At 41.7% G+C, this 57,671-nt stretch carries 57 protein-coding genes, 1 rRNA gene and 1 riboswitch (1 of these 59 running past the window's edge); of the genes, 40 read left to right on the plus strand and 18 right to left on the minus strand.

The annotated features are described in order from the left end of the window. The 12 genes from rrf to ung form a co-directional block, all read left to right on the plus strand. Positions 1-96, plus strand: a 5S ribosomal RNA gene (gene rrf / locus ACSSVW_RS15360); the annotation flags it as partial. A 323-nt stretch (positions 97-419) separates the two neighbouring features. After that, positions 420-848 carry an FKBP-type peptidyl-prolyl cis-trans isomerase gene (locus ACSSVW_RS15365; protein WP_065978673.1) on the plus strand — a complete coding sequence of 143 codons (429 nt, stop codon included), beginning with the start codon at positions 420-422 and terminating at the stop codon, positions 846-848. Between the two features lie 55 nt (positions 849-903). Further along, positions 904-1,521 (plus strand): histidine phosphatase family protein, encoded by a 618-nt coding sequence (locus tag ACSSVW_RS15370; RefSeq protein ID WP_074989058.1) that lies wholly within the window; start codon positions 904-906, stop codon positions 1,519-1,521. A 309-nt stretch (positions 1,522-1,830) separates the two neighbouring features. Further along, positions 1,831-1,898, plus strand: a riboswitch (cobalamin riboswitch). A 168-nt stretch (positions 1,899-2,066) separates the two neighbouring features. Continuing rightward, the gene (locus tag ACSSVW_RS15375; RefSeq protein WP_074989057.1) at positions 2,067-2,900 is read left to right on the plus strand and encodes an ABC transporter ATP-binding protein; all 834 of its coding nucleotides are present in this window, start codon (positions 2,067-2,069) and stop codon (positions 2,898-2,900) included. Beyond that, the gene (locus tag ACSSVW_RS15380) at positions 2,893-3,882 is read left to right on the plus strand and encodes a FecCD family ABC transporter permease (RefSeq protein WP_454179614.1); all 990 of its coding nucleotides are present in this window, start codon (positions 2,893-2,895) and stop codon (positions 3,880-3,882) included. Before ACSSVW_RS15375 ends, ACSSVW_RS15380 begins: the two co-directional genes overlap by 8 nt. Before the next feature lie 3 nt (positions 3,883-3,885). Then, on the plus strand, positions 3,886-4,947 hold the full coding sequence (gene cobT / locus ACSSVW_RS15385; protein WP_454179615.1) for a nicotinate-nucleotide--dimethylbenzimidazole phosphoribosyltransferase: 1,062 nt from the start codon (positions 3,886-3,888) through the stop codon (positions 4,945-4,947). Between the two features lie 3 nt (positions 4,948-4,950). Next, complete coding sequence (locus ACSSVW_RS15390; protein ID WP_182395356.1) at positions 4,951-5,745, plus strand: adenosylcobinamide-GDP ribazoletransferase; 795 nt, start codon at positions 4,951-4,953, stop codon at positions 5,743-5,745. Further along, the gene (gene cobU, locus ACSSVW_RS15395; protein ID WP_454179616.1) at positions 5,742-6,269 is read left to right on the plus strand and encodes a bifunctional adenosylcobinamide kinase/adenosylcobinamide-phosphate guanylyltransferase; all 528 of its coding nucleotides are present in this window, start codon (positions 5,742-5,744) and stop codon (positions 6,267-6,269) included. Before ACSSVW_RS15390 ends, cobU begins: the two co-directional genes overlap by 4 nt. After that, on the plus strand, positions 6,269-7,753 hold the full coding sequence (locus ACSSVW_RS15400) for a cobyric acid synthase (protein WP_454179664.1): 1,485 nt from the start codon (positions 6,269-6,271) through the stop codon (positions 7,751-7,753). Before cobU ends, ACSSVW_RS15400 begins: the two co-directional genes overlap by 1 nt. Further along, positions 7,753-8,352: a cob(I)yrinic acid a,c-diamide adenosyltransferase gene (gene cobO / locus ACSSVW_RS15405; protein WP_036966385.1), complete on the plus strand. Its 600-nt coding sequence runs from the start codon at positions 7,753-7,755 to the stop codon at positions 8,350-8,352. The genes ACSSVW_RS15400 and cobO overlap by 1 nt, the downstream gene beginning before the upstream one ends. Before the next feature lie 37 nt (positions 8,353-8,389). Then, positions 8,390-9,211, plus strand: a complete 822-nt coding sequence (locus tag ACSSVW_RS15410; protein WP_227006808.1) for a cobalamin-binding protein — start codon at positions 8,390-8,392, stop codon at positions 9,209-9,211. Further along, positions 9,208-9,879: a uracil-DNA glycosylase gene (gene ung / locus ACSSVW_RS15415; RefSeq protein WP_036966388.1), complete on the plus strand. Its 672-nt coding sequence runs from the start codon at positions 9,208-9,210 to the stop codon at positions 9,877-9,879. Before ACSSVW_RS15410 ends, ung begins: the two co-directional genes overlap by 4 nt. 30 nt (positions 9,880-9,909) lie before the next feature. Here the strand turns inward: ung and ACSSVW_RS15420 are convergent, their stop codons facing one another. Continuing rightward, entirely contained in the window at positions 9,910-10,098 is a 189-nt protein-coding gene (locus tag ACSSVW_RS15420) for a DUF3545 family protein (RefSeq protein ID WP_036966391.1), read from the minus strand. Positions 10,099-10,287: 189 nt separating this feature from the next. Next, positions 10,288-11,238 carry a transaldolase gene (tal, locus tag ACSSVW_RS15425; protein ID WP_036966394.1) on the minus strand — a complete coding sequence of 317 codons (951 nt, stop codon included), beginning with the start codon at positions 11,236-11,238 and terminating at the stop codon, positions 10,288-10,290. Positions 11,239-11,459: 221 nt separating this feature from the next. Here tal and yaaA point away from each other — a divergent pair, with 221 nt between their 5' ends. From yaaA to ACSSVW_RS15455, 6 genes are all read left to right on the plus strand, one after another. Beyond that, a complete protein-coding gene (gene yaaA / locus ACSSVW_RS15430; RefSeq protein WP_036966396.1) occupies positions 11,460-12,239 on the plus strand; it encodes a peroxide stress protein YaaA in 780 nt (259 codons plus the stop codon). Positions 12,240-12,374: 135 nt separating this feature from the next. Further along, positions 12,375-13,310: a mechanosensitive ion channel family protein gene (locus ACSSVW_RS15435; protein ID WP_421418764.1), complete on the plus strand. Its 936-nt coding sequence runs from the start codon at positions 12,375-12,377 to the stop codon at positions 13,308-13,310. Between the two features lie 455 nt (positions 13,311-13,765). Continuing rightward, entirely contained in the window at positions 13,766-14,164 is a 399-nt protein-coding gene (locus ACSSVW_RS15440) for a hypothetical protein (RefSeq protein ID WP_421418762.1), read from the plus strand. 119 nt (positions 14,165-14,283) lie between these two features. Continuing rightward, the gene (locus ACSSVW_RS15445) at positions 14,284-14,856 is read left to right on the plus strand and encodes a hypothetical protein (RefSeq protein ID WP_454179618.1); all 573 of its coding nucleotides are present in this window, start codon (positions 14,284-14,286) and stop codon (positions 14,854-14,856) included. Between the two features lie 127 nt (positions 14,857-14,983). After that, positions 14,984-15,298: a hypothetical protein gene (locus ACSSVW_RS15450; RefSeq protein ID WP_454179620.1), complete on the plus strand. Its 315-nt coding sequence runs from the start codon at positions 14,984-14,986 to the stop codon at positions 15,296-15,298. A 185-nt stretch (positions 15,299-15,483) separates the two neighbouring features. Beyond that, positions 15,484-15,795: a hypothetical protein gene (locus ACSSVW_RS15455; RefSeq protein ID WP_454179621.1), complete on the plus strand. Its 312-nt coding sequence runs from the start codon at positions 15,484-15,486 to the stop codon at positions 15,793-15,795. Positions 15,796-16,282: 487 nt separating this feature from the next. On the opposite strand, the gene serA is transcribed toward ACSSVW_RS15455, so the two are convergent. The 5 genes from serA to ACSSVW_RS15480 all read right to left on the minus strand — a co-directional run bounded on the left by serA (position 16,283) and on the right by ACSSVW_RS15480 (position 21,044). Further along, the gene (serA, locus tag ACSSVW_RS15460; RefSeq protein ID WP_065978662.1) at positions 16,283-17,512 is read right to left on the minus strand and encodes a phosphoglycerate dehydrogenase; all 1,230 of its coding nucleotides are present in this window, start codon (positions 17,510-17,512) and stop codon (positions 16,283-16,285) included. A 14-nt stretch (positions 17,513-17,526) separates the two neighbouring features. After that, positions 17,527-18,180, minus strand: coding sequence for a ribose-5-phosphate isomerase RpiA (gene rpiA, locus ACSSVW_RS15465; RefSeq protein ID WP_065978661.1), 654 nt, complete (start codon positions 18,178-18,180; stop codon positions 17,527-17,529). Between the two features lie 67 nt (positions 18,181-18,247). Continuing rightward, positions 18,248-18,844: a 5-formyltetrahydrofolate cyclo-ligase gene (locus ACSSVW_RS15470; RefSeq protein WP_182395352.1), complete on the minus strand. Its 597-nt coding sequence runs from the start codon at positions 18,842-18,844 to the stop codon at positions 18,248-18,250. Positions 18,845-18,857: 13 nt separating this feature from the next. After that, a complete protein-coding gene (locus ACSSVW_RS15475) occupies positions 18,858-19,409 on the minus strand; it encodes a hypothetical protein (protein WP_036966421.1) in 552 nt (183 codons plus the stop codon). A gap of 117 nt (positions 19,410-19,526) precedes the next feature. Then, positions 19,527-21,044: a S10 family peptidase gene (locus tag ACSSVW_RS15480; protein ID WP_036966423.1), complete on the minus strand. Its 1,518-nt coding sequence runs from the start codon at positions 21,042-21,044 to the stop codon at positions 19,527-19,529. A gap of 243 nt (positions 21,045-21,287) precedes the next feature. Between ACSSVW_RS15480 and ACSSVW_RS15485 the strand changes: the two genes are divergently transcribed. The 5 genes from ACSSVW_RS15485 to mrcB all read left to right on the plus strand — a co-directional run bounded on the left by ACSSVW_RS15485 (position 21,288) and on the right by mrcB (position 27,025). Continuing rightward, entirely contained in the window at positions 21,288-22,526 is a 1,239-nt protein-coding gene (locus ACSSVW_RS15485) for a diguanylate cyclase domain-containing protein (RefSeq protein WP_036966426.1), read from the plus strand. Positions 22,527-22,698: 172 nt separating this feature from the next. Further along, positions 22,699-23,037 (plus strand): P-II family nitrogen regulator, encoded by a 339-nt coding sequence (locus ACSSVW_RS15490; RefSeq protein ID WP_036966429.1) that lies wholly within the window; start codon positions 22,699-22,701, stop codon positions 23,035-23,037. Between the two features lie 9 nt (positions 23,038-23,046). After that, a complete protein-coding gene (locus ACSSVW_RS15495; RefSeq protein WP_036966432.1) occupies positions 23,047-24,276 on the plus strand; it encodes an ammonium transporter in 1,230 nt (409 codons plus the stop codon). A gap of 165 nt (positions 24,277-24,441) precedes the next feature. Then, positions 24,442-24,603, plus strand: a complete 162-nt coding sequence (locus ACSSVW_RS15500) for a YqaE/Pmp3 family membrane protein (RefSeq protein WP_074989046.1) — start codon at positions 24,442-24,444, stop codon at positions 24,601-24,603. Between the two features lie 94 nt (positions 24,604-24,697). Then, positions 24,698-27,025, plus strand: a complete 2,328-nt coding sequence (gene mrcB, locus ACSSVW_RS15505) for a penicillin-binding protein 1B (protein WP_036966435.1) — start codon at positions 24,698-24,700, stop codon at positions 27,023-27,025. Between the two features lie 63 nt (positions 27,026-27,088). Here the strand turns inward: mrcB and hemL are convergent, their stop codons facing one another. The 6 genes from hemL to ACSSVW_RS15535 all read right to left on the minus strand — a co-directional run bounded on the left by hemL (position 27,089) and on the right by ACSSVW_RS15535 (position 35,588). Then, positions 27,089-28,369, minus strand: a complete 1,281-nt coding sequence (hemL, locus tag ACSSVW_RS15510) for a glutamate-1-semialdehyde 2,1-aminomutase (RefSeq protein WP_036966438.1) — start codon at positions 28,367-28,369, stop codon at positions 27,089-27,091. Between the two features lie 72 nt (positions 28,370-28,441). After that, complete coding sequence (locus ACSSVW_RS15515) at positions 28,442-29,458, minus strand: aspartate carbamoyltransferase (RefSeq protein ID WP_036966441.1); 1,017 nt, start codon at positions 29,456-29,458, stop codon at positions 28,442-28,444. Between the two features lie 105 nt (positions 29,459-29,563). After that, positions 29,564-29,998, minus strand: coding sequence for a CopD family protein (locus ACSSVW_RS15520; RefSeq protein ID WP_036966443.1), 435 nt, complete (start codon positions 29,996-29,998; stop codon positions 29,564-29,566). Between the two features lie 20 nt (positions 29,999-30,018). Next, positions 30,019-31,701 (minus strand): chloride channel protein, encoded by a 1,683-nt coding sequence (locus tag ACSSVW_RS15525; RefSeq protein WP_036966445.1) that lies wholly within the window; start codon positions 31,699-31,701, stop codon positions 30,019-30,021. A gap of 79 nt (positions 31,702-31,780) precedes the next feature. Beyond that, positions 31,781-33,010, minus strand: a complete 1,230-nt coding sequence (locus ACSSVW_RS15530; RefSeq protein WP_454179623.1) for a hypothetical protein — start codon at positions 33,008-33,010, stop codon at positions 31,781-31,783. A 205-nt stretch (positions 33,011-33,215) separates the two neighbouring features. After that, complete coding sequence (locus tag ACSSVW_RS15535) at positions 33,216-35,588, minus strand: diguanylate cyclase domain-containing protein (protein ID WP_454179624.1); 2,373 nt, start codon at positions 35,586-35,588, stop codon at positions 33,216-33,218. A gap of 179 nt (positions 35,589-35,767) precedes the next feature. Here ACSSVW_RS15535 and erpA point away from each other — a divergent pair, with 179 nt between their 5' ends. The 4 genes from erpA to ACSSVW_RS15555 all read left to right on the plus strand — a co-directional run bounded on the left by erpA (position 35,768) and on the right by ACSSVW_RS15555 (position 41,127). Continuing rightward, positions 35,768-36,106: an iron-sulfur cluster insertion protein ErpA gene (gene erpA / locus ACSSVW_RS15540; protein WP_036966451.1), complete on the plus strand. Its 339-nt coding sequence runs from the start codon at positions 35,768-35,770 to the stop codon at positions 36,104-36,106. A 103-nt stretch (positions 36,107-36,209) separates the two neighbouring features. Continuing rightward, positions 36,210-37,307, plus strand: a complete 1,098-nt coding sequence (locus ACSSVW_RS15545; RefSeq protein WP_454179626.1) for an efflux RND transporter periplasmic adaptor subunit — start codon at positions 36,210-36,212, stop codon at positions 37,305-37,307. Between the two features lie 2 nt (positions 37,308-37,309). Beyond that, positions 37,310-40,384, plus strand: coding sequence for an efflux RND transporter permease subunit (locus ACSSVW_RS15550; RefSeq protein WP_454179627.1), 3,075 nt, complete (start codon positions 37,310-37,312; stop codon positions 40,382-40,384). Positions 40,385-40,887: 503 nt separating this feature from the next. Next, positions 40,888-41,127, plus strand: coding sequence for a helix-turn-helix domain-containing protein (locus ACSSVW_RS15555; protein ID WP_036966461.1), 240 nt, complete (start codon positions 40,888-40,890; stop codon positions 41,125-41,127). Positions 41,128-41,244: 117 nt separating this feature from the next. Here the strand turns inward: ACSSVW_RS15555 and ACSSVW_RS15560 are convergent, their stop codons facing one another. Genes ACSSVW_RS15560 through ACSSVW_RS15575 form a run of 4 tightly spaced genes read right to left on the minus strand, consistent with a single transcriptional unit; the run spans position 41,245 to position 44,983 of the window. Beyond that, complete coding sequence (locus tag ACSSVW_RS15560; RefSeq protein WP_454179629.1) at positions 41,245-42,624, minus strand: AmpG family muropeptide MFS transporter; 1,380 nt, start codon at positions 42,622-42,624, stop codon at positions 41,245-41,247. A 40-nt stretch (positions 42,625-42,664) separates the two neighbouring features. Beyond that, positions 42,665-43,282, minus strand: a complete 618-nt coding sequence (locus tag ACSSVW_RS15565; RefSeq protein ID WP_036966468.1) for a peptidylprolyl isomerase — start codon at positions 43,280-43,282, stop codon at positions 42,665-42,667. Positions 43,283-43,284: 2 nt separating this feature from the next. Continuing rightward, complete coding sequence (locus ACSSVW_RS15570; RefSeq protein ID WP_036966471.1) at positions 43,285-43,836, minus strand: YajG family lipoprotein; 552 nt, start codon at positions 43,834-43,836, stop codon at positions 43,285-43,287. A 13-nt stretch (positions 43,837-43,849) separates the two neighbouring features. Next, complete coding sequence (locus ACSSVW_RS15575) at positions 43,850-44,983, minus strand: methyltransferase (RefSeq protein ID WP_074989066.1); 1,134 nt, start codon at positions 44,981-44,983, stop codon at positions 43,850-43,852. A gap of 42 nt (positions 44,984-45,025) precedes the next feature. On the opposite strand from ACSSVW_RS15575, the gene ACSSVW_RS15580 reads away from it, so the two are divergent. The 11 genes from ACSSVW_RS15580 to nqrM all read left to right on the plus strand — a co-directional run bounded on the left by ACSSVW_RS15580 (position 45,026) and on the right by nqrM (position 54,877). Beyond that, positions 45,026-45,613, plus strand: coding sequence for an alpha-ketoglutarate-dependent dioxygenase AlkB family protein (locus ACSSVW_RS15580; protein ID WP_036966474.1), 588 nt, complete (start codon positions 45,026-45,028; stop codon positions 45,611-45,613). A gap of 71 nt (positions 45,614-45,684) precedes the next feature. Further along, on the plus strand, positions 45,685-45,996 hold the full coding sequence (locus ACSSVW_RS15585) for a BolA family protein (RefSeq protein ID WP_074989043.1): 312 nt from the start codon (positions 45,685-45,687) through the stop codon (positions 45,994-45,996). Between the two features lie 109 nt (positions 45,997-46,105). Then, the gene (gene fabV, locus ACSSVW_RS15590; protein ID WP_065978656.1) at positions 46,106-47,299 is read left to right on the plus strand and encodes an enoyl-ACP reductase FabV; all 1,194 of its coding nucleotides are present in this window, start codon (positions 46,106-46,108) and stop codon (positions 47,297-47,299) included. A gap of 349 nt (positions 47,300-47,648) precedes the next feature. Next, a complete protein-coding gene (locus tag ACSSVW_RS15595; protein ID WP_036969071.1) occupies positions 47,649-48,992 on the plus strand; it encodes a Na(+)-translocating NADH-quinone reductase subunit A in 1,344 nt (447 codons plus the stop codon). Between the two features lie 4 nt (positions 48,993-48,996). After that, on the plus strand, positions 48,997-50,199 hold the full coding sequence (locus ACSSVW_RS15600; RefSeq protein WP_036966483.1) for an NADH:ubiquinone reductase (Na(+)-transporting) subunit B: 1,203 nt from the start codon (positions 48,997-48,999) through the stop codon (positions 50,197-50,199). Beyond that, entirely contained in the window at positions 50,192-50,944 is a 753-nt protein-coding gene (locus ACSSVW_RS15605; RefSeq protein WP_036966485.1) for a Na(+)-translocating NADH-quinone reductase subunit C, read from the plus strand. Before ACSSVW_RS15600 ends, ACSSVW_RS15605 begins: the two co-directional genes overlap by 8 nt. Next, the gene (locus tag ACSSVW_RS15610) at positions 50,944-51,576 is read left to right on the plus strand and encodes an NADH:ubiquinone reductase (Na(+)-transporting) subunit D (protein WP_036966488.1); all 633 of its coding nucleotides are present in this window, start codon (positions 50,944-50,946) and stop codon (positions 51,574-51,576) included. Before ACSSVW_RS15605 ends, ACSSVW_RS15610 begins: the two co-directional genes overlap by 1 nt. 10 nt (positions 51,577-51,586) lie before the next feature. Then, complete coding sequence (nqrE, locus tag ACSSVW_RS15615) at positions 51,587-52,195, plus strand: NADH:ubiquinone reductase (Na(+)-transporting) subunit E (protein WP_016708692.1); 609 nt, start codon at positions 51,587-51,589, stop codon at positions 52,193-52,195. A gap of 17 nt (positions 52,196-52,212) precedes the next feature. Beyond that, positions 52,213-53,439 (plus strand): NADH:ubiquinone reductase (Na(+)-transporting) subunit F, encoded by a 1,227-nt coding sequence (gene nqrF / locus ACSSVW_RS15620; RefSeq protein ID WP_036966491.1) that lies wholly within the window; start codon positions 52,213-52,215, stop codon positions 53,437-53,439. Between the two features lie 115 nt (positions 53,440-53,554). After that, positions 53,555-54,586, plus strand: coding sequence for an FAD:protein FMN transferase (locus ACSSVW_RS15625; protein ID WP_036966495.1), 1,032 nt, complete (start codon positions 53,555-53,557; stop codon positions 54,584-54,586). Positions 54,587-54,664: 78 nt separating this feature from the next. Beyond that, entirely contained in the window at positions 54,665-54,877 is a 213-nt protein-coding gene (gene nqrM, locus ACSSVW_RS15630; protein WP_036966498.1) for a (Na+)-NQR maturation NqrM, read from the plus strand. 66 nt (positions 54,878-54,943) lie between these two features. On the opposite strand, the gene ACSSVW_RS15635 is transcribed toward nqrM, so the two are convergent. Beyond that, entirely contained in the window at positions 54,944-56,299 is a 1,356-nt protein-coding gene (locus tag ACSSVW_RS15635; protein WP_454179631.1) for a M14 family zinc carboxypeptidase, read from the minus strand. A gap of 415 nt (positions 56,300-56,714) precedes the next feature. Here ACSSVW_RS15635 and ACSSVW_RS15640 point away from each other — a divergent pair, with 415 nt between their 5' ends. Further along, entirely contained in the window at positions 56,715-57,134 is a 420-nt protein-coding gene (locus ACSSVW_RS15640) for a hypothetical protein (protein ID WP_036966501.1), read from the plus strand. Between the two features lie 236 nt (positions 57,135-57,370). Next, positions 57,371-57,671 carry the 5' portion of a ubiquinol oxidase subunit II gene (cyoA, locus tag ACSSVW_RS15645; RefSeq protein WP_454179633.1) on the plus strand. Its footprint extends 614 nt past the window's final position, so 301 of the gene's 915 nt are visible here — the first part of the coding sequence; the start codon lies at positions 57,371-57,373; its stop codon lies beyond the right edge, outside the window.

Consider the following 57,671-nt stretch of genomic DNA (forward strand, 5'->3'; position numbering starts at 1 on the left):
TGGACCCACCTGACCCCATGCCGAACTCAGTAGTGAAACGAAACAGCGCCGATGATAGTGTGGCATTTGCCATGTGAAAGTAGGACATCGCCAGGATCCTAATTAAAGAAAGCCCGATTCGAAAGAATCGGGCTTTTTTGTGTTTAATGCTTTCTACTATATCGGATGTCAGAAAATAGATGTCTGATCACACAGATTGAAAGGTTCTCTTAAATTGCTTATTTCACCTCACGCTGAGATAATTAGGACGTAAAAGGCACTTTAGTGCTGAAAAGTCTCTGAATTGCCACTGTAGTGTATCTTTCAGGTTAGGACATTGTTGAGTTTTTAGCGCTTGCTACTCTACTTTAAACTCCTTGCTTCCCTATCTTTGTTATGCGATAAAGCGCTTTATATTTGTAATACAATTAAGGTGTTTTGTGTCTCGTAAGAAAACAACAAAATCGAAAGGCTCATCAGGTTTAAACCGTAAGAATAGTGAAGCATTTATCAGCAAATTTTCAGCTCATCCAGATACACAAGTGTGCCCATCGGGTTTGATGTATAAAGTTGTAGAGGATGCGGCAGGTGACAAGCTCACAGAGTTTGATACTGTTGTTATTAATCAACGAATTATGCTCGCTGACGGTCATGTTATTGCCGATAGCTATAAAGCGGGTATGCCGGAGGTGTTTGCTTTATCGGAAGCGATTGAAGGCCTAAGAGAGGGGCTTTTGTTGATGAATATAGGATCTCGCTATGAATTTGTGATCCCTCCTGCGCTTGCGTGGGGTAAAAAGGGGAATGGTGGTAAAATTGGTGCAAATGCAGTGCTGCATTTTGATGTTCGCTTAATTCGTTTAGCCTAACTCGACACTGAGCTAGAAACGCGTTACCGTCTTGTATGGCTGATTAAGGATATTTATGGACGCATTTACTTCACGGGTTTACTTACTACGTCATGGCGAAATTGCAACTCCGGGCATTCTTTGTGGGCACGTTGATGTTGCTTTGTCAGATGTAGGCTATGAACAGATGCGTCTAGCAAGCGCAAAATTATCTCGCTTCGATGCTATTTATAGCTCTCCGCTAAAACGTTGTTCAACGCATGCAGAATTCTTAGCTCGTCAGCATACAATCAATGTGCAATATAACAATGCATTGAAAGAGTTTAATTTTGGTGACTGGGATGGCCAAGATTACCAACAACTTTGGCAACAAAATGGTAAACCTCATGTCGGTGATTTTTGGCAACATCCGTGGCAGGTTAAAGTGCCAAATGGTGAATTAATGGCTGACTTTTACGCGCGAGTCGAAGCATGGTGGCAGGCATTTTTAGTTTCGCTTACAGAGTCCAAACATACGCAATCATTAGTGATTAGCCACGCCGGTGTAATTAAACAAATCCTCGCTATTATTTGTCATATGCCTAAACAAACGAATACTCACCTTAATGTTTTTCATTTACCTTATGCAGGGTTAATAACGTTAGATGTATATATAGATGAACAAGGGCAAGCGTGGCCTAAAATAGTTTTTTAGCCATCTAGAGTGATATTCATTGAATTATTTACTTAGCCCGCCATAATATACCGAACTACCTCAAAATTTAGATTTCGGCGTTTTACAGGGGCTTTATATCAAGGCGTTACTTTGCAGCACGTTTATAAGTAACAACTTAGAAAGTAAGTTTTTGAACAACGTTCTGCGGGTTGGTTTAAAGCGATTAATTCCGCGTTATTGATTTTAGGAAAGGAATAACCATTCTGTGTAATCAATTTCTTGCCTATATTGCTTTAATTCCAACAGAAACTCGCATCATGAGGTCGTTTAGGTATATCTATATGCTATGGAATGGGGTGAGATTCTCCAGCTGTTCCCGCAACTGTAATCCATGATGAACATGGTCAGCCAGATACTTAGCAACAACAATTAGTCTTATTATGCTAATACAGTAGAGTGTTTATCGATTTGAGCGATTTAATATTCAAACTAATTAGTATCATTGAGCGGGTCAACTCACGTTATCTACTGATATAGGTCAGTGCTTTCTGGTGCGTTGATAAAACTCGCCAAGAGAGTGTAATTTGCAATTAAAAAGCCAAGGCACAACCCCTTTAATTTCAGTATCTGATTTAAGCTGGGGAATTGCTGATAAAACAATTCTTAAATCAATCAATTTGCAGTTAAATGCAGGTCAATTTATTGGTTTGCTGGGACCTAATGGCGCCGGTAAATCAAGTTTATTGCGTTGCTTATATCGCTATTTAAAACCACAACAAGGTGCAGTCTTTTTAGCTGGCGATAATATTTGGCAAATCAGTGCTGATGAATTCGCTAAAAATGTTGCTGTGGTTTTACAAGAGTCTCCTTCGCAATTTAATTTATCTGTTTTCGATGTAGTTAGTTTAGGTCTCACCCCACATAAAACCCTGTTTAGTGCGACTAATGCCGATGATAAAAAGCGTATTTATCAAGCAATCGAGCAGGTTGGTTTAAGTCATCACACACAGCAAAGCTTTGATTCACTTTCGGGTGGAGAAAAACAGCGTGCACTTATAGCCCGCTCAATTGTTCAGCAACCAAAGTTATTGATTATGGATGAGCCAACCAGCCATCTTGACGTTAAGTATCAAATTCAAATTATGGAGCTTGCTAAGTCACTTGATGTCACTGTGCTCGCTTCATTTCATGATTTAAATCTAGCTGCTAGCGTATGTGATGAGTTACTTGTTATCGATGAAGGTCAATTAATTACGCAAGGCACACCAAAAGAGGTGCTTACCGAGCAGCTGTTAAGTGATGTTTTTGGTGTTTGTGCAAGAGTGTCTGCTCATCCTCAGTCAACCTCGTTTGATGAGTTCGTGCCACATATTACCTACTATTACGGCTATAACAGACAGGAGCATCAAGATGACTGATAGGGTGCGTTTTAGTCTCTGTGTATGCGTTGCACTTGTTAGTTGCTTTTTAGCACTCAGTTTTGGTGCCGCGAGTACATCAATGAGTGATGTGCTGCATAGTTTAATCAGCCAGGGCAGTGATGAATTTATCCAACGTATTATTTTGCAACTGCGCATGCCACGTATGATATTGGCGTTTTTAGCTGGAGCTGGGCTCTCGCTTGCTGGGCTTATATTACAAACTGTAACGCGAAACCCGTTGGCAGACCCTTACTTATTTGGTATTTCTTCAGGTGCCTCATTTGGTGTGGTTTGCTTTATATCGCTTACCGGTGTGAGTTTTGGCTTTAGTATGTCGATTGCTGCATTTTTGGGCAGCTTACTCTCTATGTTTTTGTTGATTGGCATTGCTGGGCGTCGCCATGTAGGGCAAGTTGAAGCGATGTTATTGGCGGGGGTCGCACTGTCATTTCTGTTTAGTGCTTTAACCAGTTTATTACTTTATTTTAGCGATCCTCAAGCGATTACAGCTATCTTATTTTGGACTATGGGAAGTTTTTCACGTGCTGAGTGGGGAACGCTCTGGATCCCGCTCACCGTAATCATTGCGTGTATGACGTTAATGATCGCTTTTCGTCGTCAGTTAAACGCTATGTTGCTTGGTGATGAAAGCGCGGCAACATTGGGGATTCATGCTCAACGTTTTCGTATTTTAATGTTACTGCTTAGTTCGTTAATTACCGCTGTTTTGGTCGCTATGTGTGGGGGGGTTGGCTTTGTTGGGCTTATGATCCCGCATATTGTCCGCTACTTTACGTCGCAAGGCTCAAGCCACAACCTTTTAATGACGAGCCTTGTTGGTGGTACATTTATGGTATGGGTCGATGTGCTTTGTCGTACTTTACTGACTAATCAAGAATTGCCTGTGGGTGTGATCACTGCGGCTATAGGCAGTGTGTTCTTTTTATCTTTACTTTATTTTCGTAAACAGCGCAGGTAGCCCATGTTTAATATCGCACCTCTTAACTCGCAGTATGCATCTGTAATTCAACAAAAAATAGATCTTAAAACCAAACCCTTAGGAGCGCTTGGTCAATTAGAAGAGTGCGCAAAAAAGTTGACACTCATTTTAAGTCAATCTCTTAACTCAGAGCACGCTGTAGATGAATTTAAACCTGTTATTAACGCGCCGACACTCGTCGTTTTTGCAGGTGACCATGGTGTTGCTAGCCAAGGGGTTTCGATTGCGCCAAGCAGTGTGACTTCACAAATGATTGCGAATTTTGCGCATGGTGGAGCGGCAATTAATGTATTTTGTCGTCAACTTGGATGGCAGCTTGAGGTCGTTGATGCAGGCACTTTGTCAGAACAGTATCATATTAGTGTTTATAATCAACGTTTAGGGCATATTACTGAGTCAATAAATACCTCAATGGCGATGTCGCCAGCGCAAGTTGAACAAGGCTTTAAGTTTGCTAAGCAGCGTGTGAATGCAATAAAAAATACAGGGTGTAATACCGTGGCATTCGGTGAAATGGGGATCGGTAACACAACCAGTGCGGCAGCATTAATGGCTGCTCTATTATCATTACCTGCCGCTCAATGTGTGGGTAAGGGCACGGGCGTAACGGATGAGGTGGTAGCTAAAAAAATTGCGGTTGTTGAACAAGCCGTTAATTTGCATCAGGCGCATCTAAACGATCCATTAATGACATTAGCTGCGCTGGGTGGCTTTGAAATAGCTCAAATAACAGGTGCTATTTTAGCCGCGGCGGAATTAGGCATGGTGGTGGTTATTGATGGCTTTATTTGCAGTGCCGCAGCATTGGTTGCGACACGTATAAACGCGCATGCACGTGATTATATGATTTTTGCTCACGCCTCAGATGAGCAAGGACATAAAGCCATGCTGGCAGCGTTAGACGCATTGCCATTATTAAACCTTAATTTGCGCTTGGGAGAGGGCAGTGGTGCCGCCTTGGCGTTACCATTATTACAATCATCGCTTGCATTTTATAACGAAATGGCAAGTTTTGCAGATGCACATGTTGAGCAGGTTGTTTAAGCAATGAATACACACAACCCATCGCCTTCTCAAAAGCAGCTATTATTGCTAGCTGTTAGTTTTTTAACACGTATACCTGTGACGCTTAATTTTGAGGTATCAACGACGGCATTGAACCAAGCCAGTCGCTATTTTGCTTTGGTAGGGGTTCTACTTGCGGGGATTTTAAGTTTAGGTTATCTCGTGTTTAGTTACTTTTTTCCTGCTTCAATTTCCGTGGCACTTGTTATGGCCTTAGGGTTAATTTTGACGGGGGCATTTCATGAAGATGGGTTAGCAGATGTATGGGATGGCTTTGGTGGTGGCTGGAAAGTTGAAGATAAGCTGACCATTATGAAAGACAGCCGTTTAGGAACTTACGGAGCGGCTGCGCTTATTATTGTGCTGCTTATTAAGTTTCAAAGTTTAGTTGTGTTGTCTGAGTCACTAAATTTGCTACTCATTGCGTTGCTATTAGGGCAGAGTTTAAGCCGAATTGTCGCAACGAGTTTAATTGCTGACATGGATTATGTTAGTCACGATGCAACCAGCAAAGTAAAACCCGTTGCGATGTATTTAAGCACCGAAAGTTACCAAATACTGCTTGCGACAGGCGGGGCAGTGATACTTTTCGCATGGTTATTTTCAGTGCTCAGTATTTGGCACATCTTCACTGTAATCCTTGTACTTATTATAACGCGTTTTATATTGATTCACTGGTTCAAAAAACAGTTATCAGGTTATACCGGAGACTGCCTAGGTGCCGCACAACAAATTGCTGAGCTGGCTGTATATTTAACCTTAGTGAGCATGTTATGAAGCAACCACATACCTTGATTTTAGGTGGCGCACGCAGTGGTAAAAGCTGCTTTGCAGAGCAACTAGCTAGCAATTCAGGCAAATCGATTATTTATCTTGCGACAGCCAATGCGGGTGATAGTGAAATGGCTGAACGCATTGCACGTCATCAATTAGAGCGCGATGGTCGTTGGCAAGTTATCGAAGAGCCACTGCAATTGGCTAAAGTGCTCAAAGAGCATGGCAAAGCAGACCGCTGTATTTTGGTTGATTGCTTAACACTTTGGCTGAGTAATTGTTTATGTCAGCACGGTGAAGCATATTGGCTAGAGCAAAAAGCAGCACTACTTGATGTGCTTAAAGAGCTTCCCTGCGAGGTTATTTTTGTTAGCAATGAAGTAGGCCATGGTATTGTGCCATTGGGTGAATTGAGCCGCCAGTTTGTTGATCATTCGGGTTGGTTACACCAATCACTTGCCAAGCAGGTTGCTCGGGTTGAGTTTATTATTGCTGGCCTTGCACAAACATTAAAGAGGGAGCAATGATGAAAACCCTTATGGTGCAAGGCACGACATCTGATGCAGGTAAAAGCACTTTAGTGGCGGCATTGTGTCGCATTTTTGCTAAACGCGGCATTAAGGTTGCGCCTTTTAAGCCGCAAAACATGGCACTTAATAGTGCTGTAACCGCCGATGGAGGCGAGATAGGGCGTGCACAAGCACTGCAAGCAGTGGCAGCTAATGTGCCCGCTGAGGTTGATTTTAACCCTATTTTACTAAAACCAAATAGCGATACGGGTGCACAAGTTATTGTGCATGGAAAAGCGCTTTCAAATATGGAAGCCGGCAGTTACCACGATTATAAAAAGGTCGCTATGGACGCTGTACTCACCTCTCAAAAGCGCTTAAGCGAACGGTTTGAGCTATTAGTTGTTGAAGGCGCAGGCAGTCCAGCAGAAATTAATCTCAGAGAAAATGATATTGCTAACATGGGTTATGCTGAGGCTGTCGATTGCCCAGTGATCATTATTGCCGATATTGATAAAGGCGGGGTTTTTGCTCACCTGGTTGGGACGTTAGCGTTGTTATCTGAATCAGAGCAAGCGCGCGTAAAAGGGTTTGTAATAAATCGTTTTCGTGGTGATATAGCACTGTTACAAAGTGGTTTAGATTGGCTTGAGCAATACACCAATAAACCTGTTTTGGGGGTTTTGCCATACTTACATGATTTAGCCTTAGATGCCGAAGATGCCGTGGCTATTGCTAATAAAGTTGCTAAGCCACAGTTACACATTGCTGTTCTTCTTTTACCTCATATTAGTAATCACACTGATTTCGATGTCCTCAGACTGCAACCAGAAATAGACCTTCACTATGTCCGTCATACACAATCGATTCCTGATGTTGATCTAATTATTATTCCAGGTAGTAAGAATGTGTTAAGCGATTTAGCCTTTCTAAAAAATGAAGGGTGGGACAAACAAATACACCGCCATCTTCGTTATTCAGGCAAAGTGCTGGGGATTTGTGGTGGCCTACAAATGTTAGGGATGCGAATTGCCGATCCTCATTTTGTTGAGTCTAGACTAGGGGAAGCAAAAGGGTTGGGAATCGCTAATTTTGAAACTCAGTTAGGCCAACAAAAAGTGCTGACACAAGTAACTGGAATATTGTATTTAAACAGCAGCGAACAGCAAGTTTGTGGCTATGAAATACATGCCGGAATAAGTGAGGGGCCAGCGCTTGAACAGCCTTTTATAACGTTTGAACAGCATCCGAATGGCTTTACCCATGACGGCTTTATTAGCGATGATAACCAAGTAGCAGGTACTTACTTACATGGGCTTTTTGATACACCTGATGCAGTAAATCAGTTGGTCAGATGGCTAGAGCCTGAGACGAAATTGACACCTATCGATCTTAATCAACACCGCGAACAGCAGTTAAATAGACTCGCAGACGTAGTGGAAAAACATATGGATATTGAGCAAATTATCAATATTTATGACACCTTTAGTAAGGAAAAATAATGAGCGAAAACAACCAAGATAAGCACCAACAGCGCCAACAAAAAGTAAAACAAAAAGTAGACGAGCGCATCGCCGCGGCTCAAAAAGAGCAAGGTATTTTTCAGGTCATTACAGGTAACGGGAAAGGAAAATCAACCTCAGGCTTTGGTACTGTAGCGCGTGCTGTGGGTCATGGCATGAAAGCAGCTGTTTGTCAGTTTATTAAAGGCACTTGGGAGTGCGGTGAACGTAATTTACTCGAAAAAGCAGGCGTCGAATTTGTCATTATGAATACGGGTTTCACTTGGGAGACTCAAAATAAAGACTCTGACACAGCGGCAGCGCAAGTGACATGGCAAGAAGCAAAACGAATGCTAAAAGATGAGTCTATTAATTTAGTGATGCTCGATGAAATCACTTATATGATTACCTATGGCTACATTGATTTAGATGAAGTCATTGCTGCAATTAGTTCGCGACCTGCAATGCAATCAGTGATTATTACAGGGCGAGGCGCGCACCGAAAACTCACAGAGCTTGCAGACACAGTGAGTGAAGTACGTAACGTGAAGCATGCATTTGATGCTGGCATAAAGGCACAAAAAGGGTTTGATTACTAATATGAAAGCACTGACCTTTAGTTGCTTATGGGCATTGATGTGGTTGGCTCAGTTTTCTTACGCACATGAAATTAAAGAGCCTCAGCGTATCGTTGCTTTGGCTCCGCATATAGTCGAAAACCTGTTTGCAATTGGTGCTGGAGATCGCATCGTTGGAACCGTCGATTATGCCGATTACCCTGCACAAGCCAATGAAATTGAACGAGTGGGTGGTTACTACGGCATCAATATGGAAAGGCTCTTATCGCTGAAACCTGATCTTGTTCTTGCATGGAAGACCGGTAATAAAGCTGAAGATCTTGCTTACATTGAGAAATTAGGTATTCCGGTTGCTTACAGTAACCCAGACCAAGTGGATAATGTGGCTGATGAGTTACGTAAATTAGGTGAGTTAACCCATTTAAAGACGCGAGCCGATAGAGTCGCCACTGAGTTTGAAGTAAAGCTTGCTGCCATCCGTGCTTCACAGCAGGATAAACTCCCAGTGAGTGTGTTTTATCAGTTATGGCCAGAGCCGATGATGACAGTGGGTGGTAACACATGGATTAATCAGTTACTAACGATTTGCCATGCTGACAATGTATTTGCAAACAGTGAAACCGATTATCCGCGTATCAGCATTGAAAATGTGCTGGTAAGTAAACCCGAGGTGATTATTATCCCCGATGAAAAATCGAAAAAGCCGCAACCTCAAATAGATTGGCGACAATGGCCTGAATTACCGGCTGTTCAGCATAACCAATTTATAAGTGTTAACGCTGATTTATTACATCGCTTTACAACCCGCATGCTTGATGGCTTGAGCGAGATGTGTGGTAAAATAGACATTTCAAGAAAGCAAATACAGGCTTCAAAATGACCAACTGGCAAGATTTTTTAAAGGCTGAATTAGCCAAGCCCTATATGCAAGACACGCTAACCTACGTTGCTGATAAACGCGCTGCGGGTGTTGTAGTATTCCCACCTGAAGAACAGGTTTTCTCAGCCTTTAACGCCACTCCTTTAAACGATGTGAAAGTGGTTATTTTAGGGCAAGACCCTTATCACGGTGAAGGGCAGGCACATGGATTATGCTTTTCAGTGCAACCTGAGGTTAAAAAACTGCCACCTTCACTTAAAAACATCTATAAAGAACTGGCCACAGATATCGACGGATTCGAAATACCTGAGCATGGTTACTTACAAAGCTGGGCAGAGCAGGGCGTGTTTTTATTGAATACAGTACTGACCGTTGAGCAGGGAAACGCGCATTCTCATAAGCATTTGGGATGGGAGCAGTTTACAGACCAAGTTATCGCACTGATCAATCAGCAATGTGAGGGAGTTGTGTTTGTTTTGTGGGGGGCACATGCACAAAAGAAAGGTAAACACATCGATACATCGCGTCATCATGTGATCCAAGGCCCTCATCCCTCACCTTTGTCTGCACATCGAGGTTTTTTTGGGTGTAAGCACTTTTCAACGATTAATCAGCGACTGAGCGAACAGCATAAAACACCGATTAATTGGCACCTTCCTAAAATTTAATGCAAACAAAAGGCCCTTGCGGGCCTTGATTTAAAAGTCTAGCTCATCAATCGCTATACTGTCTGTAAAGTAGTCTAACTCCTGTAGTTCTTTACGTAATCTGTGCTTATCTTTCAAAGCTTCGATTTCGCGCCATTTTCTCTTTTTATTTTTTGTAGAGGTCTTTTTTGTTGTACTAGGACCTTCTAATATTTCTAAAATATCGTCTAGGCTATCCATGAACTTCTCCTATTGATTATTTTGAACCTCGGAAATACCTATACCACAGGCTAGACAAAAATAGAATAAAAAAGTGACGATGTTGTTACAGAAATGTGATTGCTAGATGAATAGATCAAAATTTTGTATGGTATATAAACAAAAACGCCACCGAGAGCGGTGGCGTTCATTTACAATGATTTTTACAGATTACATTGCTTTAAAGCGTGCTTCTAATTCAAGCTGCGCTTCGGCAAAAGAGCGAATGCCCTCAGCTAGTTTTTCTGTCGCCATGGCATCTTGATTATGTAACCAACGGAACTCACTTTCAGTCAGTGGTGCTGGTTTTGGCTCAACGGTAAAGTCGCTTTCAAGTAAGTACTCTTGTGCGTCTGTAAGCTCACCAAGCTCTTCAAGTAATGCAGGACTGATTGTTAATTTATCACAACCAGTAAGCGCGATGATTTCACCCGTGTTACGGAAGCTTGCACCCATCACGACTGTTTTATAGTCATGGCGTTTGTAGAATTCATAAATACTACGAACAGACTGTACACCAGGATCTTGCATTGGATCAGTCGGTTTTTCCATACCATTCGCTACATGCCAGTCAAGAATACGGCCAACAAACGGTGAAATTAGAAATACATTGGCGTCGGCACAGGCACGTGCTTGCGCTTCTGAGAATAACAGCGTTAAGTTACACTTAGTGCCTTCTTTTTCTAATTGCTCGGCAGCTTTGATGCCTTCCCACGTTGATGCAACTTTAATAAGAATTTTATCTTTGCTTACCCCTTCTTTTTCGTAAAGGCTAAGTAAAGTATGTGCTTTATCAATCGTCGCTTGTGTATCGAAAGATAAACGCGCATCGACTTCTGTCGAGATATAACCCGGTACAATTTCGCTGATTTCTTTACCAATTAATACGGCAAAATAATCGCAAGCAAGTTCAAGTTGCTTGGCTGCATCTTGCTCTGTTTCTTTTGCGTATTGCCATGCCTTGTCTAGATAAGGTTTATACGCTTCAATTTCACTGGCTTTTAAAAGTAAAGATGGGTTAGTTGTTGCATCTTCTGGTTGGTGCTTTTTGATAGCTTCAATATCACCTGTATCTGCAACAATAGATGAATGCTGTTTAAGCCTTTGTAGTGCTGAAGTCATTTGCTTTCCTCATTCCAAGCAAGTTAAAAGAAAATCCATTATAGCCACCTTAATGCTGCAACACTATGACAGTGTTTAATAGGTCAAATGTCCTTAACTAAGAAAACTAAGGCATTAGATGTGAAAATGCAGCGAATTAAGGCGGGGCGAAACAAAACGTGCATTTTGATTCATTTAATGTTGAAATTGACATCAAACAAATTACAAGTCAATAGCTATCTATGATCACAGTTATTTCACCTGCAAAAAATTTAGATTATGAAACACCAGCCACGACCGACAAATTCACTCAGCCTGAATTACTCGAGCACAGCGAAGAGTTAATGTCAGTTTGCCGTGATTTAACCCCTGCTCAAATTGGCAGTTTAATGAAAATCAGCGATAAACTAGCTGGTTTAAATGCAGCGCGATTCGCACAGTGGTCACAGCCGTTTACAACAGAAAACGCAAAACAAGCGGTCCTTGCATTTAATGGAGATGTGTATGGTGGTTTAGATGCACAGTCGTTAACACACTCTGACTTAGATTATGCACAGTCTCACTTACGAATTTTATCTGGCCTTTACGGTGTGCTTAAGCCGCTCGATTTAATGCAAGCTTACCGCCTAGAAATGGGCACTAAGCTTGAAAATCCACGCGGTAAAAACTTGTATGAGTTTTGGGGGAGTGTGATAGCCGAAAAACTCAATACAGTCTTGGCAGAGCAAGACAGTAAGTACTTAGTAAACCTTGCTTCAAATGAGTACTTTAAAGCAGTTGATAAAAAAGCCTTAAATGCACAAATTATTACACCTCATTTTAAAGATTGTAAAAACGGCCAGTATAAAGTGATCAGCTTTTACGCGAAAAAAGCCCGCGGCATGATGGCGCGTTACATTATTGAGAATAAAATTACTCAATTGAGTGATTTAAAAGATTTCACAGTAGCGGGTTATTACTTCAGTAGCGATGCAACCGCGAAAGAGCTCGAACCTGTTTTTCTGCGAGAAGAACAGCACTAGAAAAAAGAGCCTACTTTAGTGTGTTAAAAGCCGTGCGATGCACGGCTTTTTTTATGGTTTTTATTTGTCTGATTAAACATGGCGTTCATTTTGCAAATTACCGAGTTAGTTAATATAAGATAACAAGGTATAAACATGCTAAAAATTCCATCCGTTAGTGAAGCTGAAAAGCTCATTGAAGAGAAGCTTGGTGGTTGGATTGATATTGTTATAAGTCATATTCCTAACTTCATCGTCGCAATCATAATAACCATTTTATTTTCGCTTTTAGCGCGAGTGTGTGGCTCAATGCTGCGTAAAATCTTACGTCGCTCTTTGGAATCAACGCAAATTGCTGATTTGATGTCGTCTATTGCAAAAGTGGTTATTCTTTGTGTAGGGCTGTTTGTTGCACTCGATTTTTTAGGCCTCAGAGGCACCGTGACTTCATTACTCGCAGGTGCTGGTATTGTTGGTCTTGCTATCGGTTTTGCTTTTCAGGATATGACCGAAAACTTAATCGCAGGTATTGCCATGGGTATCCGTAAACCCTTTAAAGCAGGTGATGTCATTCGAACGGAAAGTGTATTTGGTACAGTGCGCGCGATTAACCTAAGAAACACCCTTATCGAGAATTTTTATGGACAACTAATTCTCGTACCTAATAAAATTTTATTTAGAAACATACTTAGTAATTACAGTACGTTAGGCGTTCGCCGTATTGAGGTGCCTGTGGGTATTTCGTATGCAGATGACCCAGAGCAAGCTGCAGAGGTTATCGTTAAAAAAATCAATGAATTTGATTTTGTGATCAAGCAAGAAGAGACCGCCGTATACGCCGAAAGCTTTGGCGATAGCAGCGTTAATTTACTGGTGTGGTTTTGGATTAAATACCCCGGTGAAGCTGACTTTATGACTGTACGCCACAAAGCTGTTGTGGCTGTTAGAAATGCCTTAAGCGAAGCTGATATGACCATTCCATTCCCAATCCGCACGTTAGATTTTGGAATCAAAGGCGGCGAGAAATTAAACACCATGATCAGCGAAAAACAGCCAGATAAGGCCGCGGATGCAAAGCCAGCCGATAAGTAAAATTTACTGACTCACCGGCGTGATTTACACAGGGAAGTGTACGTGAGCGGGTGGAGTTGTTAGGTTTTATGATGGGTGAAGGAAATCTAGCCGTTCTGTGTGGTTTATTTAAGTCATTGAGGGGGATTTTTTGTTCCCGCTTTCTTGTTCGCTTAACCAAAGTAAACCGTTTTTGCCCCATTATGAGCTAACGTAAATGCTCTAATGGCTGCTTTGAGCAATCAAGATACGGTCCAAGTCGTTTAATGCTATAGGCTCTATTCTACAAAGCGAATGTTCCGCTAACGTATTTTCTTTTTTCTGAATATTCTAAGTGCGAATAAAACATTATAGTTGGCAATACATTACGTTATTTGTTAAAAATAGATCTATTAATACATGCGCGTAACATCGGCAGAAAGATGCGCGACGGGCGCACTATAAAATGTTATATACCTAGGGATAGACTGAGTTAAATGGATGCATTGAGCAAGCTTCAAGAAAAAAATAAAATCCACTCTAAGCATCAGCGTAGTACTAGCTGGAACACGGTTTGGATGTTTTGTCTATTGAGCCCTTTGCTATTTAGCTATGGCTACGAATTTTATTTTTCAGTTATACAAAATACTGAATTTGAGTCAATTCACCCAGCTATAGTTTTAGTCGGCTCGCTAGGCTTTGGTTTGCCGTTAGCAGCTATGGGCGATCTAATGCTTTTTAAGCGCGTCATAAAGTTGCTTTTGCTAATTGCTGCAGAATCATGGTTCATTTGGTTTTGGGTTGTTTCTGAATTATCTTGGTTAGCGTTTCTGCCACTCATTCCTGTTTTTGTCATGTTGCAAATTCAGTTACCCAAAATAAAGGCTGGTGAGTAAACCGTACATAGCAAGCAGTTTAAAATGGACGCTTTACTGCTTGGCTGGCGCTCATTCTTCGCTAATTATAGCCAAGCGTAAACCGCCAATTAACAGGTCGTTATATGGCTAAGGAAAGTATGCATAAATTATTAATTTTGATGGTGTTTTTAGCTTCTAGCTTAGTTTATGCCGACTCTGACCCTTGCGAGTCAAATCTGTACCCTGTTAAATGGAAATCCAATTTAAGCCATCCCGTATCTTATGAGCTACCTGCAATTTTCTATAAAACTAACAACTCAAAAGTTATTGTCTCTGTTTCAAAAGCGATAAATTTTGTTGAAGGTAATATGGCAACTCATAAACCTTATTTGAAAAGCGCCAAAGAATACATAATTAATAGCTTGTCTGAATTACCGAAAAACAAACTTGTGGATCATTCAAACCTTTGGATCGCGACAGAAGGATTGAAAGGGCAAGAGTTAAATAAAGCAATTCATGTTATGGCGGGTTACCAAGGGTTATTCGAAGGCTTATTGTTAAACAATGAAGCATCGGTAAGTATTAATGAAAAACTAATTGTGTCATCTAATGCTGTGTATATGGTTGGTAAAGACCCAGCCCCTGTTCATGGTTTAGATTATGTTCACAAGCTCATTGTTTCCAACTCTAATGACATAGTATTTTCTAAATGTTGGCTAGACAGTAAATAGCCACATAACAAACGCATTAATGAATGGACGTCTAAAGCTTGGCTGCGCTCATTCTTCGCTAATTTTAGCCAAGCTTAATCCGCCCATTATGCGGGCGTTATGTTTACTTAGATATGGAGTTTCTAAATTGAAAGACGTTGTAATAGATATTCTTTTTGTTGGTTTATTGATTATCCCACTAGCCTTAAACTTTTCTGCAACCATTACTGAAAAGTTTATATCCATTTTTGATAAATCTATTGCCAAGAGTAATAGTTACCTCCTGTCATTACCTATTTCTGTATATTTGATTTATGAAATGTCCACTAAAAGCAACTGGGCGGCCATATTAAGTACCGCTGTTGCTTTTATGCTTTTCTTCACTATTTACGCATCTGCTCTATCATGTTTAATTCAACGAGCAGGTAAACATAACAAACGCCTTAACTCCGACAATGATTAGTTGTTGTGGTTTTGGCAAACGACGCAAAAAGCCTTGCCAACACATTGCGTGTTAGGCGGGCGTTAGGCGTACTATGGAATCCGAGTTAGTTGAACCTAAATCGTTACCGAGATGGATTACTTTACCTTTAGGGTTAGTATTATTTCCATTTACACTTTTGTGTATTGTAGGCTCAGCTATTATGTTTGCTAGCTCCAAATGTACCACCATCAGTTTTTACGGTTTCAATTGGTAGTGTTTTCTTAATTGGTAGCATTTGGGTTAGTTTATTATCATTTAGGTTAATTGTCTCAAGCCCTAAAAATAGGAAGGGGTTTGTTTCTCCAATTGCTCTTCGGCTAATTGGTGTTTTGTTTATTGCTATGCCTATTATGGCTGTTATGGTTGGGACGTTTATGGATAAACCTGTTATTCATAGTGTTCAAGCTATCATTTATTTTTTTGTGGCAGCACGGCTATTTCGTATTGCCAATTTTAGAGCAAGTAAAAAAGTTTAGGGTAAGTAGCGCCTAACAAGCGCATTAAGCACGGGACTGCTAACAGTTTGCTCGGTTCCGCTCCGCTTCACATTTTAGCAAACTATTATCAGCCCCTTATGCGGGCGTTACCGAACGTCTGCTTTTGTAAATCTCGCATATTTTATATGAATGCCTGAACGACTCTTAATGGCACAAAGCTGTCCTTAGTCTCTAACGTGTTTTTGTCCAAAATTGGCTTGAACTACCATCTGCTGTTTACTCAAGAATGGTTGGTATTGGTTACTTATAAGTAACCGCCTCGCGCGAAATAAATTTACGCCTACGCTGAGCTATTTTTGACTTGGCGCTTAAAACTTACGGCTTACAGCGAGGCTTACTTTGCTGGGTTTCGCTCCGCTCTTATCTTCACACAAAATCAACTGAGAGAGGGTGGCTTAAGCTCAACATCAAAAAAGCGCAATCAGTCAAACTGGTTGCGCTTTTTGCTTATTCGCTGTGTGAGCGATTAGTGTAAGATACGAGCTCTGATTGTACCTTCAACTGCACTTAGTTCTTTAAGTGCGACTTCTGAATGGTCTGTGTCTACATCAATTACTACGTAACCAATCGCTTCGTCAGTTTGTAAGTACTGTGCTGCGATATTGATACCGTGCTGTGCAAACGCTTGGTTAATTTGCGTTAACACGCCGGGTCTATTTTGGTGTACGTGCAATAAGCGACTGCGGTTAGCGAGTTCAGGCAGTGATACTTCAGGGAAGTTCACGGCTGTAATTGTTGACCCATTATCTGAGTACTTAGCAAGTTTACCCGCAACTTCAATACCAATGTTCTCTTGTGCTTCTTGCGTTGAGCCACCAATGTGTGGGGTCAAAATAACGTTATCAAAACCACGCAGAGGTGAAACAAATTCTTCGTCGTTCGATTTTGGTTCAACAGGGAATACGTCGATAGCAGCACCGCTTAGCTTTTTCTCGCGCAGTGCTTCTGCAAGCGCATCAATATCAACCACTGTACCGCGTGAGGCATTGATTAAAATCGCGCCTTGCTTCATGACTTCAAGCTCAGCCATACCAATTAGGTTTTTAGTTTGCGGCGTTTCTGGTACGTGTAAGCTAATTACATCGGCACGTTGCAATAACTGGGTAAGGTTATGTACTTGTGTCGCATTACCAAGCGATAGTTTGTCTTCGATATCAAAGAACTCTACGTTCATACCGATGTTTTCAGCCATGATACCGAGTTGTGTACCAATGTGGCCGTAACCAACAATACCTAACGTTTTACCACGGGCTTCAAATGAACCGTTGGCTGATTTTAACCAACCACCGCGATGAGCGAGGGCGTTACGCTGTGGAATACCACGAAGAAGTAATAAGATTTCACCAAGCACTAACTCTGCAACAGAGCGCGTGTTTGAGAATGGTGCGTTGAATACAGCAATACCACGCTCACGTGCAGCTTGCAGATCAACTTGGTTTGTACCGATACAGAAGCAGCCTACTGCAACAAGCTTTTCAGCTGCTTCTAATACCGCTTGATTAATATGAGTACGAGAACGAAGGCCAACAAAGTGCACATCTTTAATGCGCTCAATGAGCTCGTCTTCAGGTAAGGACGTTTTCACGTAGTCAATGTTACTGTAACCATTACGCTTTAGCGTTTCTACAGCACTTTGGTGCACGCCTTCCAGCAAGAGAATTTTAATTTTGTCTTTTGCTAACGATACCTTACTCATATCCTCATTCCTATTTACTTGATTTGCGGCCCATTTTTGGTGCCGATAATAACTTTGTCTGCACCGCGATGGGCAAACAAGCCGTTTGTAACTACCCCAACAATCTGATTGATTGTTAGCTCTAATTCTTTGGCATTGCTGATATCAAGATTATGCACATCTAAAATGATGTTGCCGTTGTCTGTCACTACACCTTGGCGGTACACTGGATCACCCCCAAGTTTTACGAGTTCACGAGCAACGTAGCTGCGAGCCATTGGGATTACTTCAACTGGCAGTGGGAATGCCCCTAATGTCTCAACTTCTTTTGATTCATCAACAATACATACAAATTGTTTTGCTACCGCAGAGACTATTTTCTCGCGTGTTAGCGCAGCGCCACCGCCTTTAATCATTTCGTTGTGTGGGTTGATTTCATCAGCGCCATCAACATAAACATCAAGGCTTTGCACATCATTAAGCTCAAATACTTCAATACCAAGTGCTTTTAACTTTTCAGTTGAAGCTTCTGAACTTGAAACAGCACCCACAAGGGTGTCTTTTACCGTGTCTAGTGCATCAATAAAATGATTTACTGTTGAACCTGTGCCAACACCAACAATGGTGTTTTCTTTTACAAATTCGAGTGCTGCCCAGGCAGCGGCTTTTTTTAATTCATCTTGCGTCATAATTATGTGCTCAGTTGGCTGTCAGAGAGATACTTATTCAAGTGTTCATAGTATACAGAGAGAAGTGCTACCATTGGTAGATTTTCTCTGGGGTGATGATGTGTTTTAGCGGAACATCCCAAGATTCTATTGGTAAAGAAGGCACATGCTGACATTGATGCGCCAGACCGATTAATATCGGCTTTTGCCAGTTCTCTTGGTAGTATCGTGCTAATGTTTTGTCATAAAACCCACCGCCCATACCTAAACGGTTACCTTGATCATCAAATGCCACGAGTGGCATTAATAAAATATCAAGCTTGTCTAAAGGACATATTTGACTGCAATTCAACTTGGGCTCCAAGATACCATAGCGATTTGCAGTCATGGGTGAATTTTCTTCATACCTTTGAAAGTACAAAGTAGTGCCATTAAATGGGTGGATTATAGGCAAATAAAGGGGCGCTTTTTTGTGCCATAATTCTTTAATTAACAATGAAGTATCTAGTTCTCCATCATTGCTAAAATAAATGCCTATACGGGGGTTTTGGGATGTATTTAATGATTTTAGGTGTTGAGTAAAATTCATTTTCAGCGCAATTGCTGCATTTTTTTGTTGCTCTTTGCTAAGAGAATTACGCTTTTTGCGAATAGATTGTCTTATTTCTGCTCGTATGTTGCTCATGTCAATATGTATATTAACTTTCTAAAAATGAGAATAGGTCAGGAAACAGTTCCACAATACCCAGCGCAATTAACAACACAACCACCATGGCAATCAATGAATAGAGCAGGGTGTTTGAACGCTTTTTAACAGGTTCGCAATATGCTTCTTCATCAAGCAAATCTTCTTCTTGCCAGTTATCGGTGCTGCTTAGTTCACTGCTGTTTTCAAGTTCAGGGAGCCGTTGTTCAAGGTCGTCTAGCTTTTCTTCTAAGCGAATAAGACTACTGGTTATGTAGTCAAGCGCATCAAAAATACGCTCATCACGTTGCTTTGCGTCAAGGCCAATACTCGCAGGCTGCTGACTAACTGGTTGTAATTTAGCTTTTATGCCAACACTGGCCAGTAGTTTAGCTTGCTTAAGTGCTTTTTCTTGATCGCTCGGAGCAAACAAAGGTTTGTGCTCAAAAAGCCCTGCAACTTTGTCTGTGCTGGTTTTTAATTTTGCGGCAAGTTGCTCAGTCGCTTGTGTTTGATCTATGCCTGATTCAAGCCCGGCAAACATCACACGAAATTTTTCTGCCATGCTGTGATTTCCAAATCTCTAGAGTGTATGGCTGAAAGTATAAACCTAAATAGATCAATGGATAAACAAAAGCCCGTAAAAACGGGCTTTTTTCTTTTTGCAATTTACTTTGCGTGATTAATATTTGGCGGCTTTGCCTTCTGCTGGCAGCGATTTCAAAATAAATTCACGTAAGTCATTGTTTGATGATTCAAGGTCGGCATGACGTAAATACATCATGTGACCACTGCGGTAGCCTTTAAAGCTTAAGCGATCTTTCATTTTACCACTTGGATCTAACTGCCACATTGTGTATTTAGCGTCAAAGTAGTTTGTTGCACCATCATAGTAACCAGATTGGATCATGACATTCAGGTACGGGTTTTGTGCCATTGCTAAACGCAGGTTTTCGCCAGTGTTATTACCTGAGCGGTCCCAAGGGTGAACATTACCAAATAAGTTGTATTTGATATCAGTTTTGTAATTTAACTCTTCACGTAGGTAGTAGTTAATTGCGGGTGTGAATGAGTGTAACCATGACGTGAGCTCTGCCCAGTAGTCTGGTGATTCACCCGCATCGCGTTTATCAATACCTAAGTAGCGTGAATCTAAACGACCCACCGTTTGACCGCGGTCACGTAGCAGCTCTTTCCAGAAAAAATCAGTTGGAATATCAAGGTTGTTTTGCTCAACAAATTTCTCTGATAAGCCAGCGTATTTAGCTGCTTGCTTGATAATAGCGCGTTTTTCATCAGCTGCTAAAAAGCCCCCTTTAGCAATCGCTGGAAGGAACTTATTTACCGTGAAGTCTTCAACTTCTGGTAGTAGCTCATCTAAGTCTTTAGCTTGTAAATCAGCACTTAAAGCTTTGTGATACCACGCAGTTGCTGCAAAGTAAGGTAAGCGGTTAGCGGCTTCTACAGGGCCTTCGCGCTTAATACCAATTTCAGTTGGTGAGACTAAAATAACGCCGTTGATATACATCCATTGACGGTTTTGTAATTCGTGAGCTAGGCCTGAAACACGGGTTGTACCATAGCTTTCACCAATTAAGAATTTGGGTGAGCGCCAGCGTTCATTGCGCGATACAAAGGTGTTTAACCACTCCGCTAAGTATTTTATGTCGGCATTAACACCAAAGAACATTTTTTGTTGATCAGATTTACTTGGTAGTTCGCCTTTTTCGTTCTCTAATACGCGAGAGTACCCTGTATTCACGGGATTGATGTAAACAATATCTGCAACATCTAAAATTGAATATGGGTTATCTTTAACGCCATAAGGTTGCACAGGGTAACCTTCGTCATCAATTTTTAATACGCGTGGTCCAGTATAAGCAAGGTGCATCCACACTGACGCAGAGCCCGGTCCACCATTAAACGAAAACACCAGCGGGCGCTTTGTACGATCGTCTACTTTATCGCGCTGATAATAGGTGTATTGTAACGTGGCGACGGCATTTCCTTGTTCATCCCAAACAGGCTGGGTCCCAGTGGTTGCAGTGTAAGAGAAGCGCTCACCGTTTATACGTGCTTTGTGTTCAGTCACGACATTGCTGTCTACGTCGATACGACGTTCGTTCTCAGCAAAACTAGGCGTACTAAAGGTCAATGTTAGGGCGGTCACAGACAAACCAATAAAACTAACGAGTTTCATGTTGATTCCTTATTATTCGAATTGCGGTCATTAAAAAGAAAAGCGCGCGCGATGACAAACTATTGAGACTAGTCACCAATATTAGTCGTTAAACAGAGAAATAATGAGAATGGCTGAGAAAATACCAAAAAGCGCGTTTTTTTATTAAAGATAGTTTGGTTAAATATTTAGCTAAATTGAAAAATAACGTATATTTAGCAAGTTTTATGATTTGTAATACATGCTTATAAAAGAGAAGTTGCGATGCAAAGAGTGTTAGTGGTTGAAGACAGTAAAGTAGTACAGCAGGTGTTACGTCACTTGGCTGCCCACTATTTAGATGTGGATGTCGACTTTGCGTGGTCTCTAAAAGAAGGCATTTCCTTAATTGCTAAGCATGAATATACCTTGGCGCTTGTCGATTTAACCTTGCCCGACGCGATGAATGGTGAGGTGGCTAAATACACACTATCAAAAAATATCCCAACAGTGGTTTTAACCTCAAAGATTGACGAATACATTCGCCAACAAATGTTAGAGTTGGGTGTGGTTGATTATGTTGTGAAAGATAATAGAGACTCTTATCACTACGCTATTAAACTCGTTGCGCAGTTACTGCGTAATCATGGTTGTAAGGCGTTGGTTGCTGATGACTCTGTACTTAGCCGCACGTTAATGAAACAAATGCTCGAAAAACAGTTGTTTGAAGTAAGTGATGCCCACGACGGTGAACAAGCATTGCAAATGCTCAAAGACGATCCTGAAATTAAATTGTTGCTCACAGATTATGCCATGCCAACAATGGACGGTTTTGAGCTTGTTAAAGCGGTACGTAATTTTAGAGGCCGTGATGATTTAGCCATTATTGGGTTATCGGGGGCGGGCAAACACGGCTTATCTGCACGCTTTATCAAATATGGTGCAAATGACTTCTTAACAAAACCTTTTATGAACGAAGAGTTCCATTGCCGTGTTATGCAAACCATGGAGCAACTCGCTTTAATTGCCGACATAAAAGAAAGCGCATACCGAGATCACTTAACGGGTTTGTATAATCGTCGTTATTTTTATCAATATGCAGAAAAAGTACTGAAACATGTTGAGCAAGACAATGTGCTTGCCTTATTAGACATCGACTTTTTCAAAAATATTAATGATCAGTTTGGTCATGAGGCGGGCGATCAAGCATTAAAACAGGTCACTTCATTCTTAAAAACAAAATTTGATGACTTTACGATTGCACGTATTGGCGGCGAAGAATTTGCGGTTGTGCTGGACAATATGGGGCTTGAAAAAGCAGAGCTGAGGTTGAATACCTTTAGAGAGCAACTGGCCGAGCACGCGTTTTCTATCAATGGCGAGCCTTATTCATTAACCATGAGTATAGGGATTACGCCATTTTCTAAAGTATCACTGACTGGTGCTATGCGCTTAGCAGATAAAGCGTTATATCAGGCAAAACAGCAACAACGTAATTGCGTGGTTAGCTTACAGTCCAATTAAGTGCACCAGTGCTGGTAAATTGTTAAAAAAATGCACCATGAGGGTGCATTTTTTTTGTTTGAACGTCGTGGTTATCTCTTAACTTATTGAAATTAATTAATAAAAAATAGTGGCACAAAGGTTGGATTACATAAACCAACAGGATAACAATAAGCGTCCGAAGGGGGCCACTATGAAAATGATTAGTGCAATAATAAAGCCATTCAAACTTGATGATGTACGTGAAGCGTTGGCTGATTTAGGCATTGAGGGGATGACAGTTGTCGACGTTAAAGGCTTTGGCCGTCAACGTGGTCATACTGAACTATATCGTGGAGCTGAATACCAAGTCGATTTTATTCCAAAGATCAAACTTGAAATTGCAACGCGTAGCGAAAATTGTCAACGCGTCGTTGATACCATCACAAAAATTGCTTCAACAGGCAAAATCGGTGACGGCAAAATTTTCGTTTACGACCTAGACCAAATTGTTCGTATCCGAACGGGCGAACTAGACGAAGAAGCAATTTAAGGGGGATTTATGGAAAACACGATAGTAGAGTTGAAGTTCTCGCTCGACACATTTTACTTTTTAATGTCGGGTGTATTAGTCATGTGGATGGCAGCTGGTTTTGCCATGTTAGAAGCAGGTTTAGTTCGTGCAAAAAATACAACAGAAATACTAACTAAAAACGTTGCACTGTTCTCTATTGCTTGCACTATGTTCTTACTGGTGGGTTACAACATTATGTATGTTGATAACGCAGAAGGGGGTTTTGTTCCTTCGTTTGGTGCTTTAATTGGCACGCAAGCGTCAGATGCTAATCACTCTTTAGAGTCTGATTTTTTCTTCCAAGTGGTATTTGTTGCAACGGCGATGTCTATTGTATCGGGTGCCGTAGCTGAGCGTATGAAGCTATGGGCATTCTTAATCTTCGCGGTTATTTTAACTGGTTTTATCTACCCAATTGAAGGTTATTGGACATGGGGTGCCGGGTTCTTATCAGAAATGGGCTTTGTTGATTTCGCAGGTTCGGCCATTGTACATGGTGCAGGCGCTGCAGCAGCATTAGCAGGGGTTCTTTTCTTAGGCGCTCGTAAAGGTAAATACGGTAAAAACGGTGAAATTTACCCAATTCCAGGTTCAAACCTACCACTGGCAACACTGGGTACATTAATTCTGTGGATGGGTTGGTTTGGTTTTAACGGTGGTTCACAACTGCTGATCTCTGATGCTGAAAACGCCACCGCTGTAGGTAAAATTTTCCTTAATACAAATGCTGCCGCTGCCTGTGGTGCAATTGCCGCATTGGTTGTCTGTAAAGTGTTATGGGGTAAAGCCGATTTAACAATGGTGCTAAATGGTGCATTAGCAGGTCTTGTAACGATTACAGCTGAGCCAGCGTCACCTTCTCCATTGCTAGCATGTTTACTTGGTTTATTAGGTGGCTCACTTGTGGTGTTTAGCATTGTTGCACTTGATAAAGCGAAAATTGATGACCCAGTTGGCGCTATCTCGGTTCATGGTGTGTGTGGTGCATTAGGTATCATGTTAGTGCCTTTATCAAACTCAGATGCAACCTTTGTTAATCAGTTAATTGGTTTAGTGTGTATCTTAGGTTTTGTGTTCATTACGTCATCAATCGTATGGGCAATTCTGAAAAATACCATGGGTATCCGTGTTACCGAAGAAGAAGAATTAAGCGGTATGGATCAACATGACTGTGGTATTGATGCTTACCCTGAGTTTGTATCAGTTCGCAGTAACTAATTTTAATGCGTGTGCCCAGTGCACACGCTAAATAATATCATTGTGTGTTCAAATCAAAGCTCTACTATTGGTAGAGCTTTTTTGCGTTAAAAATAAGTGTTTTCTTATAGGCGAGAGGTGGTTTTATTGACTATGCTGATAACACTTAACTAAAAAGGGAAAAACATGGATAACAAACTGTTACTAATCATTTTATCGTTATTTTTACCGCCTGTTGCGGTATTTCTGAAAGCGGGCGTAGGTAAAGATTTAATCATCAATATTATTTTGTGTTTTATCTTTTTCATCCCCGCTGTCATTCACTCACTTTGGTTGTGTACACGCTAACCGAGTTTAAGTGACTGTTAATTTTGCAGGTGTTAGTATTGCGCTGTTATGCAAAATATAACCCTGTAAAATTAACTGACCAATAGCGAACTCAATGGCTGATAAAAAAACTCCTGCAAAAAAGTCGTCAGGTAAAAAAACGACGGCAACGAAACGTTCAACTGCAAAGCGTTCAAACGCATCTCAACCGACAACTAAAGTACGTGTGCTTCGAAAAATGTGGTCAATTTTTTGGAAGCTTTCGTTGGCTGTGGTCATTACCATGGTGCTTTATCTTATTTATTTAGATGCCAAAATTACCCGTCAGTTTGAAGGCAACAAATGGCAACTTCCCGCCCAAGTCTATGCGCGCGCAATGAGCTTTTACCCAGGACAGTTCTTGTCTCAACAAGAGGTTGTTTGGGAGTTAAATCGTTTAAATTATTCGTCAGTAAATAAACTAAGTCGTACAGGTCAGTATGTAAAATCTGCTAACACCATTAAAGTATATCGCCGTGAATTTGAGTTTTACGATGGCCTTGAAGAGGCTCATGTTATTGAGCTGCGTTTTTCTGGGCAAAAGTTAGCAACCATTAAAGATAAATTCGGTCGTCGTTTAAACACCGCGCGCCTAGAGCCGGTGCAAATTGCGCGCATTGGTAACGACTCAAAACAAGACCGTGAATTTGTCCCGCTAGATAAGTTTCCAGCGATGTTAAAAGACACGCTGCTGGTGGTCGAAGATCGTAATTTTTATCAACATCACGGTGTGTCTGTTTGGTCAATAATGCGCGCTTTATACAGTAATATTAAAGCGGGTAGAACCGTGCAGGGTGGCAGTACGCTGACTCAGCAATTAGCAAAAAATATATATTTAACGCGTGAGCGTTCATTAGTGCGTAAATTTAATGAAGCATTAATAGCACTGATTTTAGATTACCGTTACAGCAAAGATGAAATTCTCGAAGCGTATTTAAACGAAGTGTACTTAGGTCAGTCTTATAACCAAGGTGTACACGGTATGGGGCTTGCCGCTGATTTTTATTTTTCAAAGCCTGTCGATGAACTTGAGTACGACCAAATAGCGCTACTTGTTGCCATGGTAAAAGGCCCATCGTATTACAACCCTCGTCGTTACAGTGAACGCGCCATGGAAAGACGAGATTTAGTATTGCGCTTAATGGTGGAGAACAAACTCATTGATACGCGTGAATATCGCGCCGCTTTAAAGCGTCCAATCGACATTGCACCTATGAAAGACAGCCTGCAAAAGTCGTATCCAGGTTATTTAGAACTGGTTAATCGTGAACTAAAACGATTACTGCCCGATCAACAGGTATTAGATGCGGGTGTGCGAGTTTTTACCTATTTTGACCTTCAAAAACAAACGGCGATGGAAGAGTCGATAGAAGCAAGTCTACCTTACTTAGAAAAACGCCCTAAAACAGAAGAACTTGAAGCTGCCATGATCTCTGTAAATGTTGAGAAAGGGGGAGTATCGGCACTCGTAGCAGGCCGAGATGTGCGTTACTTTGGCTTTAACCGTGTACTTGATACAAAACGTAATATTGGCTCGTTAGTGAAACCCGCCGTTTATTTAACGGCCTTTGAAAGCGGAAAATTTAATGTAGCAACTTTAGTGGATGATTCACCACTACAAGTAACAAATGAACAAGGAAAAGTGTGGCAGCCTGAAAACTTCGATAAGCAATTCCGAGGCCCAATGCCACTCTATAAAGCGTTTAGTAACAGTGTAAATATCCCAGCGGTCAATACGGGGTTAGATGTAGGTGTTGATAAAGTGGCTGATACACTGAAGCGCTTAGGCGTTGATGAACGTATCGAACAATACCCGTCACTGTTATTAGGGGCGTTAGAGCTTTCAAGTTTTGAAGTGGCTCAGCTTTACACAACGCTTGCGGCAGATGGGCAATATCGTGAGCTTACGTCTATCTCAGCGTTAACAGACTCGGTTGGTAAAGTACTTTATAAACATGATGTTGAATCGCAGAAGCGTTTTGATGATGCCTCTGTATACATGACAAAATATGCCATGAAGCGGGTAACAAAAGATGGCACTGCTAAACGTTTGAATGCCCACTTTCCATCTATTCAACTGGCTGGTAAAACGGGTACAAGTAACGATTTACGAGATAGCTGGTTTGCAGGCTTCGATCAAAATACAGTGACGGTGGCATGGATTGGTCGCGATGATAACAAGAGCACGGGGTTAACGGGCAGTGTTGGCGCACTTGAAGCCTATATTCGTTATCTTAAACCGCTCAATCCTGAAGCGATAGCTGACACGCGTCCAGCATCAGTTCGCTGGGCATTCATTAATGAAGAAACCGGACTACAAGCACCGCCAGGCTGCGGCAAAGTAGTGCAGTTACCAATTCGCGCCAGTGAATTTGAACCACGGCCTCGTTGTATTAGAGATTAAAAGCCGATAAAAAAAGCCCCAGCATTTTTAATGCTGGGGCTTTTTAATTGTTTTCATTGGCCATTATAATTTAGCGAAAGCTCGCTCTGCTGCTGCAATGGTGTCTGCAATTTCTTTTTCAGAATGCTCTGCACATACAAAGCCTGCCTCAAATGCAGAAGGTGCTAGGTATACGCCTTCATCAAGCATTAAGTGGAAGAACTTTTTAAAGCGCTCTAAATCACACTCTGTTGCTTGTTGGTAGCTGGTTACTTTCTCTTTATCAGTAAAGAAGAAACCATACATGCCGCCAGCATAATTGGTTGTTAGGGGAATGCCTGCTTTTTTCGCTGCTGCTTCAAAGCCGTCACATAACGCTTTGCTCTTAGCTTCAAGTTCATCATGTAAACCATCAACACTTAATAGCTCAAGCGATTTTAAGCCGGCAGCCATGGCTATTGGGTTACCTGATAAAGTACCTGCTTGGTAAACCGGACCAACGGGCGCGATATAATCCATGATTTCTTTTTTACCGCCAAAAGCACCCACTGGCATACCGCCACCAATAACTTTACCAAGGCAAGTAAGGTCTGGTTTGATGTTGTAATATGCTTGTGCGCCCCCTAAAGCAACACGGAAACCTGTCATCACTTCATCAAAAATAAGCACTGACTTGTACTCATCACACACCTCACGTAGACCTTCTAAAAAGCCTGGTACTGGTGGGATACAGTTCATGTTGCCAGCAACTGGTTCAACGATGATACAGGCAATCTCGTCGGCGTATTTGGCAAAAATGGCTTTTACTTCGTCTAAGTTATTAAACGACACCGTTAATGTGTGTTTAGCAAAATCCTCTGGAATGCCCGGTGAGTTAGGCACGCCCATAGTCAATGCACCTGAACCTGCTTTAACAAGCAGTGAATCAGCGTGACCGTGGTAACAGCCTTCAAACTTTAATATTTTGTCACGGCCAGTGAAGCCACGAGCAAGGCGAATCGCACTCATTGTTGCTTCAGTGCCTGAGCTCACCATACGTACTTTTTCGATTGATGGAACAAGCTCTTTTACTTTTTCGGCCATTAAAATTTCGGCTTCAGTGGGGGCACCATAGCTTAAGCCATTTTCAACTGCGTCGAGTACTGCTTGTTTAATCGCTGGGTGATTATGCCCCATGATCATTGGGCCCCAAGAACCGACATAGTCAATGTAGCGGTTACCATCGGCGTCGAACGTAAACGGACCTTCGGCTTTGGTGATAAAAAGAGGGGTGCCGCCTACGCCATTAAATGCACGAACGGGTGAGTTAACACCGCCTGGGATTGATTCTTGCGCGCGATTAAAAAGATCTTGGCTAATTGTCATGAATAGTCCTATTTGGTTGTCACGTTAAATGAGAGGTTTGCAAGGGCTCAAGCGAGCCCTAAACGTAGATTATTAGCTGTTACGTTTACGGCTAAACCACGGTACGTTGACTTCATATTGCTCAACTTTGTCAGCAACATCTAAGGTCAGAGCAAACAAGGCCATGCGAATTAATACGCCGTTTTGAACTTGGCGGAAAATTGCAAGGTTATCGTTGCTGTTTAAATCGTTATCAAGCTCGTTTGCTTCTAAACGGCTGTCACGTGGGAGTGGGTGCATCAGTACTGAATTTGGCTTACAGTGTGTGTTGTAAATTGCTTGGCTGATACGGAAACCACCACGGTATTTGTTTGCTTCTTCTTGCGAAGGAAAGCGTTCTTCTTGGATGCGGGTTTGATAAACAATATCTGCCGCAAGGTTGCCTTCCATTTTGTCAACCAGTTGAATTTTATGACCCGCATTATCAACAGCATCTAAAACATAGTCTGGCATTTGTAAGCCGTCAGGCGCGACCATTGAAAATTTAATGTCTTTATAGTGGCACAGTAATTTAGATAACGAGTGAACAGTACGGCCATATTTTAAATCACCAACAAGGGCAATGTGCATACCGTCTATTGGTTGATTAAAACGCCCCAGTTCACGTTCGATAGTTAATAAATCGAGTAGTGCTTGAGTGGGGTGTTCATTAGGACCGTCACCGCCGTTAATGACAGGTACATCACAGCCTGTTGCAAACTCGGCTACCGAGCCTGCGTCTGGGTGACGCATTGCAACGGCATCAGCATAAGCTGAAATAACACGTGCTGTGTCGTACAGTGATTCACCTTTGGCTAACGCTGAGCTTTGCATGCCTGTAGTTTCACGCACTAAACCACCGAGTAGATTAAAGGCGGTGCCAAAGCTGACACGTGTTCGCGTGCTTGGCTCGAAGAATAAATTAGCTAATATAGCGCCTTCTAACACATTGGTGCGCTTTTGCTTTTTAGCATAGGGCTCCATTTTCTTAGCAACTGCAAAAATACGTTCAATACAATCGCGATCAAGTTGATTGACCGACAGGATATTTTCACCTTGGAAACTTAACATGGGGCTTGTTCCTAATCACATTTATAAAGGCGCTGACGCTCTGTATGGGAGGTCGCATAAATTTGCGCCGTACTATAGCAAATTTTTAGCGTACACAGCAGCAAATTATAAGCTAGGTTTAATAATTGCTAATGCGACAATCGCCAATAGAATCAGCACCGGAATTTCATTAAAAATGCGATAAAAACGATCGCTACGTGTGTTGCGATCATGCTTAAAATCAGCCAATAACTTAAAACAGTAGGCATGGTAGATATATAAGATAATAACGAGCACTAACTTATAGTGCAGCCACATGCTGTATTTGAACCATTCACGGCCATATTCAACAATTGTCAGTACCCCAAAAACCAGTGTTAATACCGCAAAAGGGGTAACGAATAACAGTAAGCGTCGCTCCATTACTTTTAACATTGAGTTACAGGCTTTTTCTTCGCTCATGGCGTGGTAAACAAATAATCGTGGTAAGTAGAAAATACCAGCGAACCAAGCAATCATAAAAAATACATGAAACGTTTTGTAAATTAATAGCGCACTCATTTATTGATCCATTTTAATTGTTATAACAGGCTATTGCGTATGGTCAGAATATGTCTAATTTGGTCCCAACGCAAAAGCCCCATAATTTGCTGATTATCAAGTAAGTTATATATATACACCGCACCGCTTCGTTTATCTTTAAGCAAGTCAAAGGCATCCGCGAGTGTGGCTTGGCTACTTAAACCTGCGAGACTGACATATTTAATATTACTGTTTTGATCTGACATCAAGCTCAAGTCATATTCTGCTAGGCGATAGCCATTTTCGTCATCGTGAACAATTAATGGTGTTTGACTGTCAATGGCATCGAGAGATGCTTTTATTTGTTCTTTATCATCGCTGTATAGCAGTTTGAAATGCTCATCCATTTCTTCCATCACGCCCACTTTTTGCAACGCCTCGGTTGCTGGCGAAATTTGATATTCAAGTCCTTGGAAATCCAGTTGTTGCATAAAGATAGAGCGGTTACCAAAGAATTGCAGCGCGGTAACATACGCTGTTGAGATAACGAGCATGGCAGGCACAATAATCTCAGGACTTGAAGTTAGCTCCATCACGGTTGTAAGTGCGGCAAGCGGCGCATGTAAGGTGGCCGCAAGTAAGCCTGCCATTCCAAGCATGCTGTAAGTACCTGCAATATCAACCCCTGGGCTAATAAACTGCGCAAAAAATGCCATTAACGTGCCCATAAGTACGCCTAATCCAATCACGGGGCCAATAATACCGCCGGGTATCCCCAAGCCAATAGCAAATAAAGTTGCTAATAGCTTGGCAATTAAAATGGTCGTCAAAAACTGCACATCATCGGGTGATTCAATGGCAATGGTAATTGCACTCATACCAGAGCCCATCGCATGCGGCACCATGTAGGCAATTAAACCTGCAATTAACCCTGCAAGTAATAAACGTGGAAACATGCTTAATGGTTTAAAAGTGCGAATGATCAACATTAAGTTTTGATTAAACGCATACGCAACTGCTCCCAGCGCCATACCAAATAAGATTAAAAATGGGTAATGCCAGCCACTGAGTGGGTTCATGGTAATAAGCGCCAGTTCAGATGCATCACCAAACACAAATTGGGTGGCGAGTGCGCCTGTCACCGCGGCAAGCATAATTGGTACAAATATGTGTACTTTGTATTCCCTAAGTACGACTTCCATTACAAAGATTACCGCAGCAAGTGGGGTATTGAATGAGGCTGCTATACCCGCTGCAACACCGCAGCCAGTCAGGGTTCTCATGGCATTGTGGGGTAAATGCAATTTATCGGCAAGCAAACTTGCACCCGTTGCTCCCATGTGGACAGAGGGGCCTTCACGACCCACTGAAAAACCACTAATTAACGCCAACGCTCCACCAACAAATTGGTTAACGGTGTTGTACAGTGGCATTTGGCCATAATGCTTTTTGATTCGGTGAATTACAAAGGGGATCCCTAAACGGTAGTGTTTAAAACCCGTTAATGCGGCAAATAAAGCAATTAATAAGGCAGCGCCGACAGGGAGTAATACTCGTTCAAGTGTGGGAAGAGTCGTAAAGTCGTCAGGTTTTTCTAAAAATAAGCTTTGGAAAAACATGATCGTGAGGCGAAATAATATGATCAACACTGCCGCAATTAGTCCCGCACTTACACCAAGTAAGCACAATTGCACAGATGTTTTAGGCTTTGCTAATCGACGCCTTAGCCTTTCAAGCCACATGCATTCTTCCTCACAGCACTTTTGAGCCTGAAGTTTAGCAAATCAAACTCGCTAAGTCGTTGGGATTTTATAAATTTATCTAGTTTTTGGGTAAATTTGACTGTTTTATGTTGTCTTTGTCTAGTTGCCTTTTTAATTCGGGTAGCCGTGCTTTAATTGCTTTTGAGAGTTCAGGTACCAGCGCTGCGTGTTTTTTATTTATCACGGTATTGACTGCTAACTGGCGTAATACGATTACGTGAAATTCTTTTTTTAAAGAGGCAAGTTCATTTTCAAGTGCGGGATACAGAATATAATTTATTCGTTTTTTTCTTAATAAATCAAGGCTGTGATTGAGCGCTTCGTTGTGCGTAATACGCGCTTTAATATCAAACTCACTTAAAAGCTCAGTATTGCCAGTGGTGCTGATAATATTCTTGCTAGGATCGTACAATATTTCTCGACTGCAAGGTAACGTTTGTCGGCATAATAATACAATGTTTATCACGCTGAGACTTGGCTCTACGACAACGACATTTTCAAACTCTTTAATAATACTTTTAGCTCTGACAACGTCTGCATCAATGATCCCCGCGTTGAGCAACAAAAGCCCTCTTCGTGCTGGGGTTGCTTGTATTTGGGTTTTAATGCCAATGTCATCATATATTTGACTAATGAACTCATTAAACGGTGAGATACTCGGTATGTCTATATAGGTTAATAGCAGCTTTTTTGGTTTTGTGTAGACCATCGTTTCGAGGTTATTGATGTTAAATAACGATTGTAAACGCGTGGCTTTTTCGCGGTTTTCAGGCGCATTACGAATGCCTATCACTAAAGGGGAATCGACAAACTGGCTAACAATATGGGGTTTAGACACATTTTGCTGCGTGGCAAAGTAGTTGAATACTTCAGGGGCTGCAATGGCAAAGTTTATTTGGTTTGTCTGAAGTAAGTGAAAAAGCTCTTCATCATTTGCGGCGCGAATAATACTGCTTTCGTAAGCTTGAATGACTTTTTCAACTTCATCAGGGTAAATATAAGCACCAACGATACCCACTTTACTTTTACTAAATAGTTGCTCAATGCTTTCAAAGTGTTGCACGCTACTTTGGCTGGTCATCACAGCAAGTTGTGAAGTTAAAATGGGGGATGAAGCAATAAACCCTGCTTGTATCTCAGAAAGCCACGCGGGATAGTAACCTAGATACCCCGGTTGCTCTGCTTTTTTTAGTGCATCTTGCCACGGTAAATATTCCACGCTTAGCGCTATCCCTTCTGCGGCAAGTGAGTCTCTTAATAAGGCGATTGCATCTCCGCCATTGGCCATTTTACTGCTCGCATAAGGCGGCCATTCTAACGAGATTATTTTCCATGTTTGTTGCTCATTAGCGCTCGTGAAAGCAGCATGAAATATGCAAAGCAAAAATAGAATGACGGATAAATAGGGTGCGCGCATGGAAAATATTTTTTATTAATCGTTTAATAAGTATACGCAAAAAAACATGTTGCAGACATTTTATCTTTTTAATTATTCATTTGTACTGGGGTATGCTTTCATGGCTACTGCGTTTTTGTTTATACATGCGCTCATCGGCTTTATGAAGTAGTTCATCAAGTGATTTAGCATCATCAGGATAGATGGCATAGCCAACGCTCGTGGCAATATTTAAATAGCCAACTTCAGAGGCGATAGGAGCCGAAATAGCATTGATAAACCGCGTAAGTGCCCGTTTCACTTGGCTAAGGTTTTCGATATCGGTTATGACAACAACAAACTCATCGCCACCAATACGCGCGACACAATCTGTTTTACGAGCCGTATCTTGTAATCGTTTGGCTACTTCAATAAGAACAAAGTCACCCATTAAATGGCCGTGGGTATCATTAATAGGTTTAAACTTATCTAAGTCAAAGTATAAACATCCCACCTTTGCCCCGGTGCGTTCACTGCGATCAAATTCGTGTTTTATGAACTTACTAAGAGCATTTCGATTAGCAAGGCCTGTTAAATGATCTGTTTGTGCTAACTGCCTTATTTTCTTCTCTGCCATGACCCGTTTAGTAATGTCAAAGTTAACTCCAATCATACGGTTGCCATAAATACGTCCATCGGCATTTAGGTAACGAGTTTGCCCAGAGGGTAATACTATTTGAAATTCAGCATGAAACTCTTCGTTGTTTAATAGAGCAAGCTTGAGTTTATTGGTAACTCGCTCATATTCATCAGGGTGCAGAGTATTAGCCCATGTTGCGTAATCGCCTTTAAACTGTGACTTGGGTATTTCGAACAGGGTATGCATCCAGTCATCCCAAATTAATTCGTTGGTTTCAAAGTTCCACTCCCAAATACCAATGTGCGCTGCATCGGCAGCCATCGACATGCGTTGATGCAAGTTTTCAAGTTCTGTTTTGGCTTGTTTTAGCTCTGTAACGTCTTCTGATACATCGAGTAAATATCGTGCTTTTCCATTACTGTCTTTAATAGCCAGTTTACGAGTACGTAAGTAATGTGTTTTACCGTCAACCGTTACTGGCTTTTCATCTAATGTGATTATTCCGTCTTTATTAAGCACGTCTCGGTCTGTTTGGGCAAAGTTTGCGGCTTCGTCATTACTAAAAATATCAAAATCATTCAGACCTATTAATTGCTCTTTACGTCTGCCAAGCAGTTCTTCGCCAGCTTTATTTACATGGCTAAAACTTAAATGCTCAGCTTCTTTTACAAACAGCATGATGGGCAAGTTATCAAAAATGGTTTGTGTGAATGCTTCCTGATTTTGGATGTCACTTAAATCTTTAATCGTGGCGACATAGGGGCCTTCTTCTTGTTTGCCTATCGAGCTGATTGTGAGTGTGATGGGAAATAACTGCTTATTTGCTCTTTGTCCTTTTAACAGTCGACTTTTACTTTTTTTTGCGTTTGGTATGTTAAGTTGAGAGCCGTTAAATATATCGCTGAGTTCAGCTGATTTTTCAGGGATAAGAAGGTGAATATGTTTACCAATTAAATCATCGGGCCGGTAGCCAAATACAGGTAACACAGCTGGATTCGCAAATTCTATAATTCCCGTGCTATTAAAGCTGATAACGACATCTTGAACAGTGTTAAGCACGGCTTTGAGTTTGGCGGATAATAAACTTCGGGCTCTTAATTCAACAATCCCCAGCACAAAAAGGCTCAGCGCCAATAAAACAGTCATCACAAGTTGTGCAAGGGTGGAGTTGTCGTGTGTGTTTATATATACGGTGTGCTCTGTTTCAAATACAGACATCGAAATCATACCAATATAATGCATGCCCGATATAGCACTGCCCATTATAATTGCGCCAAGCAGATTAATGCGGGTGTGATGAATGCCTCGAGATTGTCTCAAATCGTTAATTTTTAACGCAATACCCGAAAGAACAATGGCAACCAAAATAGACAAAGAGAATAACCAAGGCTCATAAGCCATATGAGCTGGCATCATCATGGCCATCATGCCAACAAAATGCATACAGCCGATCCCAGCCCCCATTAAAATACTTCTGAATATGAGTCTTCGGCCGTGGCTAAGTGCCGGTGACAATACAATGTAGCTTGCAAATACACTGGGTAGTACCGAGAGTAAAGTAATGGTGGTGTTGTATTCAATGGCAATGGGGAGGGTATAAGCCAGCATACCAACAAAGTGCATGCCCCAAATGCCAATCCCTAAAAAGCAGGAAGCCAGTATTGTCCATATTAAGCTTTCGTTTTTTAAGTGTGAGCTTTTAATGCGACTAGATAGTAAAAAAGACACATACGATGCGAACACCGCAGTAAGTATCGAGGCAAAAACCAATAAACCATCATAGCTTGCGGGGATAATCGGTGCGCTATCTATATTGGCATTAATAAAATGGAGCCTTAAATGATCTATCACTATGATGATCCCTCATCGTTAAACTTTGCTTAATTCAAAAGTAGTACAAATAAACATTAGCTCAATGCTAATGGGTTGGCCAATTCGGTCTCGTAAAATATGATGACTTTGTGGCGATACTTGATTAAAACACTCGGGTATTAGATAATCGTCATATCATAGGTTTTGAGGGTTTTGGTATGTCAGATGAGTTGCCAATAAAGTTCAGCGATGCAGCAGCTGTTCGTGTTAAACAGTTAATCGAAGAAGAAGAGAATCCAGATCTAAAATTACGTGTTTATGTAACAGGTGGTGGTTGTTCGGGTTTCCAATATGGTTTTACTTTTGATGAAAAAGCCAACCCTGGCGATTTAGAAATTGTAAAAAACGGGGTGACCTTAGTTGTTGATCCAATGAGTATTCAATACCTTGTTGATGGTACAGTGGATTACACTGAAGGCCTTGAGGGAGCACGCTTTTTTGTCAACAACCCCAACGCAACAACAACCTGCGGTTGCGGCGCTAGCTTCAGCGTTTAAAAAATAATTTGAAAAAAGCCACTTGATGTGGCTTTTTTATTGCTTACACTTCCTAATTATCCCAGCCTAACTATACTTACGCATCATTAGAAGGAATTTTGCGTTGCTAAATCTAAGAACAGCACTCGAAAAGAAACCTTATATTTTAGCTATTTTTATTGTACTTGTGATTGTACTTTGGATGCTTTCTGGCATGACTGAGTCACCGGAAGTCGATGATGAAAATAATCACCAAGTTACAAATTCAGACCGAATTGCCAAAGTACAGGTGGTGCGGTTAACCGCACAAAATATAAATAAAAACCTTACTTTTTATGGTAAATCAGAGCCAGATAAAACCGCCAATATTAGTGCCAGACAAGCAGGCCAAGTAACTGAAATTTTGGTTGAAGAGGGGCAGTTTGTAAAACAAAATGAGATTATCTTACGGCTTGATAAATCAGATTTAAAAGCTCAAATAACCTCGGCCAAAGCGCTGGTTTCTCAATATGAAACTGAATATGAAGGCGCATTAAAACTGAATCAGCAAGGGCTGCAAAATAAAGTACAAACGATGCGTGCTCAAGCATTATTGCAACAAGCTAAAGCGGCGCTTGCGAGTTTAGAGCTGATGTATCAGCGCACAGATATTCGAGCGGCATTTGATGGTGTGATCAACAAACGCTTAGTGCAAATCGGTGATTATGTTGGTATTGGAGACCCAATTCTGCAATTGGTTGACCTAGACCCTCTGATAGTGAGAGCCGATGCGACACAAAAAGAAATTCAAGGTTTACAGGTCGGTCAAGCCACGTTTGCCCATGTTCTTAATGATAAAACCTACCCAGGAAAAATTCGTTACATCGCCTCCGTCGCAGATGAAAGCACAAATACATTCAGAGTGGAGGCTGCATTTGCGAACCCAGGTATGCACTACAAAGCCGGGTTTTCGACACAATTAAATATCGAGTTACCCGCAGAACCTGCCATGCTTTTAAGCCCTGCTTTTATGGCATTGGATGAGCAAGGCAATATCGGGGTAAAAATAGTCAATGATGATAATAGGGTAGAATTTAAATCGGTAAATTTAGCAAAAACTACCGAAGAAGGTGTGTGGTTGTGGGGCCTAGGTGAGCAAGCAAATGTGATAACTTTAGGGCAGGGCTTTGTCAGAGCAGGAGATAAAGTTGAGCCAGTATTTGCTGAGGTAGCGAGCAAGTAAGTATGAAAAACTTAATTGAGGCGTCGTTAACTCATACCCGCACGGTATTATCTATTTTTATTCTATTGTTGATATCGGGATGGGTGACTTATCAAACCATTCCAAAAGAAGCCAATCCAGATGTCACCATTCCTTTTATATATGTTTCGATTATTCATGATGGCATTTCGCCAGAAGATGCCGAGCGTCTGCTTGTAAGGCCTATGGAGATAGAGCTTCGCTCAATCGAAGGGGTCAAAGAGATGACAGCCGTGGCAAGCGAAGGCCATGCTTCGGTCACACTGGAGTTTCTTGCCGGTATGGACCCTAAAGAAGCGTTGGCAGATGTACGCGATAAAGTGAGTTTGGCAAAAGCGAAGTTACCCTCTGAATCAGAAGAGCCAGAAGTACATGAAATACTGATGGAAGATCAGCAACCAACCATTACTTTAACGTTGTCAGGTAATTCGTCAGAGCGAGGGTTACTCACATTAGCGCGAAACCTTAAAGATGAGCTTGAAAGTATTTCTAGTGTCCTTGAGGTCGATGTCGGTGGTGACCGAGAAGACATGGTTGAAATTGAAGTTGACCCATTAGCCATGATTTCATATGGGCTAGAACCAAGCGATATCATTCAACTGCTGTCGAATAATAACCGTTTGGTCGCAGCAGGAACCCTCGATACAGGCAAAGGTCGCTTTGCGGTAAAAATACCGTCGGTTTTCGAAACGATTCAAGATGTAATGGAACAACCTGTCAAAGTCGTGGGTGACCGCGTTGTGCGTTTTATGGATGTCGCAAAAATTCGCAGAGCCTATAAAGATCCAACCTCAATAGCGCGGATTAATGGTCAACAGGCTGTTTCGTTAGAAGTTAAAAAGCGCGCAGGTGAAAATATTATTGATACCGTTGAGCAGGTTAAACATGTGGTTAATGAAGCTCAAAAGCGTTGGCCTGAGCATGTTCGTGTGGACTACACCGGTGATATGTCGAAAGACGTTAAAATGATGCTGTCAGATTTGCAAAACAACGTGCTTTCGGCCGTTTTGCTGGTGGTGATTGTTATTGTGGCTGTACTAGGTGCTCGTACCGCTTTTTTAGTTGGCATTGCTATCCCCGGTTCATTCCTCACCGGGATTTTGGTCATCTCCATGTTTGGCTTAACGGTAAATATTGTGGTGCTATTTGCACTTATTATGGCCGTGGGGATGCTGGTTGATGGTGCGATTGTGGTTAGTGAGTTTGCTGATCGGGAAATGAGTGAAGGAAAACCTCGCAAAATAGCCTACCGTCATGCAGCCGAGCGAATGGCTTGGCCTATTATCGCGTCAACAGCCACAACCTTAGCTGCATTTGCGCCATTGATTTTCTGGCCGGGAATGATGGGCGAGTTTATGAAATACTTACCAATTACATTAATTGCTACGTTATCGGCATCACTGTTAATGGCCCTTGTATTTGTTCCTACTATTGGCGGCTTAATTGGTAAAACGAGGCCATTATCTGCACAGCAAAAACTTGACTTGGCACTGGCTGAGTCGGGCGATTTAACGCAAATAAAAGGGTTGCTTGGGCGTTATATCCGAATGCTTGACTTTGCTACGCAGCGACCGTGGTGGAGCTTAACTGCTGCGATTATATTCTCTGTTTTGGTGTTTTTTACTTTTGCCGTATCAAAATTAGGGGTTGAGTTTTTCCCCGATGTTGAACCTAATGGCGTCAATATTAAGGTGCGTTCGTACAGCGATTTATCTATTTATGAAAAAGATGTGATCATGAAAGAGATAGAATCAAGGATCTTAGAAGTCCCAGGTATAAAAACCTTGTATGCAAGGACAGGGGGCAAAGATCAGGTGGGGACGTTCAGAATGAATCTTAAAGAGTGGGATGAACGACCGCCAGCCGAGAATATTATTAGCCAAGTAACGGAAATAACAGCCGGTTTCGCAGGTGTTGAAATTGAACTACGCAAGGATGAAAACGGGCCCGGTGGCGGCAAAGCACTGAGTATTGAGCTAAGTTCAAAGTTTGTAGACGTATTAAATAGCGAAGCAAAAAGAGTGCGGCAAGCGATTGAAGATGACGGGGCGTTTCGTAATGTAGACGATACAGCGTCTAAGCCGGGGATTGAGTGGCAGCTTAAGCTCAATCGCTCAGATGCAGCGCGTTTTGGTGCCGATGCAAGTATGTTAGGTGCGAATGTGCAGCTTATTACAAATGGCTTGAAGCTCGGCGAGTACCGACCAGATGATGTCGATGATGAAATTGATATTCGAGTTCGTTTTCCTCACGATAAACGAGATTTAGGCCGCTTAGAAACGTTACGTGTCAAAACCATACACGGACAAGTGCCGATTAGTCATTTTGTTGAGCGCCAAGCCGCTCCTAAAGTTGATACAATTCGCCGTGTTGATTCACAGCGTGTGGTTACCGTTAATGCCGACATGAAGCCAGGTGAGCAGCTTGCCAAAGCGCTGCCACGCTTACAGGCGCAATTAGAAGAGCAAGGTCTCGACCCGCGAGTAAAAATTAAAGTGCGGGGTGAAACTGAAGATCAAGATGAGTCAGAGCTTTTTCTTGAGCAAGCATTTGTAGTTGCCTTGTTCGTGATGGGGATTATTTTAGTTACTCAGTTTAATAGTTTCTATCAGGCATTTTTAATTTTAAGTGCCGTGTTATTCTCAACTGTTGGTGTATTCCTAGGTTTAATTGTACTTCAACAGCCCTTTGGTATTGTTATGTCGGGTATTGGCGTAATTTCACTGGCAGGGATTGTCGTTAATAATAATATTGTGCTGATTGACACTTATAACGTGTTGCGTCAGCAGGGCTTGGCTGCAAAAGATGCAATCCTCAGAACAGGGGCACAGCGTTTACGGCCCGTACTGCTTACTACCGTTACGACAATTCTTGGCTTAATGCCGATGGTGCTACAGGTCAACATTGACTTATTTAATCGCCAAATCGACTTTGGGGCACCTTCTACGCAGTGGTGGGTGCAATTAGCAACGGCCGTAGCGGGCGGGTTAACATTTGCAACAGTTTTAACGCTGGTGTTAACACCCTGCTTGCTTATGCTACGAGATCGCGCGCGCTAGTTAATAGAAAGTGACCCTAGTGTTGGGTCACTTTAATCATTAGTAAGAAAAAGCCTAAAACCACTCCAGATATGATCAAAATATAGACGAACCCTTTTTTGCCTTGCTTAATTGGTACACGATTTTGTTTTAAAAAAAGGTACCACGCTACACAGAGTACAATTGGCAACAAAAATAATATACGAAACATTTCCTAGCCTTTTTCAGTATTTACATACACTTTAAGCATAAGTATGCAATTTTTAAAGTTATATTTTCAATTTTACAAGGTTCCAATTGATCGATTTTTTGGTACAGTTAAGCAACTAATAATAGAGCTTGTGCTTTAATTTTAGCTTAAACTTAGACTTGTTCACAAAAACGGTCTATACCTAAAAAATGGACATTTGTATAATTAACCGTTCACAGAAAAAGTTATTAGTATATAATGTGTCCAAGAGTGAGACGGGCAAAATTTCGCTCTAAATTTATTAACTTGAATCATCTAGTAGGAGATGTATTTTATGATGGGTAAAACAGTTTCTTCTGAAGAAAATTCAAAATTAACAAAATGGTTAAAAACTAAACGCCATGAGAAAGGCCATACAATGCGCAGCCTAGCACAGGTTTTAGGTACGCCGCATTCGTTCATTGGTAAAATTGAAAACCAAGAACGTCGTTTAGATGTAATCGAATTTATGCGCTATTGTGATGCGCTAGAAGTGGACCCATACGAAGGTCTTAACTTACTTAAAGAAGCTTAATTATTCATTACACGCAGGCAGCCCTTAGCGTGCGTGGTAATGCAAATAGTGCATGGATGCACTATTTAAGACCCCTCTAAATACTGGTTACATTTAATCACATGCGTTCTTATTTTGTTAATTGCTCTTATGATAGTTGCTTTCTAATGCATAAAGTTTGTGGCGTATTAAGAATAAAAATACCAGCGACGGAATAACCATAACGGCAGTAAGCACAAAAAACAGTGCCCAATTCCCTGATAACCAGTCATCAATCACCACACCACTGTAGCTTGAGAGTAGAGTTCGGCCTAAATTTCCTAATGAGGCAAGCAAGGCGTAGTGCGTTGCACTGAAGGCTCGGTCACAGAGCATTGATATAAACGCCACCATGGCAACGAGTGACCAAGCTTGTGTAAAGCCATCAACAATAATAGCAAACGCGTATAGGCTTAATTTAGGGCCTGCCACGGCAATCCACGCAAAGGCTAGGTTAGAAGCAGCCATTGCAATACCACTGATAAATAAGCCTTTTACAATGCCGTAGCGCTGATTGAATAGACTACCTACGAAAGTAAAAGCGATAGTAAGAAAAGCGGTACCCACTTTTGAGAAGGTAGCGATGTCGCTATTACTAAAACCGATCTCTTTGTAAAACACGATAGACATGCGCCCTAAAAATGCTTCCCCTATTTTAAATAAGAAGATAAACGCTAGTAGCGCGAGCGCGGTTTTTACCCCGTTGCGTGCAAAGAAGGTTCTAAATGGATCAAAAACGGTTACCGCTAACCATGCAAGTACTTTGGCAAATCGCGTTTGCTGTCCCCCAGCGAGTTTTTGCTGGTAGGTGTGCTCAAGTTCAGCTTGGACAACTTCACGGTTTGATTCAGGCTCTTTTGCCCAAAACACACTGCTCATTAATAGCAGCATGACAACGGATAAGAAAAAATAAACTTGGGGCCAGTCAATGGATGGAATATCTGCCATATAAAAGGGCAGGGCACCTAATAGTGCGTAGCCACTCCACCAACCTGATGTCGCCATAGCGGCGGCTGCGGTCGCTTTATGGCTTTCATTCTCGCTTAACGTATCAATACGAAACGCATCAATGGCTATATCTTGAGTGGCAGAGGCAATGGCGATAACTAAACACAGTGCAGCAGCAAACCAAAGGTTCGCTTTGATATCTAGTCCTGCCAGTGAAAAGGTGCCTATAAAAATCACTGACTGACAAAGCAAAATCCAGCCGCGACGCTGGCCAAGCCATTTAAATAATACTGGCAACTTTACGCGGTCGACCAACGGAGACCATAAAAAGTTAATACTGTATGCACCAAACACAATGCCAAATAAGCCAATCATGCTGCGGCTTAACCCTTCATCTTTCAGCCATGCTGACATCACCGAGCCAATCAGTACCCAAGGAAAGCCACTGCTAATGCCGAAGATAAAAATATTGATCAGACGTTTGTCTTTGAAGTACGAAAAGTACTCTGAAATTGAAAGGGTTTTTGTCATAGTGTTGCCGTGTTTGTGGGGGCGCCAAGCCCCCTAATTATTATTGATTAGCTTCGAGTACTTTTACATTTAAAATAACGACAGGGGTTTTAGGCACAAAGCTGTAACCTATTTTTTCATTGAATGCAGTTTCAACACGCATGATCTTGTCTAAGGTCTCATAACCATCCATAACCATACCAAACACAGCAAATCCCCAATCACGGCCCGGATTTAAGTGATCGTTGTCATCCATGTTAAAGAAGAATTGACGTGTACCTGAGTGCGGTTTGCGGTCTTGATAGGCCATGGCGATACTGTACATGTCATTTTTTAGACCGTTACCGCTCTCGTTGAAGATAGGGTCGTTTTCGTGCAGACCGTCGTAGTCTTTATCGTAACCTCCCCCTTGAATTACAAAGTCGCGTTCATTATCTTCATCACGTTCAACGCGATGAAACACGCTTCCTTGATAGCTGCCGTCGGCCACATAAGTTAAGAAGTTATTGACCGTTATAGGGGCGCGAGAGCGGTCCATTTCAACAACAATACTTCCCAACGTGGTCACTATTTCGACCCGTGGAAACATGTTGTCTTTTTGAATAAATTTACCTTCAGTTGCCGCGAATGAACTGTGAGCAAATAATAAAATAAAACTAAGTAATAAAATGCGCTTCATAGTTAACCTTCTAAATAGGCGATTAATTCTGGGTCAGATACAATGCGGGTAATTAATTGTTCAGTCAACTTATTCAGCTGACTCTCAATTTTGGCTCGGTCATGGCTTAGAGGGCCTTCAAGGTTCGCATTGCCATGGTAGACTTTACTGAAGCTACTGTCGTTTCTGATAACTCGCACACCAAACTCGATGCTTGCGGCGCTGGTGTGAGTCATCATTTTTTCAGTGACCACTGCTTGTAATTTATGGATATCAATTTCGAAACGCGTGGTGGCAAGATTAGAAATACTGACTCCATTGCGGCTCAAAGCGCTATCAAGTGCACTTTTAACAGAGTCGGTAATACCTGGGCTTGCAAGCGTTTTGGTTTTATCTGATTCAATAATTTTTAACGTCACATTGTCACCACGTAAATCAATGACACTGGTGCTCACATTACTATTAATTTGAGTGATTTTACCGCTTTGATATACGGGGTTTAAAATTAACTGATTTGGTTGATTGCTGCACGCAGCCAGCAAAAGCACCGCACATAAAGGAAGTATTTTTCTCATTTATATTGCTCCATTAATTATTTTTAATCGCACTAAGCACGACAAACTTTTTATTAGAACCTAATAACTTACAGTTGCCGAACATACGCTTTAATTTTTCATGATAGTCTAAATGACGATTACCAATTATTCTTAACTCGCCGCCAGGTTTAAGCGTCTGTTTAGCTTGTTTAAACATCTGCCAAGCAATGTGGTCTGTGACAGCTTGCGCCTGATGAAAAGGTGGGTTGCATAACACCAGGTCAACACTATTCGCTGCAAAATCGGTTAAGCAGTCGTTTTGCACAAACTCACAGTGTGCTAATTGTTCGGGTAAATTAGTTTCAACATTGAGTCGTGCTGACTCAACCGCCATATACGATTCATCAACAAACGTAAGCTGTGCTTTAGGGCAACGTTTTAAAGCCATTAAACCCACCACACCATTGCCACAACCTAAATCGATGATACTGCGCGCTTTACTGGTTTGTGGTAAATAGTTAAAGAAAAAGCGGGCGCCGATATCTAATGAATCGCGCGAGAAAACATTTGCGTGATTTTGAATTTCAAATTCGCTGCCCTCCAGTGGCCAGCTAACCGGAAATGCAGCGTGTTTATCTAATCCACTTGTTTTACTTATGACTAAGCGTGATTTTTTTACGGCTAAGCTGGTTGTTGTTTCACCGATAAACTGGCTAAACGCTTTTATTGTCGAGTTATGAATCTCTTTAGTTTTTCCCGCGGCTATTACATCAATACCAGCAGGTAATGCTGCACTAATCGCTGCTAATTGATGTTGCAAATAGCCTAAATTTCGTGGCACTTTTAAGATCACTAAATCAACGTGGTTTGGTAAACTCTCAAGTGAGTTTAAGCGCGTTAACGAATCCGCTTTTAACTCATTGGCGTTTAAATTATAAAGGGTGGCCTGATGGGCAATATACGAATCATTAACTGAATAAACGGTTAACTGGTTAAATGCACATGCCAATGCCCCAAAGCTGTCATTGAGAATAAGGACAGAATTTGCGTGTGAATGGTGTTCATGTACATAATCAATTAGGTACTCATCAGCAGAGTCCCAGGCCTGGAGGCTACGATTTTTTTGATCTAAAGGAAAACGTTCAAGGGTATAGGTGCTATCACCGAGCTGTGCTTGGGTGGTCATCATGTTTTTACGATAAGTATTTAAGTATAGGTAAATTCTAACATGCAACAGCCAAACGCCAACCCTAATCATCTACCAAATGGCTTTTCTTATCAGGCCCAAGCTCTTAGTGCCCAAAAAAGTCTCGACTTATTTTATTACTTAGAGCAAAACCTACATTGGCAACAGCCCGAAATTACGGTGTATGGCAAACGTCATGTTATCCCACGCTTGCAATGTTTTATTGCTGATGAAAACGTTAATTACGCTTACTCAGGATCAAAATTGATTGTTGAACCTTGGCCTGATGTGCTGGATGCTATGCGAAAACGTTTAACGGCGCAGTTACAGATACCTTTTAATGCTTTATTGGTTAATTTGTATCGAGATGGCCACGACTGTATGGGGTGGCACAGTGATGATGAACCCGAACTTGGCAAGCAACCGACGATTGCGTCTATTTCGCTGGGGGCTGAGCGTGTGTTCAAAATAAAACATAAACACACCAATGAGCAACAGAGTATCGTGCTACAAAGTGGCAGTTGCTTAGTAATGAATGGCACAAGCCAACGGGATTATCTGCATAGTTTACCTAAGCAGCAAAAGCTTAAGCACCCTCGAATTAACCTGACCTTTAGATCAATAATGTAAAATCATTGGAAAAATGAACCATCCCCTTGATATAGTAACGCCCAATTATTTTGCTAAAAGGTTTATGACAGATGTCAATGCAACAACAAATTGAGCAAAAGCTCGCCGCGGGTATTCAGTGCAAGCACCTGAATGTTGTTAATGAAAGTCATATGCATAGTCGCGGCACTGATTCACATTTTAAAGTGATTGTAGTGAGTGAAGAGTTCGCAGGTAAGCGCTTACTAGCCCGTCATCGTCAAATAAATGAGTTACTAAAAGATGAGCTTGCTAATCATATTCATGCTTTAGCGATACACACGTTTACGCCTGATGAATTTGCACAACATCAAGGGCAAGCGCCTGAATCACCTGCGTGTATGGGCGGTTCTAAGTTTGATTAATTGGATGGTGTGATCAGTTATATATTTTATATGACTGATCAGACCTGTATTTTTACTATTAGCCTTTAAACTAGCGCTAATTTTTATTGTGATAGATATAGGATGATCAATGGTCATTAAGCCTAAAATTCGTGGATTTATCTGCACTAACGCGCATCCAGTAGGGTGTGCTGAGCACGTACAAGAACAAATTAATTATGTGAAAGCGCAAGGACCACTAAGCAATGCACCTAAAAATGTATTAGTCATTGGTGCGTCAACAGGTTACGGCCTAGCATCACGTATTACGGCTGCATTTGGTGGCGGCGCAAACACCTTAGGTATCTTCTTCGAAAAAGAAGGGGCAGAACGTAAAACAGGGTCTGCTGGCTGGTACAACACCGCTGCATTCCAAGCCGCTGCGGAAGAAGCTGGTCTGTGGTCTAAAAACATCAATGGCGATGCGTTTTCAAATGAAATCAAGCAAAAAGCAATTGAGACTATCAAAGCAGACTTAGGTAAAGTTGATTTAGTTATCTACAGCTTAGCGTCACCACGTCGTACAGACCCAAATACGGGTGAGACATATTCGTCTACATTAAAGCCAATCGGTTCAGATATCACGACTAAAAACTTAAATACGTCTAAGCGTGTGATTGATGAAGTAACGGTTGAAGCGGCAAGCCAAGAAGACATCGACAATACAATTAAAGTAATGGGCGGTGAAGATTGGGAAATGTGGATTGATGCATTAAAAGAAGCCGATGTACTTGCTGATAACTTCAAAACAACAGCGTATACCTATATTGGTAAAGAGTTAACGTGGCCAATTTACGGCCATGCGACAATTGGTAAAGCAAAAGAAGACCTTGACCGTGCAACGCAAGCGATTAAAGAGTCAACAAAAGACTTAAATGGCGAAGCGTATGTGTCTTCTTTAAATGCTGTGGTAACGCAGGCAAGCTCGGCAATTCCAATTATGCCACTTTATATCTCTGCATTATTTAAAGTAATGAAAGCAGACGGTACGTACGAAGGCACCATTGAGCAAATTCACGCGCTATTTACTGAAAACCTTTACGGCGACACGCCTCGTTTTGATGACGGTGGTCATTTATTCCAAAACTACAAAGAGTTGGAAGACGATGTGCAAGCACGTGTACAACATGTTTGGGATACCGTTGATACAGAAACGATTGACGAATTAACCGATTACGTGGGTTACCATAATGAGTTTTTACGTTTATTCGGTTTTGGTATCGACAGCGTTGATTACGAGCAAGATGTGAATCCTGTTGTTGAAATTTCTCAGTTGATCGATTAATCGATAAAAAACGTTAAATTTATAAAAGTCGCTTTTTTAAGCGACTTTTTTGTTTTTTCTCTAAAATAAAACGGCATCAATAGCACTTTGGTCTATATTGAATTTTATTCAAATGGATTTTGTAGTCTAAATAATCACATCAGTCGTATAAATTTAATATTTGCTCTCGCATAGTCACCCTGATTGATGTTAAAATTCGGGCAATATATGTGAGGAGTTTACTGCGTTGCTTGTTTGGGGTGTTAAACAAGCTGTTCTTAGATACTAAGAATTTGACTTGAGCATATCAAAGAGCGACGTAGTTGGTACGATTTTTCAGTTTCTTTCCGTTAATGTAATGCAAGTGCGTATGATCAACATAAAAAAAGGTCTGGATTTACCGATAGAGGGCGCACCTCAGCAAGTTATTCATGATGGCTCTGCCGTCAAACGTGTAGCTGTGCTAGGTGAAGAATATATTGGTATGCGTCCAACCATGCATGTCCGCGTGGATGACCAAGTCAAAAAAGGCCAGGTACTTTTTGAAGACAAAAAGAACCCAGGCGTATTATTTACTGCACCAGCTTCTGGGGTAGTTAAAGAAATTAATCGTGGTGCTAAACGTGTGCTGCAATCTGTTGTTATTGAAGTTAATGGCAGTGAGCAAATCACCTTTGACTCTTTCAAGGCCGACGAGCTTTCGAGCTTAGACCGTGAAAAAGTGAAAGAAGTACTTGTTCAGTCAGGCCAATGGACAGCACTTCGTGCTCGCCCATTCAGCAGAATAGCTGCGTTGGATGCAAATCCTAGCTCTATTTTTGTAACGGCTATCGACACTAACCCGTTAGCTGCAGATCCTGCAGTTATTATTGCTGAGAATTCTGCAGCATTTGAAGCGGGTTTAGCGGTGGTATCTCGTTTAACTGACGGCAAAGTATTTGTTTGTAAACACGCTGGTAGCCAAGTGCCTAGTTCATCAATCCCTCAAGTAGAAGTACATGAGTTTGGTGGCAAACACCCGGCAGGCCTAGTGGGTACACACATTCATCACTTAGACCCAGTTTCTGCTAGCAAGCAGGTTTGGCACTTAGGTTACCAAGACGTTATTGCCTTTGGTAATTTATTCCTAACAGGTGAAATCTTCACAGATCGTGTTGTTTCGCTTGCAGGTCCTCGTGTTAAAAACCCACGCTTAGTGAAAACTCAGTTAGGTGCTTCTTTAGATGATTTAGTCGCTGGTGAATTAGAAGACGGTGATAACCGTGTTATTTCTGGTTCTGTTTTATCAGGTTCTATTTCACAAGGTCCACATGCGTTCTTAGGTCGTTACCATGTTCAAGTATCTGTATTACTTGAAGGTCGCGAAAAAGAATTGTTTGGTTGGATTGCGCCAGGTTCTGACAAGTTCTCAGTAACACGTACCTTCTTATCTCACCTAACGCCAAGCCGTCTATTCAACATGACGACTTCGACAGGTGGTTCTAAGCGTGCCATGGTTCCAATTGGTAGCTATGAGCGTGTTATGCCTTTAGACATCTTACCTACATTATTGCTACGTGACTTAATCGCACGTGACCTTGATAGTGCTATAACGTTAGGTGCTCTAGAGCTTGATGAAGAAGATTTAGCGTTATGTACCTTCGTTTGTCCAGGTAAATACGAGTACGGTTCAATCCTACGCGATTGCTTGACTACGATCGAGAAGGAAGGCTAGAGAGATGGGTTTAAAGAAATTTCTAGAAGATATTGAGCCGCATTTTGAACCGGGTGGTAAACACGAAAAATGGTATGCGCTTTACGAAGCTGCAGCGACTATTTTTTACACGCCTGGTTACGTAAATAAAGGCAAAACACACGTTCGCGATAACATCGACCTAAAACGTATGATGATTTTAGTGTGGATGGCGACGTTCCCTGCTATGTTCTTTGGTATGTTCAACATCGGTCATCAGGCCGCAGGTGCGCTTGCACAAGGTTTTGAACTAGCAAACTCGTGGCAAGTTGGTCTGTTCCAATTGTTTGGCGGTGAATTATCTGCTGAATCAGGTTGGGGCGCAAAAATGTTTTACGGTGCCTGCTTCTTCCTACCAATCTACGCGACAACATTTATTGTCGGTGGTTTCTGGGAAGTATTATTTGCTTCAGTGCGTAAGCACGAAGTAAATGAAGGTTTCTTCGTAACGTCTGTATTATTTGCACTAATCCTGCCTGCAACGATTCCACTATGGCAAGTTGCGCTAGGTATTACGTTTGGTGTTGTAATCGCTAAAGAGATCTTTGGTGGTACAGGTCGTAACTTCCTAAACCCTGCGCTTGCTGGTCGTGCGTTCTTATTCTTCGCATACCCTGCACAAATTTCAGGTGACACAGTATGGACAGCAGTAGATTCATTCTCTGGTGCAACTATGCTAGGTCAGGCAGTTGTTGGCTCACTTGATTACAGCAACATGGAACTATGGTGGAATGCATTCTACGGTTTCATTCAAGGTTCTGTTGGTGAAACATCAACACTTGCACTATTAATCGGTGGTTTATTCCTGATTTATGTGCGTATCGCTTCATGGCGTATCGTGCTAGGTGTTTTCCTAGGTATGGTTGCAACGTCATTCTTACTAAACACGGTTGGTTCTGAAACGAACGCTGTATTTGCTATGCCTTGGCACTGGCACTTAGTATTGGGTGGTTTTGCATTTGGTATGTTCTTCATGGCAACAGACCCAGTATCTGCATCATTCACAGACAAAGGTAAGTTCGCTTACGGTGCGTTAATCGGCTTTATGGTTGTAATGATCCGTGTTGTTAACCCGGCATTCCCAGAAGGTATGATGCTAGCAATCTTATTTGCTAACTTATTTGCGCCATTATTCGATCACTTTGTAGTGCAAGCTAATATCAAGCGGAGGTTGGCACGTAATGTCTAGTAATAACGAATCAATCGGCAAAACGCTAACCGTTGTTGTTGCACTATGTTTAGTGTGTGCAATCATCGTATCGTTTGCTTCAGTTCAGCTTCGTCCTTTACAGCAAGCTAACAAAACACAAGATATTCAGCGTAATATCTTAGCGGCTGCAGACATTGAAGTTTCGGGTACTGTTTCAGATACCTTCAACTCAAAAATTGAAGCACGCGTAGTAGATATGAGCACAGGTGAGTTTGTTGAAGGTGTTGATCCTAACTCATTTGATTTCGAGAAATCTAAATTCGACCAAGCGCGTAGCTTTGCGTTGAAAGCAGAAGGAATTAAAGACATCGCGGGTATCCAGCGTATGACGAAAAATTCACCTGTTTATATCTCGAAAAAAGCAGATGGTTCTACAGATGCAATCATTCTTCCAATCCAAGGTTACGGCCTTTGGGGTGTAATGTATGGCTTCTTAGCGCTTGAGAGCGATGGTGAAACTGTTAAGAACATCAATTTCTTCAAGCACAATGAAACGCCTGGTCTTGGTGGTGAGATTCAAAACCCACAATGGACTGCTAAATGGCAAGGTAAAGAGTTACCAATCAATATCATGAAGAGCGGTGCGAGCAATGAACATCAAATCGATGGTCTTTCAGGTGCAACGTTAACGTCAAACGGTGTTGATCATACAGTTGACTTCTGGACTGGCGAGCATGGCTTTGGTCCATTCCTTGCGAAAGTACGTGAAGGAGCGTTGAAATAATGGCTGATACTAAAGAAATGAAGTCGGTCCTATTTGGCCCGGTATTCGCAAATAACCCAATCGCACTTCAAGTACTTGGTATTTGTTCTGCGCTAGCGGTTACATCAAGCTTAAAAAATGCACTAATCATGTCAATCGCATTGACACTTGTAACTGCGTTTTCTAGCTTCTTTATCTCATGTATTCGTAACCAGATCCCATCATCTGTACGTATTATCGTGCAAATGACGATCATTGCGTCACTGGTAATCGTTGTTGACCAAGTTTTACAGGCATTCTCTTACGCAACTGCAAAAGAGCTATCTGTATTCGTTGGTCTAATCATTACTAACTGTATCGTAATGGGTCGTGCGGAAGCATACGCAATGAAATCACCACCACTGATGTCTTTCTTAGACGGTATCGGTAATGGTTTAGGCTACTCAGTCGTGCTATTAACGGTTGGTTTCATCCGTGAGTTATTCGGTAAAGGTTCACTATTCGGTGTTGATATTATCCCACTTGTACAAAATGGTGGCTGGTATCAACCAATGGGTCTATTGATTTTACCACCGAGTGCATTCTTCATTATTGGTTTATTCATTTGGGTACTTCGTACCGTTAAGAAAGACCAAGTAGAAGCAAAAGCGTAAGGGGCGAGCAGTGGAACATTATATTAGTTTATTTGTAAAAGCGGTTTTCATTGAAAACTTAGCTTTAGCCTTCTTCCTAGGTATGTGTACTTTCCTTGCAGTATCAAAGAAAGTAACTACATCAATCGGCCTAGGTGTGGCAGTTATCGTGGTATTGGGTATTTCAGTGCCAGTAAATAACTTGGTTTACCACGCTGTTCTTGCACCGGGTGCATTAGAGTGGCTTGGCTACCCAGAAGCAGACCTTAGCTTCTTACGTTTCTTGACATTTATCGGTGTTATTGCAGCACTTGTACAAATTCTTGAAATGGCATTAGATAAGTTCTTCCCTGCACTATACAACGCGTTAGGTATCTTCTTACCTTTGATCACAGTTAACTGTGCGATCTTCGGTGCGGTATCTTTCATGGTTGAGCGTAACTATAACTTCGGCGAGTCTGTTGTTTATGGTATCGGTTCAGGTGTGGGCTGGGCACTAGCAATTACATTACTTGCTGGTATCCGTGAAAAAATGAAGTACTCAGACGTTCCTGATGGCTTACGTGGTTTAGGTATTACCTTCATCACTGTTGGTCTTATGGGTCTTGGCTTTATGTCATTCTCTGGTATTTCACTTTAAGGTAGCGAGGATAAATCATGAATGAGATTTTCTTAGGTGTTGGTGTTTTCATCGCTATCGTTGTACTACTAGTTTTAGTCATCATTGGTGCTAAATCTAAGTTAGTTGCAAGCGGCGATATCATCATCGGTATTAATGGCGACCCAGAAAAAGCTATTAAAACATCTGCAGGTAGCAAGCTATTAGGCGCGCTGTCTGATTCAGGTATTTTCGTATCATCTGCATGTGGTGGCGGTGGCTCATGTGGCCAGTGTCGTGTACACATTAAAGAAGGTGGCGGCGATATCTTACCAACAGAACTTGATCACATCTCTAAAGGTGAAGCTCGTGAAGGCTGCCGTTTAGCGTGTCAGGTTAATGTTAAAAACGACATGGAAATTGAACTTGAAGAGTCAATTTTCGGTGTTAAGAAGTGGGATTGTGAAGTTATCTCAAACGATAACAAAGCAACGTTTATCAAGGAACTTAAGTTACAAATTCCTGATGGCGAATCAGTTCCGTTCCGTGCCGGTGGTTATATTCAAATCGAAGCCCCTGCGCACCACGTTAAATACGCTGACTTCGATATTCCTGAAGAATATCGTGGCGACTGGAACCACTTTGGTTTCTTCGATCTGGAGTCTAAGGTAGACGACGAAACAATTCGTGCTTACTCAATGGCTAACTACCCAGAAGAAGAAGGCATTATTATGCTTAACGTGCGTATCGCTACGCCGCCGCCAAGAGACCTAAGCCTTCCATGTGGTAAAATGTCGTCGTACATTTGGTCACTTAAAGCAGGCGATAAGGTTACTATTTCTGGTCCATTCGGTGAATTCTTCGCGAAAGACACTGATGCAGAAATGGTATTCGTAGGTGGTGGTGCAGGTATGGCACCAATGCGTTCACATATCTTTGACCAACTTAAGCGCTTAAAATCTAAGCGTAAGATGAGCTTCTGGTATGGTGCGCGTTCTAAGCGTGAAATGTTCTATGTTGAAGATTTCGACGGCTTAGCAGCAGAAAATGATAACTTTGTATGGCATACAGCACTGTCTGATCCACAACCAGAAGATAACTGGGAAGGTTACACAGGCTTCATCCATAACGTACTTTATGAAAACTACTTGAAAGATCATGAAGCGCCAGAAGATTGTGAGTTCTACATGTGTGGTCCTCCAATGATGAATGCAGCTGTTATCAACATGCTTAAAGACTTAGGTGTAGAAGACGAAAACATCTTATTAGATGACTTCGGTGGCTAACACCCATACACAAAACAATTAGTTTTGGTTAGAATACAAGCCTCGTAGCACACCGTGTTACGAGGCTTTTTTATTTCTATACCACTGTCGATTGGTATCCAAAAGGTGAGTTGCTATGAATAAAGTGTTTTATCGCCAAGGCTTTGTGGCCTTTTTCCTACTAACTGTTACTTTACTCATGGCTGGTTGCAGCCAAGCAGATAAAGCCCAAGAGCTCTATCTTGAAGGTAAGACCATGGGAACGACATACCACATTAAAGTATTTGCTGAACCTTCTAAGCTAGAAGGGATTGATTTGCACCCTGAAATTAAGCAAGTGTTGAAAGAGGTTAATCAATCGATGTCGACGTATATACCAGACTCAGAAATTAATCAATTTAATCGCTTGCCTGCAGGGCAGGTTATGCCCATCAGTGATGATTTTCGTCAGGTCGTTGCGGAGTCTATTCGTTTGGGTGAATCTACAAAAACCCTTGATGTGACGATGGGTCCACTAATTGATTTATGGGGCTTTGGTCCAGATAAAAAACCGACTAAACGCCCAAGCGATGAAGCGCTGGCTGATATGGTCGCGAAAATTGGTGTTGATAAGCTTCAGTTAAGCGATGCTGGTCTTCTGAAGACGGTGGATGGCTTAGAATTATCATTTTCAGCAACAGCAAAAGGCTACGGTATTGATAAGGTTGCGCAAGTAATTGAAAGCCATGGCTTAGAAAATTATATGGTCGAAATTGGCGGCGAGCTTCGTGTGTCAGGTATCAAGCCAGATAATATCACCTGGAAAATCGCTATCGAACAACCCGACGCTGAGCCGGGTGTGCGCAAAGTACATAAAGTGATTGAGCCGGGCACGAATGGCATTGCAACGTCGGGTGATTATCGCATTTTCTACGAGATGGATGGGGTAACCTATAGCCACTTAATCGACCCTGTGACGGGTATGCCAAGCCGCCATGATTTGGTGTCTGTTACCGTATTGCACCCTTCGGCAATGACGGCTGATGGTTTAGCAACAGCACTGACGGTAATGGGAATGGAGCGGGCACAAAAATACGCTGAACAACATGACCTGCCAGTGTATTTAATTGCTAAGTCAGACAATGGCTTGGTCACTTATTCTAGCCCTGCCTTTAAACCATATTTGTAGCAGAGCAAGAAGCAGTTTATAATACGTGCAGCCCAGTCGACTGGGCTTGATTTAATTGCTGACGATAGGGGCAAAGCAATGTCACTTTTTCTTCTTACTTTTGGTCTACTTATTTTAATTGTGGCAGCGATGGCTGTGGGCATGATTGTGCAAAAGAAATCAATGGCCAGTAGCTGCGGTGGCTTAGGTGCCGTGGGTATCGATAAAGCCTGTGACTGTGATGATCCATGTGACAAGCGTAAAAAGCGCATGGCAAAAGAACAAGCGTGGAAAGAGAATCAAATTCTGTAACCACACAAAAAAGCGCCTAAGGGGCGCTTTTTTAATGCCCGCGCTTTTTTATTCTCGAATAGGCACCTAGTTCAACCCAATTAATTTAGCACCCAAGACGGCATATTGATTTGCATGGTTTGCTGTTAGCAAAAAGGCTGCAGGAGCATGAAGTGTTGGAATCGAGGTGAACACACTTGGACACGTATATACAGGCCATTGTGAGTTATTCGTGAGTTTATGCACCTGACCTGAGAAACAGCTATAGCCTTCTTTTAATAACGCCTTATAAGTGCTGTCAGTCAATGTGATTGGTTTAGTAATAATGTAGCTGTTGCCTATATTAAAGCTCAATTTGCTGGCATCTAATGCCTGGTAACCTTGGCGAATACTACTTATATCGCCGAGTTCTTTGATGGTAGGCAATCTACCCTTATCATTTATGGCAATATCAATCTGGTAGTCACCCATCTCACTGTTTACCATCACATCATCAATGAGTAGGTCGACCCAATTATCTTTCGCATTAAATGGGATTGCATGATACTGCGCTACAGTGGCTTTTTTCCAATCACCCGTTACTAAAGAATCAATCGCCTTTTTATAAAGAACACGGTTAACTTTTCGCGCTACTTGACGGTTTGGATCCTGAGGGTAAGCACCCGATTCAATTAAAATAGTGCGAATCCCTTTTTCAGAAAACGTATCACCAAAACTGCGGTATGAGTAGCTGTCGTTGTATTTGCCTAAGTGGCCGGGGATCATGTTTTCTACCGTGGCTGCTAAATGGGCCGTAAACTGCATCGCTTCTGCACGCGTGGTATTAATTTCACGTGCTTCATTGTAAGCCGGTGCGAGCACAGAGATGGTTGCTTGTTTGCCTTTTTTGCCAGCCCCATAATAGGCATTTTGATCGTGTAAGTTAAAGCCAAAATCAGGCTTAAATTGCGTTGCAGCCGCCATTAAAATTTGCCCTTCTTGGGTGCGCAGAGCTTTCGCATCACGATTTAGATCGATCCCTTGTGCATTGTGACGCGTTTGAATGGCGGCACCGTCAGGGTTAACCATAGGAATAATGCGCAGTGTAAGCTTTGTTTGCCACTCTTTTAACCATGCCGCGTTTTCAGGCGCTGTGATAAAGGTTAAAAAATCCATTAGTGCTGCCGTTGCGGTGTTTTCGTCGCCATGCATTTGGCTCCACATCATTACTTTAATAGCGCCAGAGCCAATATCAAGTGCATTTATTGGTTGCCCTTGGTATGAGCTACCTAGCTGTTGCAAAGTAATTGCAGGGTGCATAGCAGCTTTTTTTAGTTGGGGTTCTATATCGCTGTAATAAATTGCTGGCTTATCGAATCCATGAACTCTGGTGTCTTCAATGCTGTTTGCAAATGCATGAGAACTGCTAAGTAATAAGGCGGTGGTAAGTGCATACTGGTACATATATAACTCTATTATTCTTAATCATGTTTTAATGAAGAATATTATATTTTAGCTCTCTTGGCTAATCCTTGTTCAGTAACACAATACAAGTAGATACTGAGTAGGTATGTGTTTAAACGCCATTTTTATGCAATTTTCTTTTTAGGCATTGCTTTTTGCTATATTAAATACTCTAGCTTTTTTAGATGCTTAGCTTCATATTTTGGGGTTGTTTACATTTATTTATCAGTTGAATAAACGATGCTTAACGCAGTACTGTTAAATTCTACTTGTACCGTACGTTGACTTTGTTATACTCCACATCGAAATTTCAGTAATTACTGAAACTTTATTGATGAAGATCAAGTTGCCGCGCTTAATTATAGGGTAGAGCGTCTACTTTTATTGCGGCCAAAGTTATAAAAAGGCATGTGTTTTGCGAGTAATTAATCCGTCACAAGGTGTTAAACAATCTAGTTTCGCTAGATTGCAATTAGCTGCGCGTGCGTTTTTTGCTGGCAAAGAACTGTTGTCTGTTTTAGCCTTGCTGATCATTAATTCAGCCATGCTAATTAACGGTGCGGTAGAAGATGCACATGAGTTAAGAAGTTTATTAAGCGAAGGTGCTTTGTATGAAACACCGTTACTTAATGTATTGAGCTTTTTAGCTTACCCCGTGGTGTCTTGCCAATTATTAATTGGCTTATGCTGGTTGGTCTTCCATTTCTTTCCTGCGCGTCGTGCAGGTGTCATTTTACGTAAAGCGGCCTTCGCTGCACGTGAAACGATAAAGTCTTTAGTAGTACACAGCGCACATGGCTGTCGTGCTCCTCCTCGTGTAAGTGGTTGTCTGTAAATAAGCTTTGCTGCTTAAGTTCAGCCATTTTAGTCGTTTTCTAAGTTGTCTTTACTAAGCACCTAGTGGGCTTTCTACGTCCAAATTTCAGTCAGCTAACCTAACTATTCCCTCTCTTAACGTGGCGATAAATTGTGCTCGTTATGTGGCTAGGGATATCTGTGGCCGCTCGTTGCTACAGAAAAGCGTCGTGTACTTATCGACAAGTGTTAACTTTTAGGTTGTAGGATATTCCTTTGTCAATTCGTAACCTTTGTAATATTGCTCTAGCGTCTTTAGTGCTGGCTTTGACTGGCTGTGAAGGCGGGGTACTTGATCCAAAAGGTCAAATTGGGGCCGACGAAAAGTATTTAATCATCGTAGCAACGGTATTAATGCTGATTGTTGTAATCCCAGTGATTGCCATGACAATTTATTTTGCATGGAAATACCGTGATGGACGAGACCAAGAAATTTATGCTCCTAAGTGGGCTCACTCTAACAAGATTGAAGCGGTGGTGTGGGCTGTTCCTATTATCATCGTGGTTATTTTAGGTG

The sequence above is a fragment of the Pseudoalteromonas sp. MBR-15 genome (assembly GCF_053628915.1).

Coding starts and splice junctions, on each gene's coding strand:
- ACSSVW_RS15580 (WP_036966474.1), top strand. CDS start 45,026: ATGCAACAGCCAAACGCCAACCCTAATCATCTACCAAATGGCTTTTCT.
- ACSSVW_RS15420 (WP_036966391.1), bottom strand. CDS start 10,098: ATGGATAGCCTAGACGATATTTTAGAAATATTAGAAGGTCCTAGTACA.
- ACSSVW_RS15560 (WP_454179629.1), bottom strand. CDS start 42,624: ATGACAAAAACCCTTTCAATTTCAGAGTACTTTTCGTACTTCAAAGAC.
- ACSSVW_RS15380 (WP_454179614.1), top strand. CDS start 2,893: ATGACTGATAGGGTGCGTTTTAGTCTCTGTGTATGCGTTGCACTTGTT.
- ACSSVW_RS15470 (WP_182395352.1), bottom strand. CDS start 18,844: ATGAGCAACATACGAGCAGAAATAAGACAATCTATTCGCAAAAAGCGT.
- ACSSVW_RS15625 (WP_036966495.1), top strand. CDS start 53,555: ATGAATAAAGTGTTTTATCGCCAAGGCTTTGTGGCCTTTTTCCTACTA.
- ACSSVW_RS15525 (WP_036966445.1), bottom strand. CDS start 31,701: ATGTGGCTTGAAAGGCTAAGGCGTCGATTAGCAAAGCCTAAAACATCT.
- ACSSVW_RS15600 (WP_036966483.1), top strand. CDS start 48,997: ATGGGTTTAAAGAAATTTCTAGAAGATATTGAGCCGCATTTTGAACCG.
- ACSSVW_RS15575 (WP_074989066.1), bottom strand. CDS start 44,983: ATGACCACCCAAGCACAGCTCGGTGATAGCACCTATACCCTTGAACGT.
- mrcB (WP_036966435.1), top strand. CDS start 24,698: ATGGCTGATAAAAAAACTCCTGCAAAAAAGTCGTCAGGTAAAAAAACG.
- ACSSVW_RS15495 (WP_036966432.1), top strand. CDS start 23,047: ATGGAAAACACGATAGTAGAGTTGAAGTTCTCGCTCGACACATTTTAC.
- ACSSVW_RS15445 (WP_454179618.1), top strand. CDS start 14,284: ATGCATAAATTATTAATTTTGATGGTGTTTTTAGCTTCTAGCTTAGTT.
- cobT (WP_454179615.1), top strand. CDS start 3,886: ATGTTTAATATCGCACCTCTTAACTCGCAGTATGCATCTGTAATTCAA.
- rpiA (WP_065978661.1), bottom strand. CDS start 18,180: ATGACGCAAGATGAATTAAAAAAAGCCGCTGCCTGGGCAGCACTCGAA.
- ACSSVW_RS15490 (WP_036966429.1), top strand. CDS start 22,699: ATGAAAATGATTAGTGCAATAATAAAGCCATTCAAACTTGATGATGTA.
- ACSSVW_RS15595 (WP_036969071.1), top strand. CDS start 47,649: ATGATCAACATAAAAAAAGGTCTGGATTTACCGATAGAGGGCGCACCT.
- ung (WP_036966388.1), top strand. CDS start 9,208: ATGACCAACTGGCAAGATTTTTTAAAGGCTGAATTAGCCAAGCCCTAT.
- ACSSVW_RS15435 (WP_421418764.1), top strand. CDS start 12,375: ATGCTAAAAATTCCATCCGTTAGTGAAGCTGAAAAGCTCATTGAAGAG.
- yaaA (WP_036966396.1), top strand. CDS start 11,460: ATGATCACAGTTATTTCACCTGCAAAAAATTTAGATTATGAAACACCA.
- ACSSVW_RS15440 (WP_421418762.1), top strand. CDS start 13,766: ATGGATGCATTGAGCAAGCTTCAAGAAAAAAATAAAATCCACTCTAAG.
- tal (WP_036966394.1), bottom strand. CDS start 11,238: ATGACTTCAGCACTACAAAGGCTTAAACAGCATTCATCTATTGTTGCA.
- ACSSVW_RS15550 (WP_454179627.1), top strand. CDS start 37,310: ATGAAAAACTTAATTGAGGCGTCGTTAACTCATACCCGCACGGTATTA.
- ACSSVW_RS15610 (WP_036966488.1), top strand. CDS start 50,944: ATGGCTGATACTAAAGAAATGAAGTCGGTCCTATTTGGCCCGGTATTC.
- ACSSVW_RS15585 (WP_074989043.1), top strand. CDS start 45,685: ATGTCAATGCAACAACAAATTGAGCAAAAGCTCGCCGCGGGTATTCAG.
- ACSSVW_RS15485 (WP_036966426.1), top strand. CDS start 21,288: ATGCAAAGAGTGTTAGTGGTTGAAGACAGTAAAGTAGTACAGCAGGTG.
- serA (WP_065978662.1), bottom strand. CDS start 17,512: ATGAGTAAGGTATCGTTAGCAAAAGACAAAATTAAAATTCTCTTGCTG.
- nqrM (WP_036966498.1), top strand. CDS start 54,665: ATGTCACTTTTTCTTCTTACTTTTGGTCTACTTATTTTAATTGTGGCA.
- ACSSVW_RS15520 (WP_036966443.1), bottom strand. CDS start 29,998: ATGAGTGCGCTATTAATTTACAAAACGTTTCATGTATTTTTTATGATT.
- ACSSVW_RS15635 (WP_454179631.1), bottom strand. CDS start 56,299: ATGTACCAGTATGCACTTACCACCGCCTTATTACTTAGCAGTTCTCAT.
- ACSSVW_RS15555 (WP_036966461.1), top strand. CDS start 40,888: ATGATGGGTAAAACAGTTTCTTCTGAAGAAAATTCAAAATTAACAAAA.
- hemL (WP_036966438.1), bottom strand. CDS start 28,369: ATGACAATTAGCCAAGATCTTTTTAATCGCGCGCAAGAATCAATCCCA.
- nqrF (WP_036966491.1), top strand. CDS start 52,213: ATGAATGAGATTTTCTTAGGTGTTGGTGTTTTCATCGCTATCGTTGTA.
- fabV (WP_065978656.1), top strand. CDS start 46,106: ATGGTCATTAAGCCTAAAATTCGTGGATTTATCTGCACTAACGCGCAT.
- erpA (WP_036966451.1), top strand. CDS start 35,768: ATGTCAGATGAGTTGCCAATAAAGTTCAGCGATGCAGCAGCTGTTCGT.
- ACSSVW_RS15530 (WP_454179623.1), bottom strand. CDS start 33,010: ATGGCCAATGGCGGAGATGCAATCGCCTTATTAAGAGACTCACTTGCC.
- ACSSVW_RS15570 (WP_036966471.1), bottom strand. CDS start 43,836: ATGAGAAAAATACTTCCTTTATGTGCGGTGCTTTTGCTGGCTGCGTGC.
- ACSSVW_RS15475 (WP_036966421.1), bottom strand. CDS start 19,409: ATGGCAGAAAAATTTCGTGTGATGTTTGCCGGGCTTGAATCAGGCATA.
- ACSSVW_RS15605 (WP_036966485.1), top strand. CDS start 50,192: ATGTCTAGTAATAACGAATCAATCGGCAAAACGCTAACCGTTGTTGTT.
- ACSSVW_RS15500 (WP_074989046.1), top strand. CDS start 24,442: ATGGATAACAAACTGTTACTAATCATTTTATCGTTATTTTTACCGCCT.
- ACSSVW_RS15410 (WP_227006808.1), top strand. CDS start 8,390: ATGTGGTTGGCTCAGTTTTCTTACGCACATGAAATTAAAGAGCCTCAG.
- ACSSVW_RS15400 (WP_454179664.1), top strand. CDS start 6,269: ATGAAAACCCTTATGGTGCAAGGCACGACATCTGATGCAGGTAAAAGC.
- cobU (WP_454179616.1), top strand. CDS start 5,742: ATGAAGCAACCACATACCTTGATTTTAGGTGGCGCACGCAGTGGTAAA.
- ACSSVW_RS15480 (WP_036966423.1), bottom strand. CDS start 21,044: ATGAAACTCGTTAGTTTTATTGGTTTGTCTGTGACCGCCCTAACATTG.
- cobO (WP_036966385.1), top strand. CDS start 7,753: ATGAGCGAAAACAACCAAGATAAGCACCAACAGCGCCAACAAAAAGTA.
- ACSSVW_RS15370 (WP_074989058.1), top strand. CDS start 904: ATGGACGCATTTACTTCACGGGTTTACTTACTACGTCATGGCGAAATT.
- ACSSVW_RS15515 (WP_036966441.1), bottom strand. CDS start 29,458: ATGTTAAGTTTCCAAGGTGAAAATATCCTGTCGGTCAATCAACTTGAT.
- ACSSVW_RS15390 (WP_182395356.1), top strand. CDS start 4,951: ATGAATACACACAACCCATCGCCTTCTCAAAAGCAGCTATTATTGCTA.
- ACSSVW_RS15565 (WP_036966468.1), bottom strand. CDS start 43,282: ATGAAGCGCATTTTATTACTTAGTTTTATTTTATTATTTGCTCACAGT.